The 56,924-nt window shown below is 73.3% G+C and carries 50 protein-coding genes and 1 pseudogene (1 of these 51 running past the window's edge); 21 read left to right on the top strand and 30 right to left on the bottom strand.

The annotated features are described in order from the left end of the window. The 12 genes from ACZ7MY_RS39360 to ACZ7MY_RS39305 all read right to left on the bottom strand — a co-directional run. A protein-coding gene (locus tag ACZ7MY_RS39360) for a DUF3592 domain-containing protein (RefSeq protein WP_499610197.1) crosses the window boundary here: on the bottom strand, positions 1-250 show its beginning. It extends 251 nt beyond the left edge of the window; only the first 250 of its 501 coding nucleotides appear in the window; the start codon lies at positions 248-250; the stop codon falls past the left edge of the window. Positions 251-718: 468 nt separating this feature from the next. Next, complete coding sequence (locus ACZ7MY_RS39355) at positions 719-1,378, bottom strand: OmpA family protein (protein ID WP_499610195.1); 660 nt, start codon at positions 1,376-1,378, stop codon at positions 719-721. A gap of 3 nt (positions 1,379-1,381) precedes the next feature. Further along, positions 1,382-1,957, bottom strand: coding sequence for a hypothetical protein (locus ACZ7MY_RS39350; RefSeq protein WP_499610192.1), 576 nt, complete (start codon positions 1,955-1,957; stop codon positions 1,382-1,384). Between the two features lie 14 nt (positions 1,958-1,971). Continuing rightward, positions 1,972-2,559 carry a pilus assembly protein TadG-related protein gene (locus tag ACZ7MY_RS39345; RefSeq protein WP_499610259.1) on the bottom strand — a complete coding sequence of 196 codons (588 nt, stop codon included), beginning with the start codon at positions 2,557-2,559 and terminating at the stop codon, positions 1,972-1,974. Then, positions 2,556-2,747: a hypothetical protein gene (locus ACZ7MY_RS39340; protein WP_499610256.1), complete on the bottom strand. Its 192-nt coding sequence runs from the start codon at positions 2,745-2,747 to the stop codon at positions 2,556-2,558. Before ACZ7MY_RS39340 ends, ACZ7MY_RS39345 begins: the two co-directional genes overlap by 4 nt. 294 nt (positions 2,748-3,041) lie before the next feature. Next, positions 3,042-3,926 (bottom strand): DUF5936 domain-containing protein, encoded by an 885-nt coding sequence (locus ACZ7MY_RS39335; RefSeq protein ID WP_499610254.1) that lies wholly within the window; start codon positions 3,924-3,926, stop codon positions 3,042-3,044. Positions 3,927-3,944: 18 nt separating this feature from the next. Continuing rightward, positions 3,945-4,883 (bottom strand): type II secretion system F family protein, encoded by a 939-nt coding sequence (locus tag ACZ7MY_RS39330; protein ID WP_499610189.1) that lies wholly within the window; start codon positions 4,881-4,883, stop codon positions 3,945-3,947. After that, the gene (locus ACZ7MY_RS39325) at positions 4,880-6,217 is read right to left on the bottom strand and encodes a TadA family conjugal transfer-associated ATPase (RefSeq protein WP_499610187.1); all 1,338 of its coding nucleotides are present in this window, start codon (positions 6,215-6,217) and stop codon (positions 4,880-4,882) included. The genes ACZ7MY_RS39330 and ACZ7MY_RS39325 overlap by 4 nt, the downstream gene beginning before the upstream one ends. Then, positions 6,214-6,603: a TadE/TadG family type IV pilus assembly protein gene (locus ACZ7MY_RS39320; protein WP_499610186.1), complete on the bottom strand. Its 390-nt coding sequence runs from the start codon at positions 6,601-6,603 to the stop codon at positions 6,214-6,216. Before ACZ7MY_RS39320 ends, ACZ7MY_RS39325 begins: the two co-directional genes overlap by 4 nt. Beyond that, complete coding sequence (locus tag ACZ7MY_RS39315) at positions 6,600-8,165, bottom strand: CpaE/TadZ family protein (protein ID WP_499610183.1); 1,566 nt, start codon at positions 8,163-8,165, stop codon at positions 6,600-6,602. The genes ACZ7MY_RS39320 and ACZ7MY_RS39315 overlap by 4 nt, the downstream gene beginning before the upstream one ends. Further along, positions 8,162-8,875 (bottom strand): Flp pilus assembly protein CpaB, encoded by a 714-nt coding sequence (cpaB, locus tag ACZ7MY_RS39310; protein WP_499610180.1) that lies wholly within the window; start codon positions 8,873-8,875, stop codon positions 8,162-8,164. The genes ACZ7MY_RS39315 and cpaB overlap by 4 nt, the downstream gene beginning before the upstream one ends. Before the next feature lie 12 nt (positions 8,876-8,887). Continuing rightward, complete coding sequence (locus ACZ7MY_RS39305; RefSeq protein WP_499610177.1) at positions 8,888-9,781, bottom strand: hypothetical protein; 894 nt, start codon at positions 9,779-9,781, stop codon at positions 8,888-8,890. A 232-nt stretch (positions 9,782-10,013) separates the two neighbouring features. On the opposite strand from ACZ7MY_RS39305, the gene ACZ7MY_RS39300 reads away from it, so the two are divergent. After that, on the top strand, positions 10,014-11,525 hold the full coding sequence (locus ACZ7MY_RS39300) for a chitinase (RefSeq protein WP_499610175.1): 1,512 nt from the start codon (positions 10,014-10,016) through the stop codon (positions 11,523-11,525). Positions 11,526-11,629: 104 nt separating this feature from the next. Here ACZ7MY_RS39300 and ACZ7MY_RS39295 read toward each other — a convergent pair whose 3' ends face one another. The 4 genes from ACZ7MY_RS39295 to ACZ7MY_RS39280 all read right to left on the bottom strand — a co-directional run bounded on the left by ACZ7MY_RS39295 (position 11,630) and on the right by ACZ7MY_RS39280 (position 15,239). Next, positions 11,630-13,069 (bottom strand): GntP family permease, encoded by a 1,440-nt coding sequence (locus tag ACZ7MY_RS39295; protein WP_499610173.1) that lies wholly within the window; start codon positions 13,067-13,069, stop codon positions 11,630-11,632. Between the two features lie 90 nt (positions 13,070-13,159). After that, entirely contained in the window at positions 13,160-13,564 is a 405-nt protein-coding gene (locus ACZ7MY_RS39290; RefSeq protein ID WP_499610170.1) for a RidA family protein, read from the bottom strand. Beyond that, positions 13,561-14,319, bottom strand: coding sequence for an IclR family transcriptional regulator (locus tag ACZ7MY_RS39285; RefSeq protein WP_499610169.1), 759 nt, complete (start codon positions 14,317-14,319; stop codon positions 13,561-13,563). Before ACZ7MY_RS39285 ends, ACZ7MY_RS39290 begins: the two co-directional genes overlap by 4 nt. Then, on the bottom strand, positions 14,316-15,239 hold the full coding sequence (locus tag ACZ7MY_RS39280; RefSeq protein ID WP_499610167.1) for a sugar kinase: 924 nt from the start codon (positions 15,237-15,239) through the stop codon (positions 14,316-14,318). The genes ACZ7MY_RS39285 and ACZ7MY_RS39280 overlap by 4 nt, the downstream gene beginning before the upstream one ends. Positions 15,240-15,353: 114 nt before the next feature. On the opposite strand from ACZ7MY_RS39280, the gene ACZ7MY_RS39275 reads away from it, so the two are divergent. Together ACZ7MY_RS39275 and ACZ7MY_RS39270 are read left to right on the top strand one after the other, a co-directional pair. Continuing rightward, positions 15,354-16,604 carry an alanine racemase gene (locus ACZ7MY_RS39275; protein WP_499610164.1) on the top strand — a complete coding sequence of 417 codons (1,251 nt, stop codon included), beginning with the start codon at positions 15,354-15,356 and terminating at the stop codon, positions 16,602-16,604. 816 nt (positions 16,605-17,420) lie between these two features. Further along, positions 17,421-18,995, top strand: a complete 1,575-nt coding sequence (locus ACZ7MY_RS39270) for an N-acyl-D-amino-acid deacylase family protein (protein WP_499610162.1) — start codon at positions 17,421-17,423, stop codon at positions 18,993-18,995. Here the strand turns inward: ACZ7MY_RS39270 and ACZ7MY_RS39265 are convergent. Then, positions 18,916-20,718 carry a P-loop NTPase fold protein gene (locus ACZ7MY_RS39265; protein WP_499610161.1) on the bottom strand — a complete coding sequence of 601 codons (1,803 nt, stop codon included), beginning with the start codon at positions 20,716-20,718 and terminating at the stop codon, positions 18,916-18,918. The genes ACZ7MY_RS39270 and ACZ7MY_RS39265 overlap by 80 nt on opposite strands. A gap of 89 nt (positions 20,719-20,807) precedes the next feature. Between ACZ7MY_RS39265 and ACZ7MY_RS39260 the strand changes: the two genes are divergently transcribed. Together ACZ7MY_RS39260 and ACZ7MY_RS39255 are read left to right on the top strand one after the other, a co-directional pair. Further along, a complete protein-coding gene (locus ACZ7MY_RS39260) occupies positions 20,808-22,019 on the top strand; it encodes a pyridoxal phosphate-dependent aminotransferase (RefSeq protein ID WP_499610158.1) in 1,212 nt (403 codons plus the stop codon). A gap of 92 nt (positions 22,020-22,111) precedes the next feature. Further along, positions 22,112-22,513 (top strand): SCO4983 family protein, encoded by a 402-nt coding sequence (locus tag ACZ7MY_RS39255; RefSeq protein ID WP_499610156.1) that lies wholly within the window; start codon positions 22,112-22,114, stop codon positions 22,511-22,513. 193 nt (positions 22,514-22,706) lie between these two features. Here the strand turns inward: ACZ7MY_RS39255 and ACZ7MY_RS39250 are convergent, their stop codons facing one another. Continuing rightward, a complete protein-coding gene (locus tag ACZ7MY_RS39250; protein WP_499610154.1) occupies positions 22,707-24,527 on the bottom strand; it encodes a phosphoenolpyruvate carboxykinase (GTP) in 1,821 nt (606 codons plus the stop codon). Between the two features lie 255 nt (positions 24,528-24,782). On the opposite strand from ACZ7MY_RS39250, the gene trhA reads away from it, so the two are divergent. Continuing rightward, positions 24,783-25,484, top strand: coding sequence for a PAQR family membrane homeostasis protein TrhA (gene trhA / locus ACZ7MY_RS39245; protein WP_499610151.1), 702 nt, complete (start codon positions 24,783-24,785; stop codon positions 25,482-25,484). Between the two features lie 151 nt (positions 25,485-25,635). Next, positions 25,636-26,238: a TetR/AcrR family transcriptional regulator gene (locus tag ACZ7MY_RS39240; protein WP_499610149.1), complete on the top strand. Its 603-nt coding sequence runs from the start codon at positions 25,636-25,638 to the stop codon at positions 26,236-26,238. A gap of 269 nt (positions 26,239-26,507) precedes the next feature. Here ACZ7MY_RS39240 and ACZ7MY_RS39235 read toward each other — a convergent pair whose 3' ends face one another. After that, positions 26,508-28,538: a thioredoxin domain-containing protein gene (locus ACZ7MY_RS39235; RefSeq protein WP_499610146.1), complete on the bottom strand. Its 2,031-nt coding sequence runs from the start codon at positions 28,536-28,538 to the stop codon at positions 26,508-26,510. A 202-nt stretch (positions 28,539-28,740) separates the two neighbouring features. On the opposite strand from ACZ7MY_RS39235, the gene ACZ7MY_RS39230 reads away from it, so the two are divergent. After that, the gene (locus ACZ7MY_RS39230) at positions 28,741-29,739 is read left to right on the top strand and encodes a helix-turn-helix domain-containing protein (protein ID WP_499610144.1); all 999 of its coding nucleotides are present in this window, start codon (positions 28,741-28,743) and stop codon (positions 29,737-29,739) included. A 60-nt stretch (positions 29,740-29,799) separates the two neighbouring features. On the opposite strand, the gene ACZ7MY_RS39225 is transcribed toward ACZ7MY_RS39230, so the two are convergent. Then, positions 29,800-33,174, bottom strand: a complete 3,375-nt coding sequence (locus ACZ7MY_RS39225) for a S8 family serine peptidase (RefSeq protein WP_499610143.1) — start codon at positions 33,172-33,174, stop codon at positions 29,800-29,802. Between the two features lie 248 nt (positions 33,175-33,422). On the opposite strand from ACZ7MY_RS39225, the gene ACZ7MY_RS39220 reads away from it, so the two are divergent. Continuing rightward, positions 33,423-36,581 carry a tetratricopeptide repeat protein gene (locus tag ACZ7MY_RS39220; protein ID WP_499610140.1) on the top strand — a complete coding sequence of 1,053 codons (3,159 nt, stop codon included), beginning with the start codon at positions 33,423-33,425 and terminating at the stop codon, positions 36,579-36,581. A gap of 82 nt (positions 36,582-36,663) precedes the next feature. Then, a complete protein-coding gene (locus ACZ7MY_RS39215; RefSeq protein ID WP_499610138.1) occupies positions 36,664-36,975 on the top strand; it encodes a hypothetical protein in 312 nt (103 codons plus the stop codon). Positions 36,976-37,022: 47 nt separating this feature from the next. On the opposite strand, the gene ACZ7MY_RS39210 is transcribed toward ACZ7MY_RS39215, so the two are convergent. Beyond that, entirely contained in the window at positions 37,023-37,268 is a 246-nt protein-coding gene (locus ACZ7MY_RS39210) for a hypothetical protein (RefSeq protein WP_499610136.1), read from the bottom strand. A gap of 4 nt (positions 37,269-37,272) precedes the next feature. Further along, entirely contained in the window at positions 37,273-38,145 is an 873-nt protein-coding gene (gene mca, locus ACZ7MY_RS39205) for a mycothiol conjugate amidase Mca (RefSeq protein ID WP_499610132.1), read from the bottom strand. Positions 38,146-38,252: 107 nt separating this feature from the next. Here mca and ACZ7MY_RS39200 point away from each other — a divergent pair, with 107 nt between their 5' ends. Further along, entirely contained in the window at positions 38,253-38,663 is a 411-nt protein-coding gene (locus ACZ7MY_RS39200; protein WP_499610251.1) for a DUF4307 domain-containing protein, read from the top strand. A gap of 179 nt (positions 38,664-38,842) precedes the next feature. Next, complete coding sequence (gene greA / locus ACZ7MY_RS39195; RefSeq protein ID WP_499610130.1) at positions 38,843-39,340, top strand: transcription elongation factor GreA; 498 nt, start codon at positions 38,843-38,845, stop codon at positions 39,338-39,340. A gap of 84 nt (positions 39,341-39,424) precedes the next feature. Here greA and ACZ7MY_RS39190 read toward each other — a convergent pair whose 3' ends face one another. The 3 genes from ACZ7MY_RS39190 to ilvA all read right to left on the bottom strand — a co-directional run bounded on the left by ACZ7MY_RS39190 (position 39,425) and on the right by ilvA (position 42,610). Next, a complete protein-coding gene (locus ACZ7MY_RS39190) occupies positions 39,425-40,282 on the bottom strand; it encodes an ABC transporter permease (RefSeq protein WP_499610127.1) in 858 nt (285 codons plus the stop codon). After that, positions 40,279-41,241: an ATP-binding cassette domain-containing protein gene (locus tag ACZ7MY_RS39185; RefSeq protein WP_499610124.1), complete on the bottom strand. Its 963-nt coding sequence runs from the start codon at positions 41,239-41,241 to the stop codon at positions 40,279-40,281. Before ACZ7MY_RS39185 ends, ACZ7MY_RS39190 begins: the two co-directional genes overlap by 4 nt. A 208-nt stretch (positions 41,242-41,449) precedes the next feature. Continuing rightward, entirely contained in the window at positions 41,450-42,610 is a 1,161-nt protein-coding gene (gene ilvA / locus ACZ7MY_RS39180; protein WP_499610249.1) for a threonine ammonia-lyase, read from the bottom strand. Between the two features lie 232 nt (positions 42,611-42,842). On the opposite strand from ilvA, the gene ACZ7MY_RS39175 reads away from it, so the two are divergent. Genes ACZ7MY_RS39175 through ACZ7MY_RS39165 form a run of 3 tightly spaced genes read left to right on the top strand, consistent with a single transcriptional unit; the run spans position 42,843 to position 44,103 of the window. Next, positions 42,843-43,337: a MarR family winged helix-turn-helix transcriptional regulator gene (locus ACZ7MY_RS39175; protein WP_089224297.1), complete on the top strand. Its 495-nt coding sequence runs from the start codon at positions 42,843-42,845 to the stop codon at positions 43,335-43,337. Between the two features lie 32 nt (positions 43,338-43,369). Further along, positions 43,370-43,864 (top strand): sigma factor-like helix-turn-helix DNA-binding protein, encoded by a 495-nt coding sequence (locus ACZ7MY_RS39170; protein WP_499610121.1) that lies wholly within the window; start codon positions 43,370-43,372, stop codon positions 43,862-43,864. Continuing rightward, complete coding sequence (locus tag ACZ7MY_RS39165; protein ID WP_499610118.1) at positions 43,861-44,103, top strand: hypothetical protein; 243 nt, start codon at positions 43,861-43,863, stop codon at positions 44,101-44,103. The genes ACZ7MY_RS39170 and ACZ7MY_RS39165 overlap by 4 nt, the downstream gene beginning before the upstream one ends. A gap of 1,030 nt (positions 44,104-45,133) precedes the next feature. Here the strand turns inward: ACZ7MY_RS39165 and ACZ7MY_RS39160 are convergent. After that, positions 45,134-46,288, bottom strand: coding sequence for a cystathionine gamma-synthase (locus tag ACZ7MY_RS39160; protein ID WP_499610117.1), 1,155 nt, complete (start codon positions 46,286-46,288; stop codon positions 45,134-45,136). Between the two features lie 66 nt (positions 46,289-46,354). On the opposite strand from ACZ7MY_RS39160, the gene ACZ7MY_RS39155 reads away from it, so the two are divergent. The 3 genes from ACZ7MY_RS39155 (at position 46,355) to ACZ7MY_RS39145 (ending at position 49,224) form a co-directional block, all read left to right on the top strand. After that, positions 46,355-47,395, top strand: coding sequence for a hypothetical protein (locus ACZ7MY_RS39155; protein ID WP_499610114.1), 1,041 nt, complete (start codon positions 46,355-46,357; stop codon positions 47,393-47,395). Next, a complete protein-coding gene (msrA, locus tag ACZ7MY_RS39150; protein ID WP_499610112.1) occupies positions 47,392-48,036 on the top strand; it encodes a peptide-methionine (S)-S-oxide reductase MsrA in 645 nt (214 codons plus the stop codon). Before ACZ7MY_RS39155 ends, msrA begins: the two co-directional genes overlap by 4 nt. A gap of 75 nt (positions 48,037-48,111) precedes the next feature. Beyond that, positions 48,112-49,224 (top strand): serine hydrolase domain-containing protein, encoded by a 1,113-nt coding sequence (locus ACZ7MY_RS39145; RefSeq protein WP_499610110.1) that lies wholly within the window; start codon positions 48,112-48,114, stop codon positions 49,222-49,224. A gap of 94 nt (positions 49,225-49,318) precedes the next feature. Here ACZ7MY_RS39145 and ACZ7MY_RS39140 read toward each other — a convergent pair whose 3' ends face one another. Next, positions 49,319-50,329 (bottom strand): LacI family DNA-binding transcriptional regulator, encoded by a 1,011-nt coding sequence (locus ACZ7MY_RS39140; protein ID WP_499610107.1) that lies wholly within the window; start codon positions 50,327-50,329, stop codon positions 49,319-49,321. Positions 50,330-50,663: 334 nt separating this feature from the next. Here ACZ7MY_RS39140 and ACZ7MY_RS39135 point away from each other — a divergent pair, with 334 nt between their 5' ends. Then, on the top strand, positions 50,664-51,176 hold the full coding sequence (locus ACZ7MY_RS39135; protein WP_499610105.1) for a hypothetical protein: 513 nt from the start codon (positions 50,664-50,666) through the stop codon (positions 51,174-51,176). A 62-nt stretch (positions 51,177-51,238) separates the two neighbouring features. Here the strand turns inward: ACZ7MY_RS39135 and ACZ7MY_RS39130 are convergent, their stop codons facing one another. Then, positions 51,239-51,925 carry an ABC transporter ATP-binding protein gene (locus ACZ7MY_RS39130; RefSeq protein WP_499610103.1) on the bottom strand — a complete coding sequence of 229 codons (687 nt, stop codon included), beginning with the start codon at positions 51,923-51,925 and terminating at the stop codon, positions 51,239-51,241. A 99-nt stretch (positions 51,926-52,024) separates the two neighbouring features. After that, entirely contained in the window at positions 52,025-53,467 is a 1,443-nt protein-coding gene (locus tag ACZ7MY_RS39125) for an ABC transporter permease (RefSeq protein ID WP_499610100.1), read from the bottom strand. A gap of 325 nt (positions 53,468-53,792) precedes the next feature. On the opposite strand from ACZ7MY_RS39125, the gene ACZ7MY_RS39120 reads away from it, so the two are divergent. Both ACZ7MY_RS39120 and ACZ7MY_RS39115 read left to right on the top strand, forming a co-directional pair. Then, on the top strand, positions 53,793-55,130 hold the full coding sequence (locus tag ACZ7MY_RS39120) for a hypothetical protein (protein ID WP_499610098.1): 1,338 nt from the start codon (positions 53,793-53,795) through the stop codon (positions 55,128-55,130). Positions 55,131-55,378: 248 nt separating this feature from the next. Beyond that, a pseudogene (locus ACZ7MY_RS39115) lies at positions 55,379-56,388 on the top strand (aldo/keto reductase). A gap of 94 nt (positions 56,389-56,482) precedes the next feature. Here ACZ7MY_RS39115 and ACZ7MY_RS39110 read toward each other — a convergent pair. Then, a partial coding sequence (locus ACZ7MY_RS39110) for a GNAT family N-acetyltransferase (protein ID WP_499610095.1) occupies positions 56,483-56,924 on the bottom strand: 442 nt, incomplete at its 5' end.

The raw sequence follows: 56,924 nt of genomic DNA, 5'->3' as shown, positions 1-56,924 counted from the left end.
CGAAGCGCACGTCGCGGCCGTCGGCGGTGCGGAACTCGAAGACGAAGTGCTGCCGCGAGCGCGTCGGGCCCTCACCGGTCGATCCGACGGTCGTGTACACCCGCACGCAGCGCCCCTCGGCGCGCAGCCCGCCGTGCACGGCCCGCCGTATCCACAGCAGGCGGTGACCGGCGCGCGCCGCGACCGCCAGCGGTACGAGCGTGATCAGCACGGCCACCCCGGTGAAGACCACCGGTATCGCAGCGTCCATCGGCATCCCCCGTCACTGCGAGGGGGCGCACGCCCCCGTCGTCGTCTGGAGACACCCGGCGCGCCCGGGGCGGTTCCCGCCGGGGCGGGTGCCGGAGCCCCGGGGAAACCCGGGGAAAGAAGACGGGCCGGTCCGCAGGGGGGGAGAGCGGACCGGCCCGAGGGGGGGGTTTCCAAGGTACCGCGCCGGAACCGCTCTCCCGGTCCAAGGTCATGAGGGAGATGTGAAGGTTCCCCCGAACAAGTTGCGCGAACGGTGGGCGATTGGACCGAATGGCCCTGGTTCAGGCTGTTTGCCCACCCGCACCACATCCGCGCCGCATACGTTCCGTCACGGAGCGCACCGGAGCCTTGGCGAGGAATTCGGCAGTTCTGTGGCGGCGCCTTACCCGTGTAGGTGACCCGTTCCGTTGACCGGGACCCGGGACGCCGTCGACGCGCCGGAATCCTCCGCTGCCGGCCGGCGGCGCTACGACGGACGGAACGTGATCTCCACGCGGCGGTTCTGCTTGCGGCCCGCCTCGGTGGAGTTGTCGGCGATCGGGTAGTCCTCGCTGTACCCGCGCACCTGGAACGAGTGACCGGAGCTGCCGAGCGAACCGAGCTCCTCGGCGAGGATCTTGTAGACCGCGTCCGCCCGCTTCTTGGACAGCACCTCGCCGTGCTCGTACGAGCCCAGGTCGTCCGTGAAGCCGAAGACGCGGATCGGCTGCGTGACGTTCCTGGCGTCGATGTCGCCCGCGATGGCCTTGATCCGGGCGGTGGCCGCCGCGTTCAGCTTGGCGCTGTCCCGGCCGAACAGGACGTCCGACTGGAGGGCGTAGGTCACGGAGGAGTTCGACTCCTCGTGCCGCTCCTCACCGTCGTCGGCGGAAGCGTTCTCGGAGGACGACGCGTCCGACACGGAGACGATGTCCAGCACCTTGGGCGGCGCCAGGGTCGCCCCCTCGGGCAGCTGCAGGTCGGGGTCGTCCGGGTCCACCTCCACGGGCGCGGACGGGGTCGGCTGCGCCGTCGGGTCGTCGTCCGCCCGCGCGGTCGCGGCGGTGAGCGGCGTGAGCACGAGCGCGAGGCCGAGCACGGCCGCGACACCGGGGCGACCGTGCGGACGGGGTCGGCGACGGGGCACGGCTCACCCCTCCCCGATCGTGATCTTGGCCGGGGGCATCGTCGGCAGCTGGAACTCCACCTCGGTCGTGCCTTCCGGCGGCGCCGGGAACTGCGCGAAGAGGGGCCGGGTCTCGCCCGGCTTGATCAGGGTGAGGCCCGTGGTGCACAGGCACTTGCCCTCGGTGTCCCGGAGCACGTAGTAGCGCTTCTTGCCGACGGAGTCGACCAGGACGGCCCCGGCGACGGAAGGCCCGGAGCGCTGCACCGCCTTTTCCGGTCCCGTCCAGTACGTGGCGCTGAAGGCGGAGTCCCCATTGTTGGTGAGCGAGCCCTTGACAGTGACGAAGCCGCCGGAATCACGCGTCGCTTCGTTGAGGGTGACCGTGACGCCCTCCTCACCCTTCATCTGTGCCAAGACCTCGGTGGGCTCGTCCGAAGGTGTCGCGCTCGACTTGTCCGAACCACTCGACGTGGTCTTCTTCGCGGACGATGTGGGGCTGGCCTTGTCGTCGCCGTCACCGCCGCCGCACCCGGAGAGTGCCGCGGCGAGGACCACGGCGACGACGACTGTGGCCGGGCCTTGCTTCTGAATACGCATCGGTCCCCCGTTCCTCACTCGCTGAGATGGACGGAGTAGAACTCCGCCAGGTTCAGATCGAAATCGTCAGCCGTCGGGTCCACGGTGAGCCGGTCTCCGTCGCAGATGAACGTGACCGTGTCGCCATCCTTGTCATCGACACCGCAGCGGCTCTCGACGATCGCCGTCGCGGTCGCGTTGGCGTGCATCGATTCCGTGCCCGGAACAACGGACTTGCCGACGGTGCCCGAAGTGTGAAGGGCAACCGTGGCACGGTTCGGACCGCCCACGTCGCACTCGTCGACGACTGCCCTGTTCTGCGCCGCGTAGTCCGCGGCCGCGCCACAGGCGCCTTCGGCGGTCATCCCGTTCAGAGCCAGAAGCTCCGCCAGCCGCTCCAGGTCTCCCGCCTCCAGTGCGCCGAGGAATGACTCCCTGACGCTGTCGCGAACCTCCCGCGCGGCCGCGAGGGCCGAGGCATCGGCCGCGGTCTGCGCCGTGTTTCTCACCGACGAAGCCTGCCCGACGGCGAAGAACGCGAACGCCAGGAAGAACAGTGCGGCCACCGCCACGATGTAAAGACCGACGGTCTGCCCCGAGTCGCCGACGGTACGGCCGCTCAGCCTGAGCCGACGATGTCCGCGATCTTGCCCAGAATGCCGGTCAATACAGCCTGGCCGATGCTTGTCGTCCCCGCCAGTACCCCGATGATGACCGCGATCACCACCGCGATGCCCAGGTACTCGAACGACGTCTGTCCCGAGTCGTCGTGGACGCGCATGCGTGTGCGCAGCGCGGTCAGTCGCTTCACAACCCACCTGCTCATCTTCCGTGCCCCAAACCGTAGTCACGAGACGTGCTCCGGCCGCGCCCCTTGCGTCGGCCGGGGTCTGGCTATCGCCGCGGGCGGTCGCGGTGCCGGTGAGGTCCACGGCGCACCGCCTCCCATCGGGTCGACCCGCTGCGATCCGTGCCTGATTGCAGGTGCAAATGTGGTTGCGACTGCAAATGTACAGCGCAACCCCGGACTCCGCACCCAATATGGCGGCCCCGGTCACTACCCACCACCCGCACCGCACATGCGTTCACGGCCCCGTCACCCCCATCACCCCAGCAGCTCGCCGAAGTTGATGCGCGACCCGAGGATCGTGCCCGTCATCAGCAGGATCATCGTCGCGGGGACGAGGAGCGTGGTGACCACGCCGGTCGCGCGGGGCACCGTACGGGCCGCGCGGCGGCGGGCGTTCTGGGCCTCGGTGCGGCGCATGTCCGTGGCGATCTGGAGCAGCGTGCGGGCGATGGGCGCGCCCAGTTCCTCACCCTGCTGCAGGGCCGTGACGAACTGCCCGACCTGCTCGCTGCCGTTGCGCCGGCGCAGCTGGTCGAAGGCGTCACGGCGGCTGACGCCGACGTCCATCTGGCGCAGGGCGATGCGGATCTCGTCGCTCCAGGGGCCCTTGTAGACGGAGGCGACGCGTTCGAGGGCCTGGCGGAAGCCGAGGCCGGCGCTCACCACCACGGCGAGGACGTCGAGGAAGTCCGGGAGCGTGCGCTCGATCTCGTCGCGGCGCCTGCGGACGGCGAGCCAGATGCCGAGGTCCGTCCAGCCGAGGCCGTAGGCGACCATCAGGAGGGCGACGAACCAGTGGCCGGCCTGGAGGAGCACCAGGGCCGCGAGGGCGCCCAGCGCGCCGTAGACGGCCCGGCGGGCGGCGTAGCGGTCGACGGTGAGGCCGTAGGGGTGGCCGGCGTGGTCGATGCGGGTGCGGATCCGGTTGACCCGGGCGGGGCCCATGAGGCGCAGCACCAGGGGCGCCCAGCGCATCCCGAGGCGGTCGACGGCGTTGCCGACCTTGGTGGTGCGGGTCCGGCCGACCTCCAGGGCCAGTTGGAGGTCGCTGGGCAGCTTGACCTCGGAACGGTAGATGCCGATGCCGTAGCAGACGCCCACCACTCCGAGGGCGGCGACGGCGGCCAGCGCGACGGTGATCACAGGTCCCTCACCCCCTCACACGTCGATCCGCGACATGCGGCGGATGAGCGCGAAGCCGACGACGTACAGGCCGAGGGCGACGAGCACGGCGATCCGCCCGGCCCCGGAGCCGGTCATCGCGCCCAGAGAGCCCGGCATGATGCGGTCGAGCAGCAGCAGCGAGCCGATCCCGATCACGGGGACGGCGTACGCGGTGACGGTGACCTGGGACATCTGGGTGCGGATCTCGCGCCGGGTCTCCTTGCGCTCCTCCAGGGTCACCGTGAGGTTTCGCAGCGACTCCACGACCGAGCCGCCGGCCCGGGAGGACAGGACGAGTGTGGTGACCAGCACCACCAGTTCCCGGCTGGGCAGCCGTTCCTGCAGTTCGGCCATGGCGTCCTCGATGGAGTGCCCGAGCGTCATGGCGTCGGCGACCTTGCGCAGCTCCTCGCCGGCCGGGGCCTCCAGTTCCTCCGCCGCCATGCCGACGGCGGTGCGCAGGGCGAGCCCGGCCTGGGTGGCGTTGGCCAGGACGCGGGCGAGTTCGGGCAGCTGGGCGATGAAGCGCTCGGTGCGCACCCGGCGCCGCCAGCCGAGGAAGGAGCTGACCGCCCAGGCCGCCAGGAGCCCGGCGATCGGGCCGAAGAAGGGTGCCAGGACGACGTCGGCGACCAGCCAGGCACCGCCGACGACCCCGAGGGCGGCCGCGGTGAACTGCCCCGGCGTCAGGCTGGTGCCGGTGGCGGCGAGCCGGTTGGCCAGCCGGCCGCCCCAGGCGGTGCGCCGGACCCTGCGGTCCAGGCCGGCGAAGGGCACGGCGTGCCGTTCGGCGGCCGGGACGTCGGCCAGCCGGTCGACGAGCGCGGCGCGGTCGGCGCGGCCGCCGCTCCAGGCGTGCAGGCCCCAGACGGCCAGCACCAGCGCGAGGCCGGTCACGCCGAGCACGGTCAGGGCCATCGTGGGCGTGTTCACTTCGCCTCCCTGCTGGACAGCTCCAGTTCGCTCTCGCCGATGCCGAACGCCGCCGGCACGGACTCGCCCGCGAGGTGGAAGCGTTCGGCCAGTTCCCGCGGTACGGGCTGGTGGTGGAACCAGCCCCGCACGATCCGGTCGGATCCCATCGGCTCGGCGCGGAAGCGGGTCGCGGTGGTCAGCCGGAAGGTGTCGCGGCCGCGTGAGGACAGCACGGCGATCTCGGCGATCCGGCGGGTGCCGTCGACGTCGCGGCGCAACTGGACGATGACGTCGACGGCGCTGTTGATCTGGTCGCGCAGCGCTTCGAAGGGGATCTTCACCTCCGACATCGAGGCCAGGGTCTGCAGTCTGAGCACCGCGTCCTCGGCGGAGTTGGCGTGCACGGTGGCCAGCGAGCCGTCGTGGCCGGTCGACATGGCCTGCAGCATGTCGAGGGTCTCGCCGCCGCGGACCTCACCGACGATGATCCGGTCGGGGCGCATGCGCAGCGAGTTCCGCACGAGGTCGCGGATGGTGATCCGGCCGTGTCCCTCGACGTTGGGCGGCCGGCTCTCCAGGCGTACGACGTGCTCCTGCTGGAGCTGGAGTTCGGCGGCGTCCTCGACGGTGATGATGCGCTCGCCGTCGGGGATGAGCCCGGACAGCGCGTTGAGCAGCGTGGTCTTCCCCGAGCCGGTGCCGCCGCTGACGATGATGTTGAACTTGGCCCGTACGAGCGCGGAGAGCAGCATCAGCATGTGCTCGTCGAGGGTGCCGAGGCCGATCAGTTCGTGCAGGGCGTAGGCGCGGGGGAAGCGGCGGATGGTCAGGACGGGGCCGGTCAGGGACAGCGGCGGGATGATGACGTTGACGCGCTCGCCGGAGGGCAGGCGGGCGTCCACCATCGGATTCGACTCGTCCACCCGGCGGTTGACGGTCGACACGATCCGCTCGATGGTCTGCAGCAGTTGCTCGGGGCTGCTGAACCGGGCGGCGACCGGCTCCACGCGGCCGGCGCGCTCGATGTAGATGCGGTCCGGGCCGTTGACCATGATCTCGGTGATGGAGGCGTCCTCCAGCAGCGGTTCGAGGATGCCCAGGCCCAGGGCCTCGTCCACGACCCGGCGGATGATGCCGGTGCGCTCCTTGGTGGAGAGCACCGGGCCCTCGCGGCTGATGATGTGGCCGAGGACGCGTTCCAGGCGCACCCGGCGCTCGGCGGCGGCGAGGGCGGACATCTCGGCGAGGTCGATCTCCTGGAGGAGCTTGGCCCGGTAGACCGCGACGAGGTGGCCCTCCTGCGTCTGCGGGGCGGCGTCCTCGTTCGCGGCGATGCGGTCGCGCAGGCTCATTCGTCGGCCCCTTCGTCGTCCTCCCTGGGCATCGTGGCGGTCCGGGTGACGGAGCCGGGGCGCAGGCCCGGCAGCACCGACGGGATCTCCACGGTCGCCGTCGCCCGCACCGAGTCGCCGGCGTCGCCGGTGGTGCCGATCCGCGTACCGTCGCGCAGCCAGGAGCTCACCGCCTCCGTGCCCGCGACGGAACCGCTCACCGGGGGGTCGTGCAGCGCCGCCATGCGCGCGGCGGCGCGGGCGGCCGTGCCGGCCTGGGCCGCGGTGTAGGCGGCCAGGCCCAGTTGCACGCCCGCGAGGGCGATCAGCAGCAGGATCGGCAGCATCCCGAGGAACTCCAGGGAGGCGCTGCCGCGGTCGCGGGGGCGGCGGGTCCGGGCCGTCACGGGGTGACCGCCTCTTCGTCGACGGCCGAGGCGTGGCCGTGGACGGTCAGCGGGAAGTCGATCGCGCCGGGGAAGAGGACGGGGACGCGCAGACCCACGGTGACCCCGACCATCCCGTCGGCGTCGTCGGTGCCGAAGTCCTGGATCCGCCAGGCGCCCGGCAGGTCGTCGGCGGCGGCCGCGCGGGCGTCCTCACCGACCGCCGCCGCACGCGCGGCCCGGTCGGCGGCGTGGCCGGCGAGGGTGAAGGTGTACCCGGCGAGCACCGCCTGCCAGACCAGGACGAGCACCAGGAGGATCAGCGGCGTCATGCCGAGGGTCTCCAGGACGACCTGGCCCTGTTCGCCGCGGCCGCGGCGGCCCCGGCGGGGCGTCACGGCGTGCCCGGGGCCCGTCAGGCCGATCTCGGCGGCGAGCGTCCACAGTCCCTGCTTGACGCTGGAGCGGTTGTCGAGGTCCTGGAGCCGTCCGGCGTCCACCACCGCCTGGAGTTCCCGGAAGGCCGCGGGGACGACGGCGCCCGCGATCCGGGTGCCGGTGATGCGGGCGATCAGCGAGGGCTGGATCTCGCTGCCGCGGGTGTGCCGGTTGACGGCGACGAGCACGTCCTGGGGCTTGCGGATCTGCAGCCGGTCCCACATGCGCACCATGCGCTTGGCGGCGCGCACGGCGACCACGTCGGGGGTGGTGACCAGCAGCGCGGTGTCCGCGGTCTCGACGGCGACCGCGTTGGCGGCGGTCATCTGGGTGCCGCAGTCGACGACCACGACCTCGTAGCGCTGCCGCAGGGCGTGCAGCACGTGCCGGGCGGCGCGGTCGGTGACCTCCTCGCCGCGTTCGCCTTCGCCGGGTGCCAGCAGCAGCGCGGGCCCGGACTCGTGGACGTACATGGCGTCCTGCAGCACGCGGGTCGACACGTCCGCGATGTCCGCGAGGTCGGCGACGGAGCGGCGGAACTGGACGTCGAGGTAGGAGGCGACGTCGCCGCCCTGGAGGTCGAGGTCGACCAGGGCGGTGGACTTCCCCGCGGCCTGCGCGGCGAGCGCGAGCTGGACGGCGGCGACGGTGGTGCCGACCCCGCCCTTCGCCCCGGCGACGGCGACCAGCCGGCCCCCGGCCACGGCGGGCAGCGCGGGCTGCTGGGGGCTGAGGTGGCGCCGTACGCCGGCCGCCCAGGCGGCGGCCGCCTCCACGCGCGCGCCGAGTTCGTCGTACGACAGCGGCACCCCGGCGACGCCGCGCGCGCCGGCGTCCATGGCGCCGGACAGGACGGCCGGGCTCGGGTCGGCGGTGAGCAGGATGACGCCGACCGCGGGGAAGCGCAGCGCGATCTCGCGGACGACCTCGAGCGCGGGCACCGGTGTGATGCGGTCGTGGACGACGACGACCTCGGGCAGTTCGTCCACCCCGGTCTCGGCGGCGCGCGCGAGGACGTCGAGCAGGGTGGTGGAGTCGGGGAGCGCGGGCCCGGGTTCGGCGCCCGGCAGCTGGTGGAGGACCCCGGTCAGGGCCCGGGCGGTGTCGGGGTCGGGGGTGCCCGACAGGATGCGTACGCCGGTCACGAGGCGGCTCCGTCGCGGGCGAGGGTGTAGGTGCGGTCCCGTTCGGAGGGGGCGGTCGCGTCGCCCGGGGCGACGAGCGCGAGGCGCACGTGCCGGGCGAAGGACTCGGCGAAGGCGACCCGCTGGGCGTCGGCGGCACCGAGGGCGAAGGTGATGGGGACGCCCTGGCTGCTGACGCGGCGGTTGTCGCTGCCGGTGTCGAAGGCCTTGAGCTCGCCGACGTCGATGACCCGGGCGCCCGCGACGATGATCTTCGAGACCTCGGCGTCGTCGTCCCCGCGGGGCGCGAAGGTGGCGAAGATGTTGACCCGCGCACCCGGGGTGATCTTCCCGGCCACCCCGGTCTCCGCGTCGATCATGATCGCGATCTCCATCTGCCCGGCCTGCAGCGCGGGCCGTTCGGCGACCATGTCCGTCTGCAGCAGGGAGCCGCGGTGCAGCGGGACGGCGGCTATCTTGCCGGCCAGCCGGCCGAGGTCGCGGACGGCGGTGGCGGGCAGCCAGCGCTCGGGTATCCGGACCTCCTGCAACTGGGCGCGGCCGACCGCCTCGTACGCGGGCACGTCCGCGGCCAGCCGGTACGCGGTCACCTTCGGCCCGACCTGGGAGCGGGCGTCCCCGATGACGGTGACGACCCCGGCGAAGGCGGCGAGCGCGCACAGCGCGGAGACCACGAGGAGGACGACGCCGCGACGCTGACGTGAGTTCATAGAGGTGGGGCCCTATCGCTCAAGTGCCGAGTGCTGGTGGGGGGATACCTGCGGGGCGGGGGACGCCCTGGGCGCCAGGGAAGGCGCGCGGGGGCCCGGGTGCACGACCTGGCGCGGCCGCTCGGGGGGACGGACGCGCTGCTGCCCGTCGACCGTGGCCGAGCAGAACAGGCAGCGGTCGCCGATGACGGCCAGGCCGCACCAGCCGCAGGTGTCCCGGCGGACCGAGGTGACCAGTTGGTACAGCACGCCGACGTCGGCGATGTAGGCGGTGAACTCGACGAGCCGGCCGGTGCCCCACCAGCGTGCGGAGTCCGCAGGCAGCGGCACCTCCCGCACGTGCTGGCTCCGCCAGGCGCGGGCCAGCGGCCCGGTGACCCAGCCGGCGTCGAGGCCGTGGCCGTGCGCCACGGCGAGCTGGGTGAGGAAGGCCGGCCCGGGTGGCACGGCGTCGGACCGCGCCTCGGACAGATGCGGTTCGGGGTGCGCGAGGACGGCGAAGTGACGCCCGGGCACGAGGGACTTCAGGTGGGCGCCGACCGGCACGTCCACCCGGTCCAGCCGGGACACCGAGCCGAGCAGGGCGCCGGAGTGGAGGTAGTGCGAGAGCAACCGGGCCGCCCCGGCGAGCACTCCGGGCCCGAGGTCGGTGGCGGCGAGCTGGCGCAGCTGCTCGGCCAGGAGCAGGGCGGCCAGCGGCGGCAGGTCGACCGGGACGATCGCCACCCGGTCCGCCTCCAGGGCCGCGCGCACGGTGTGGACGCGGCGGCGCAGCGGATCGGTGGGCTCCGGCGGGACGAGTACGACCAGGTGGCCGTGGGCCTCCAGGGCGGCGGCGGTGCCCATCACGTGCTGCTCCAGCGGGAGCGCGAGATCGTCCGCCGTGACCGCTATGACGCTCGACACCCGCGACCTCCCGGAACTCCCGCCCAGTCCCATGCCCGGAGAGCTTATCCCTGCGTAGCCGGAGCAGTGCGGAAAGTCGCCGAACAGTTGATGAAGTCGGTGGTACCCGCGAGACGCCGGACTACGCACGCGGGCCGAGGTATTGACCCGAGGATTGGTCTGGACCAAACTGCGTCCACACAAGAGTGGCCACTCGCGTAACCGCCCAACTCCTCGCCCCCAGGAGGCAGTAGTGGAACACGCACGCCCTCGGCGCACCGCCCTCAGAGCCGCGGCGGCCGTCGGCGCCGCCGCCCTCGCGGTGGCGGGACTCGTCGCCACGTCCGGCAGCGCCAGCGCCGCGGACCCCGAACTCGTGACCAACGGCGGCTTCGAGGCCGGCCTGAGCGGCTGGACCTGCACCGCCTCCAGCGGCGCCGCCGTCGGCAGCCCGGTGCACGGCGGCGGCAAGGCCCTGCAGGCCACCCCGTCGTCCTCGGACAACGCCCGCTGCTCGCAGACGATCAGCGTCCGGCCGAACTCCACGTACCGGCTGAGCGCCTTCGTCCAGGGCAGTTACGTCTACCTCGGCGCGACCGGCAGCGGGATGGCCGAGGCCTCCACCTGGACCCCGTCCGCGTCCTCCTACCAGCAGTTGTCCACCGGCTTCACCACCGGCGCGACGACCACCTCGGTGACGGTCTACGTGCACGGCTGGTACGCCCAGCCCGCCTTCCTCGCCGACGACGTGAGCCTGCTGGGCGCGGCCGGCACCGCGACACCCACCCCGACCCCCACGCCGACGGACCCGACCCCGACACCGACCCCGACACCGACCCCCACGCCGACGCCCACCCCGACGCCGACGCCGACCGGTGGCGGCTCGCTGCCCAAGCACGTGCTGACCGGCTACTGGCAGAACTTCAACAACGGGGCGACGGTGCAGACCATCGCGCAGGTCCCGTCGCAGTACGACATCATCGCCGTCAGCTTCGCCGACGCCACGAGCACGCCCGGCGCGGTCTCCTTCACGCTCGACCCGGCGCTCAACTACCCGGTCAACCAGTTCAAGGCCGACATCGCGGCCAAGAAGGCGGCCGGCAAGAAGGTCGTCGTCTCCGTCGGCGGCCAGAACGGCACGATCAGCGTCAGCGACTCCGCCTCGGCGAACAACTTCGCGGGCAGCGTCTTCTCCCTGATGCAGACCTACGGGTTCGACGGTGTCGACATCGACCTGGAGAACGGGATCAACGCGACCTACATGACGCAGGCGCTGCGCTCCCTGTCGGCCAAGGCCGGCTCGGGGCTGGTCATCACCATGGCCCCGCAGACCATCGACATGCAGTCGACGTCCTTCGGCTACTTCAAGACCGCGCTCGACATCAAGGACATCCTGACCGTCGTCAACACCCAGTACTACAACAGCGGCACGATGAACGGCTGCGACGGCAAGGTGTACGCGCAGGGCACGGTCGACTTCATCACCGCGCTGGCCTGCATCCAGCTGCAGAGCGGTCTCGCCCCCTCCCAGGTCGGCCTCGGCCTGCCGGCCTCCACCCGGGCGGCGGGCGGCGGCTACGTGTCGCCGGCCGTCGTCAACAACGCCCTGGACTGCCTCACCAAGGGCACCAACTGCGGCTCCTTCAAGCCCCCGACCACCTGGCCGGGGCTGCGCGGCGCGATGACCTGGTCCACCAACTGGGACGCGACGAACGGCAACGCCTTCTCCGGCACCGTCGGCCCGCACGTGCACGGGCTGCCATAACCGGCGGGACCGTCACCGAACGCACCGCGCCCCCGGGAGAGGTCCCGTCCCCCGGGGGCGCGGTGTCCGCGGCCACACGTCGTGGCGTCCCAGGCCGTATCGTCCTAGACGACCACGCTCAGCGCCCCGGCCACCGCGAAGCCGGCCACCGACAGGACGGACTCCAGCACCGTCCACGTGCGCAGGGTGTCGCGCTCACTGATGCCGAAGTACTTGGCCACCATCCAGAAGCCGCCGTCGTTGACGTGCGAGGCGAAGATCGAACCGGCCGAGATCGCGACGATGACCAGCGCCAGGTGCGCCTGGGACGCGTGGCCGGAGGCCAGTACGGGCTGGACGATGCCCGCGGTGGTGACGATCGCGACCGTCGCCGAGCCCTGCGCCACCCGCAGCGCCACGCTCAGCAGCCAGGCCAGCAGGATCACCGGCAGCCCCGCGTCGCCGAAGGCCCCCGCCAGGGCGTCGGCGATGCCGCTCGCCTTGAGCACCGCGCCGAAGACCCCGCCCGCGCCCACCACCAGCAGGATGTTGCCGATCGGCTTGAGCGAGGCGGTGGAGACCGTCTCCAGGCTCCGCCGGCTCCAGCCGCGCCGGATGCCCAGCAGCCAGTACGCGAGGAACAGGGCGATGGTCAGCGCCACGAAGGGGTGCCCGAAGAAGGCGAGCAGCGAACGGGCCGTGCCCTCCTCCATCGTGACGGAGGAGAAGGTGGCGAGCAGGATCAGCACCAGGGGCGTGCCGATGATCGCCAGCACGATCCGCACCGAAACCGGTTCCTGCGACGGCGCGTCCTCGGCGCGCACCGCCTCGCGGGCCTCCTCCACCGCGTCGGCCATGTCCTGCGGCACGGGGACGAAGATGCGCCGCCCGATCCACGCGGAGTACGCCCACGCCGCCAGCACCGCGGGGACGCCGCAGACCACGCCCATGAGCACGACCCAGCCGAGGTCCACCCCGAACACGGCGGCCGCGGCGACCGGTCCGGGGTGGGGCGGCAGGAAGGCGTGCGTCATGGAGAGCCCGGCCAGCAGCGGCAGGCAGTAGAGCAGGATCGACCGGCCGCCGCGCTTGGCGGCCGCGTAGACCAGCGGCGCCAGCACGAAGATGCCGACGTCGAAGAAGACCGGGATGCCGAAGACCAGACCGGTCAGGCCCATCGCGAGCGGGGCGCGCCGCTCGCCGAAGGCGCCCAGCAGCCGGGCGGCGAGGGCCTCGGCGCCCCCGGAGATCTCCAGGATCGCGCCGAGCATCGTGCCGAGGCCGATGATGATCGCGACATGGCCGAGGATGCCGCCCATGCCGGTCTCGATGAGGCTGGTGGCGGTGGACCTCTGGACGGTGCCGAAGAGTTCGGTGACGCTCAGCCCCGCGGCGAGCGCCACCGCCACGGAGACGGCGAGCAGGGCGACGAACGGCTGCAGCCGCGCCTTGATGATGAGCAGGAGCAGGAGGACGATGCCGAGGACGGCCACGGTCAGCAACCCGGCGGTGCCGGGGATCAGGGCTATGAGGCCGCCGGTGTGGGGGACGGTTTCCGGATTCACTCAGGGCTCCCGGGGGGCTTCGGGCATGGGGGGACCACGGGACGGCGTACGGGTGAGGGTGGGACGGGGGAAGCGGTGGACCGGGTGGGGTCAGTCCAGGACGGCGAGCGCGTCGATCTCGACGAGCAGCCCGGCGGGCAGGCCGACGTAGACCGTCGTACGGGCGGCGGGGGCGCCCGTCAGGCCGGCGAAGAACTCGTCGAAGAGGGTGTTGAACTCGGGGAAGTGGGCGGTGTCGGTGAGGTAGACCCGGATCATGACGACGTCCTCCCAGGAGGAGCCGCCGGCCTCCAGCACCGCCTGCACGTTGGCGAGGGTCTGCAGGGTCTGCTCCCGCAGCCCCGGTCCGACGGGCGCCGGTGCCTGTCCCGGTACGGCGGGGCCGAAGCCGACCTGACCGGCGACCTGCAGGATGCCGCCCTTGCGGACGCCGTGGGAGAACCTGGCGGGCGGGGTGCTGTGGCCGGCCGGGGTGATCGCGGTCTTCTCGCTCATGTGGTTCCTTCGCTCGGTCTTCCGGAGTACTCGCGGCTGATCGCCTCCGCGGTGCGCTGGACCCGTGGACGCAGTCGCAGCAACTCCTCCGCGCTGACGACCACATTGGGGGCGGAGAGGGAACAGGCGGCCGCGACGCGCCCGTCGGCGCCGCGGATCGGCGCGGCGACGCAGTTGATGGACTCCTCGTGGCCGCCGAGGTCGCTCGCCCAGCCCTGCTCGCGGACCCGGGCGAGTTCGGCGAGGTGGGCGGCGGCGTCGGTGGTGGAACGGGCCGTGTAGCGCGGGTACTCCAGGGTCTGCACGACCGCGCGGCGCTCCGCCTCGGGCAGGTCGGCCAGGAGCAGCTTGGCCACGGCGGCCACGGTGATGGCGACGGGCCTGCCGATCCGCGAGTACATGCGCACCGGGTAGCGGCTCTCCACCTTGTCGATGTAGACCACCTCGCCCTCCTCGTACACCGCGAGGTGGACGGTGTGCCCGGTCAGCTCGTTCAGGGCGGCGAGGTGGGGGTGGGCGATGCCGCGGACGTCCAGGTTCTCCATCGCCTCCTGGGCGAGGGCGAACAGCCGGGTGCCGAGGCGGTAGCGCTGGTCGTCCTGGCGGTAGACCATGCCGTGTTCGTGCAGGGTGCGCAGCAGGCGCAGCGCGGTGGACTTGTGCACGTCCAGGCGGGCGGCGACCTGTTCGAGGTTGGCGGGCCCCTCGGCGAGCAGGGGCAGGATGCGCAGCGCGCGGTCCACGGTCTGGCTCATGCGCGCAGTCTCCCCCATGCCTCGTCGCCGAGGGCGGCGAGGGAGTCGCCCCGCACCCCGATCACCGCGGCGGCCAGGGCGTGGCCGCGGGCGAGCCGGTCCCGCAGCGGGAGGGCGCGCAGCGTCGCCGACAGGAAACCGGCGGCGAAGGCGTCACCGGCCCCGACCAGGTCGACCACGGGTGTGTCCGGCGCGGGCACGAACACCCCGTCCGCCGTGCCCTCGTACGCGGTGGCCCCCCGCGCGCCCTGTTTGACGACCAGGACGGCGGGACCCGGCAGGGCCTCACGCACCGCGTCGGCGTCCGGCAGGCCCCACGCGGTCCCCGCCTCGTCCTCGCCGACCAGGACGAGGTCGCAGCGGGCGGCGAGCCCGGCGAGCCGCCGCGGGTCGGCCGAACGCCACAGGGCGGGGCGGTGGTTGACGTCGAAGGAGACCAGCGGGCGGCCCGGGCCCTGCGCGGTGAGCGCGTGGACGAGGTCCGCGCACCCCACGGAGAGGGCGGGCGTGATGCCGGACAGGTGCAGGACCCGGCCGGCCCAGGCGTCGCGGCGGGCGACGTTCCCCGGGCCCATGGCGGTGGCGGCCGACCCGGCCCGGTAGTAGGCGACCTCGCCGTCGCCGGTGCGGAAGTAGACCCCGGTGGGGCGGCCGGGGTCGCGGCGCACCCCCGAGACGTCGACGCCGGCCGCGGCGATCGCCGCCACCAGGTGGTCGCCGAACGGGTCGGCGCCCACCCGGCTGATCCAGCGGACGGCATGTCCCAGCCGGGCCAGCGCGCAGGCCACGTTGGACTCCGCGCCGCCCGCCCCACGGTCGAAGGCGGCCGCGTCGGCGAGGCGCCGCCCCGGGACGGAGGGGACGAAGGCGACCATGGACTCGCCCACGCACACGACGTCCACGGCCACGGTCCCGGTCACGTCCGCTCCTCTCCGCGCACCGTTGACCCGGTGCTGGCCGGGATGTTAGACAGCGGGAAACACAACACGCAACGACCGTTGCACATATTGCAACGGGCCGTGGACGGAGGCGGGATGGACCAGGTCACGGGCATCGACGAGCTGCAACGGGAGCGGGTGGACCACCGCTTCAAGGGGCTCCCGCCGGACGCGGACGGGCTGACCGTCGGCGAACTCGCCGCCCAGCGCCGCACCGTCTTCGACGGCGGATTCACCACCCCGCTGCTCACGCTCTCCGAGTCCGCCCTGGAGCACAACCTCACCCAGCTCGCCGGCTGGGCCGGCCGGCACGGCCTCGCCTTCGCGCCGCACGGCAAGACCTCCATGGCCCCGCAGCTCTTCGCCCGCCAGCTCGAGCACGGCGCGTGGGGCATCACCGCGGCCACCCCGCACCAGGTCCGGGTCTACCGGGCGTTCGGCGTCCGGCGCGTCTTCCTCGCCAACGAACTCGTCGACGCGGCCGCGCTGCGCTGGCTGTCCGCCGAACTCGCGGGCGCCCCGGACTTCCGCTTCGTCTGCTACGTGGACTCCGTGCGCGGGGTGGAGCTGATGGACGCGGCCCTGACGGAGGCCGTGGACGTCGTCGTCGAACTCGGCGCGGAGGGGGGACGCACGGGCGTGCGCGGCACGGCGGAGGCGGCGCGCGTCGCCGACGCGGTCGCCGCGGCCCGCCACCTGCGGCTCGTCGGCGTAGCGGGCTACGAGGCGGCGGCGCCGGACCCGCGCGCGTGGCTCGCCGGACTCGTCGCGCTGGCCCGCACGTTCGACGCGGCCGGGAGGTTCGCCGGGGCCGGGGAGATCGTGGTGAGCGCGGGCGGCAGCGAGTGGTTCGACGCGGTGGCGGACGCGTTCGGGACGCTCGGGGAACTGTCCCTGCCGGTGTTGCGGCTGCTGCGGTCCGGGGCGTACGTCACCCACGACGACGTCCACTACCGGGATCTGACGCCGTTCCGCGAGCGCATCCCCGCGCAGGGGTCGCTCGAACCGGCGTTCCGGTTGTGGACCCAGGTGCTCTCCCGGCCCGAGCCCGGGCTCGCCCTCCTCAACGCGGGCAAGCGCGACGCGCCGTACGACCTCGACCTCCCGGTGCCGCAGGTCGTGCGCCGCGCCGACGGTTCCGCCGTCCCGGCGGCCGGGCTGACGGTCACGAAGCTCGCCGACCAGCACGCGTTCGTGGACGTCGCCCCCGGGGCGCGGGACCTGGCGGTCGGCGACTGGGTGGGGCTGGGGGTGTCGCATCCGTGCACGGCGTTCGACAAGTGGCAGCTGATCCCTGTCGTGGACGCGGGTGGGGTCGTCACGGACTTCGTCCGTACGTTCTTCTGACCCCGGTGGGTTGTTGTGTGCGGCGCCGTTGTGCGGGGTGCCCGGTGGGTTGTTGTGTGCGGCGCCGTCGTGGTTGATGTTGGGTTTCTCCCCCACCCGCCCTCCCGATTGCCCGGCGCGATTGGTGCGGGCCTGCGCACGTTGTGGTGGGGTCGGGGCCGCGCCGGCGCACTCCCCCAGCCTTCGGCCGGGGGGACCCCCAGAACGCTCGCGGTTTACCCCCACATCATTCGGCACCGCGTTCACCGCTCGTCTCCCCCAGCCTTCGGCCGGGGGGACCCCCATGGGCGCACCCCGCCACACCCCCTCCGGCCGGTTTGCGCGCACAACCGCCGGTGGGGGGTCAGATGGGCACGTGCGGCAACCCCGGACCGCCTTCGCACCCCGCACCGGCCGATGGTCGCCGTCGATACGGAGGGGGTGGGGGAGTTGGGGGCACCCCCGGCCGAAGGCTGGGGGAGGGTGGGCGTTCTGGACGCCGACGTGTATGTGATGTGCGGCAGCGACGGCACCGACGAGTGGTGCCCGTCATGCACATAAATATGCGGTACAGAATGCCCACCCCGGAGGCCCCGCCCCCGGCCCACCCAACGCACGCGCGCAAGCCCGCACCAACCATGCCGGATGGGGGTCCCCCCGGCCGAAGGCTGGGGGAGGGCGGGAGGGTGGGAGACAGCCCGCCGCAGGCGCAATGGACCCGCACGCAACAACGGGGCAGCACGGGGCAGCCCGGCGCAGCCGACCGCAGGCGCAAACGACCCGCACACAAGCAACGGGCCGCAACACAAACACAGCCGGCACAAAGGAGACGCCCGCATGGAGTTGGCGATTCGGGGTGCGACCGTCGTGGACGGGACCGGGGGCACCCCGGCGTACCGGGCGGACGTCCGCATCGAGGACGGCCGCATCACGGAGATCGGGACGGTGCGCGACGCACAACGGACGCTCGACGCGCGGGGCCTCGTGCTCGCCCCCGGCTTCATCGACATGCACGCCCACAGCGATCTCGCCCTGCTCACGGACCCCGCGCACGAGGCGAAGACGGCGCAGGGCGTGACCCTGGAGGTGCTGGGCCAGGACGGCCTGTCGTACGCGCCCGTGGACGACCGGACCCTGGCCGGGCTGCGCAGCCAGCTCGCGGGGTGGAACGGCGACCCCGAGGGCCTGGAGTACGACTGGCGCAGCGTCGGCGAGTACCTGGACCGGCTGGACCGGGGCATCGCCGTGAACGCCGCGTACCTGGTCCCGCAGGGCACCGTGCGGATGCTGGCCGTGGGGTGGGAGGACCGCCCGGCGACCCCGGCGGAGCTGGACCGGATGCGGGGGCTGGTCGCCGAGGGCCTGGCGCAGGGCGCCGTGGGGATGTCGTCGGGGCTGACGTACACCCCGGGGATGTACGCCTCGGATGCCGAACTCACCGAGCTGTGCCGGGTCGTGGCGGCCCACGGGGGCTACTACTGCCCGCACCACCGCAGTTACGGCGCGGGCGCGCTGGAGGCGTACGCCGAGATGATCGCGGTGACCCGCGAGGCCGGCTGCGCCCTGCACCTGGCGCACGCGACGATGAACTTCGGGGTGAACGAGGGCCGCGCCCCGGAGCTGCTGGCGCTGCTGGACGAGGCCCTGGCGGCGGGCGCGGACATCACCCTCGACACGTACCCGTATCTGCCGGGCTGCACGACGCTCGCGGCGACCCTGCCGAGCTGGGCGACGGAGGGCGGCCCGGAGGCGACACTCGCCCGGCTCCGGGACGACGTGCAGGCGGAGCGCATCCGGCACGCGATGGAGGTGGAGGGCTCGGACGGCTGCCACGGCGTGCCCGTGGAGTGGCGGACGCTGGAGGTGTCCGGGGTGCGCGAGCCCTCCCTCGCGGGCCATGTGGGCCGCCGCGTCCCGGACTTCGCCACCGCGCGCCGCCTTCTGCTGGAGGACCGCCTGGGCACGACGATCCTGCAGCACGTGGGCCACGAGGAGAACGTCCGGGCGATCATGCGGCACCGGGTGCACACCGGCGGCAGCGACGGCCTGCTGGTGGGCGACAAGCCGCACCCCCGCGCGTACGGCACGTTCCCGCACTACCTGGGCCGCTACGTGCGCGAGCTCGGCGTGCTCGGCCTGGAGGAGTGCGTCGCGCACCTGACCGGACGCCCCGCGGCCCGGCTGGGCCTGTCCGACCGCGGCCTGGTCCGCGAGGGCCACCGCGCCGACCTGGTGCTCTTCGACCCGGGGACGGTGGCCGCGGGCGCGACGTTCGCAGCGCCGCGCAGGCTGCCCACCGGCATCCCGTACGTCCTCGTCGACGGGCGGTTCGTCATCGAGGACGGCCGCCGGACGGACGTCCTGGCGGGACGCTCGGTGCGGAGTCGGGCTGCCGCAGGACGTGGTCGATGAGGTCGCGCAGCGCAGCGGGTTCACAGACGAGGCCGAGGGCGCCGGCCCGGCGCGCGCGCTCCTCGCGCTCCGGGGCGACCCAGCCCGCGTAGAAGAGCGCGGGGCCGGTGTAGCGGCCGGTGCCGCCCAGGTGCTCGAGGTCGGTGAAGCCCGCCTCCGGGTCGCCGTGGCGTTCGATGTCGGAGATCAGCAGGTCCGGGACGGCGAGCCGCAACCGCTCCTCCGCACCGGCACGGTCCTCGACGACCTCGACCTCGGCGCCCTTGTGCCGCAGCGCCCGAACCTCGGTGGCGACGGTCCCGGGGTTGTCGTCGATCCACAGCACGCGCAGCCCGGTGTACGGGCCGTCCTCCGGAGCCCGGGGAGGCTCGGGTGCGGCCTGCGAGACGGCCTGGTCCAGGTCGACCGTCGTGATCACGGTGGCCAGAGGGGAGCGTCGCAGGCGGTGGATCAGGTCGGCGGCCTCGGGCATGCGGACGAGGTCGTCGACGAGGGAGGTGAACGCGCGGTCCACAACCAGCACCGGGAAGGACGGGGGGAGCTGCCGTTCCAGTTCGGCCAGGACCCGGGCGCGCTCCTCCGGTCCGGGGTCGGCGGCGAGCGGCACCTCGTGCTCGGTGAGGAGGCGGCGCACCAGTGCGTCGCCCTGGCCGGTGGGGACCGCGGGCGAGCGCAGCAGACGCCGTACCGCCCGGTAGTCCAGGAACTCCTGGATCGCGTCGTTGCCGCGTCCGCCGACCAGCACGCCGTGGAAGTCGCCGTACAGGTACTGCAGCAGAAGCATGCGGAGCATGACCTCGGGCCCGAAGTCCTGCCAGACGGGGTTGAGTCCGGCCTCCAGGACGAACCCGTTGAGCAGCCTCTTGACGCGGCGTGGATTGCCCCCGGTGCGTTCGGCGAGCAGGTTGACGTGCGTGTCGTCGAGGAGCGCGCCGATGCCGGCCCGTTCGGCGCATCCGCGCACGTATCCCTCGATGTCCTCGGGGGGCGGTACGCGGTAGTTGGTCTGGAAGACCTTCTCCATGAAGGCGGAGCCCGCCGGGGACAGGTCGCCGAGCAGGCCGCCCGGGGACAGCGCGGAGCGGTCGCATCCGATGACGAAGGCCACCCCGGGAACATCGAGGTAGACCTTGACGGCCTCGCAGACGGCGAGCACGGTCTCCTCGGCGCAGCGGTCGAGGTCGTCGATGAAGACGACGAGCAGCCGGCGCGGCGCGTGCTCGCCGGTGTCGGCCCACTGCGTCGCCAGGTCCCGCAGGGCGTCGCGCATCTCGTTGCGGGCCTGCGCGTTGACGGAGAGGCTGCGCCACAGCTCGTCGACCAGGCCCGCCCCACCGAGCGGTCCGGCGAGCAGCGTGGCCGCGGCGCGCAGGGTCCGCAGCAGGGCACGGTGCTCGGTCGCGCGGTGCAGGGCACGACGCAGCAGCCGGCGGTCGAACTGCGTCAGGACGGACTTGATCAGGCCTTCCAGGGCGTCGGCACCGCGAGAGGTCCAGGCGTTGTACCAGACGGTGTGGACGTCGGCGGCGCCCCGGAGCTCGGCGTCGAGCAGGCGCATCAGGCTGCTCTTGCCCGTCCCCCAGCCGGCGTCGACGGCGAGGGTGAACGGGGTGGATCCGCGCGAGTCGAGGAGCAGCCGGGCGAGTTGCCGCGCGGCGCGCCCCGCGCCGAGGAGGTCGTCGTCGGCACTGGCGACGGGTTCGTCGTTGAGTAACGAGAACATGCGGCGAGAGTAGCGGCACGTCACCATTCGGCGCATACGTGGCCAAGAACACGGGGCGGTCCGGGGTACGTGGCCGTAAGCTCACGGGCATGCAGGTGATCCAGTCCACGAAGCTCTCCAACGTCTGCTACGACATCCGCGGCCCCGTGCTGGAGGAGGCCATGCGGCTGGAGGCGGCAGGTCACCGCATCCTGAAGCTGAACACCGGCAATCCCGCCGCCTTCGGCTTCGAGTGCCCCCCGGAGATCCTGGAGGACATGCTGCGCTCCCTCGGCGGCGCGCACGGCTACGGGGACTCCAAGGGCATCCTCCCGGCGCGGCGCGCGGTCATGCAGCACTACCAGACCAAGGGCATCGAGCTGGACGTCGAGGACGTCTACCTCGGCAACGGCGTCTCCGAGCTGATCCAGATGTCGATGCAGGCGCTGCTGGACGACGGCGATGAGGTGCTGATCCCGGCGCCCGACTACCCGCTGTGGACGGCCGCGGTCTCGCTGTCGGGCGGCACCCCGGTCCACTACCGCTGCGACGAGCAGGCGGACTGGTTCCCCGACCTCGCCGACATCGAGCGCAAGATCACCGACCGCACGAAGGCCCTGGTGATCATCAACCCGAACAACCCGACGGGCGCGGTCTACGACGACGAGCTGCTGCGCCAGCTGACCGACATCGCCCGCCGGCACAACCTGATCGTCTGCTCGGACGAGATCTACGACAAGATCCTCTACGACGGCGTGACCCACACCCCGACCGCGGCGATCGCCCCCGACCTGCTGACGCTCACCTTCAACGGGCTGTCGAAGGCGTACCGGGTGGCGGGCTACCGCAGCGGCTGGCTCGCGGTGTGCGGCCCGAAGGAGCACGCGACCAGCTACCTCGAGGGCCTGACCATCCTGGCGAACATGCGCCTGTGCGCCAACGTGCCGGCCCAGCACGCGGTGGCCACGGCACTGGGCGGCCGCCAGTCGATCAAGGACCTGGTGCTGCCGGGCGGCCGGCTGGCCGAGCAGCGGGACGTGGCGTACGGGCTGCTGACGCAGATCCCCGGGGTCACCTGCGTACGGCCGAAGGGCGCGCTGTACGCGTTCCCGCGGCTGGACCCGAAGGTCTACAAGGTCAAGGACGACCAGCAGATGGTGCTGGACCTGCTGCGGGCCGAGCGGATCCTGGTGGTGCAGGGCACCGGTTTCAACTGGCCGGAGCCGGACCACTTCCGCCTGGTCACGCTGCCGGCGAAGGAGGATCTGGCGGACGCGGTGGGCCGGATCGCGCGCTTCCTGGACGGCTACGGGCAGCCGTGACCCGCGGCCGGTGCGGCCGATACGTCGAAACACTCCCTCCTTAGACTGAGTCCAAGGTAGGATGTACTCCTGTTTGCAGGAGGAGTGCATCCATGTACGAACCGATCCGCACCAAATCGGTCCATACGGCGGTGGCGCCCACCCTTCCGCGACGCAGTCGTGACGAGGAGCTGGACCTCCAGCTCGCCGGACACCTCGCCGCCCTGCTGACCGTCACCGACGAGCTGCGGGCGCTGGAGCCCTGTCCCGAGCTCGACCGTGCCGCGGAGCAGCTCGCCGAGGCCGTGGCGGGCCTGCACCACGGGCGTCCCCCGCTGCGGATCTCCCCGGCTGCGGCCGGACAGGGCCACGCGGAGGCGGCCCGCGTGGCGGCCCTGCACCGGAGGGCGCGCGCGCTCGCCGGCCGGGCCCTGGTGGTCGCCGAGTCACGTCAGAACGCGGAGGCCGTGGCGCTCGCCGAGCGCCACATCGCGGTCCACACCGCAGCCGCCTAGCCCGGGGGCCGGGACCGGAGGTCGTGACCTCCGGTCCCGGCCCCCGGTGTGAGGGTCGGCGCGGTCCGCCCGTGGGGTGACGGTCAGGGTCGCGGTTCCCACGACCGGGCCGGGCCTACCGCCGGGCCGCCCGCCCGCGCCGCACGCGCGGGGAGAGCCGGACCGCCCGGATTCCCGGGGGATCCGTGCCGGTCTAGCCGAGGCGCTCGACCAGGGACCGGTACTCGTCCCACAGCTCCTTGGGCGTGTGGTCGCCGAAGGTCTCCAGGTGGGAGGGGATCAGGGAGGCCTCGTGCCGCCAGGTCTCGACGTCGACCGAGAGCAGCAGGTCGAGGTCCTCCTGGGAGATGTCCAGGCCGGCGGTGTCCAGGGAGCCCTCGGCCGGCAGCACGCCGATCGGGGTCCGCACGCCCTCGGCCTGGCCGTTCAGGCGCTCGACGATCCACTTCAGCACCCGGCTGTTCTCGCCGAAGCCCGGCCACACGAACCGGCCGTCCGCGTCCTTGCGGAACCAGTTCACGTAGTAGATCTTCGGCAGCTTGTCGGCGTCGTGCTTCTGGCCGAGCTCGACCCAGTGGCCGAAGTAGTCGCCCATGTTGTAGCCGCAGAAGGGCAGCATCGCGAAGGGGTCGCGGCGCAGCTCGCCGACCTTGCCCTCGGCGGCGGCGGTCTTCTCGGAGGCGACGTTGGCACCGAGGAAGACACCGTGCTGCCAGTCGAAGGACTCGGTCACCAGCGGCACGGCCGAGGCGCGGCGGCCGCCGAACAGGATGGCCGAGATCGGCACGCCCTTGGGGTCCTCCCACTCCGGCGCGATGGTCGGGCACTGCGCGGCGGGGACGGTGAAGCGGGCGTTGGGGTGGGCGGCCGGGGTCCCGGACCCGGGCGTCCAGGAGTTGCCCTTCCAGTCCGTGAGGTGGGCCGGCAGCTCCTCGGTCATGCCCTCCCACCAGACGTCGTTGTCGTCGGTGAGGGCGACGTTGGTGAAGACCGAGTTGCCCCACAGGGTCTTCATGGCGTTGGCGTTGGTGTGCTCGCCGGTGCCCGGCGCGACGCCGAAGAAGCCCGCCTCGGGGTTGATCGCGTACAGGCGGCCGTCCTCGCCGAAGCGCATCCAGGCGATGTCGTCGCCGATGGTCTCCACGGTCCAGCCGGGGATGGTCGGCTCCAGCATGGCGAGGTTGGTCTTGCCGCAGGCGCTCGGGAAGGCGGCGGCCACGTATTTGATGGCCTCGGCCCCACCGCGCGGCGGGGTGAGCTTGAGGACGAGCATGTGCTCGGCCAGCCAGCCCTCGTCGCGGGCCATGACCGAGGCTATGCGCAGCGCGTAGCACTTCTTGCCGAGCAGGGCGTTGCCGCCGTAGCCGGAGCCGTAGGACCAGATCTCACGGCTCTCGGGGAAGTGCGAGATGTACTTGGTGGAGTTGCACGGCCACGGGACGTCCTCCTGGCCGGGCTCCAGCGGGGCGCCGACGGAGTGCACGGCCTTGACGAAGAAGCCGTCCTCGCCGAGCTCGTCGAGCACGTCCTGGCCCATGCGCGTCATGGTCCGCATGGCGGTGGCGACGTACGCGGAGTCGGTGATCTCCACGCCGATCGCGGACAGCTCGGAGCCGAGCGGGCCCATGCAGAACGGGACGACGTACATGGTGCGGCCCCGCATCGCGCCGCGGAACAGCCCCTTCTCACCGCTGAAGATCTCCCGCATCTCGGCGGGGGCCTTCCAGTGGTTGGTGGGGCCGGCGTCCTGCTCCTCCTCGGAGCAGATGAAGGTGCGGTCCTCGACACGAGCGACGTCGGTCGGGTCGGAGGCGGCGTAGTACGAGTTGGGGCGCTTGATCGGGTCGAGCTTCTTGAAGGTGCCCTTCGAGACGAGCCCGTCCGCGAGGCGCTGGTACTCCTCCTCGGAGCCGTCGCACCACACGATCTCGTCCGGCCGGGTCAGCTCGGCGATCTCGCCGACCCATGCGATCAGGTCCTGGTGATTGGTGGGAGCCGCATTGACGCGCGCCACGATCGCTCCGTTCCGCCCGGTGTGCACTCACCTGGCGTCAGATTCCGAGGGTGTTGTTGTCGGCCCCTTGGGGGCTGCGACCCGGACGCTGCTGTCGTGGGATGCTCATCCGGTGCCGTCCGCACTCATATGAGTATCAGGACAGGAAACGCGATCTGTCCAGGGCGCGTGGGGTGAGCATCGCCACTCCCAACGCCCGGCGACACCGCCTACTACGGATCGGTAACCTACGCAACCGTAGGTAGCATTGATTTCATGAGCTCCGTGGACGAGACTCCCGTTGTGCCCGCCGCCCTTGAAGAACTCGCATCCGCCGCCGCCCCCTTGAAGCCCAAGCTGAGGGGGTGGCTCCATGCCGGGATGTTCCCCGCCGTCCTCGTCGCCGGGGTGGTCCTGACCGCCTTCGCCGAGAGCACCCGCGGGCGGATCGCCTGCGCGGTGTTCACCCTCACGGCCTGCGCGCTCTTCGGTGTGAGCGCGCTCTACCACCGCGGCGACTGGGGCCCCCGGGCCTCGGCGGTGCTGCGCCGGCTGGACCACGCGAACATCTTCCTGATCATCGCGGGGACCTACACGCCCTTCACGCTCCTGCTGCTGCCGGACGGCAAGCAGGAGATCCTGCTCTGGCTGGTGTGGGCCGGCGCCCTCGCCGGCATCGCGTTCCGGGTCTTCTGGGTGGGCGCGCCACGCTGGCTCTACACGCCCTGCTACATCGCGCTCGGCTGGGCGGCGGTCTTCTTCCTGCCCGACTTCCTGCAGCACGGCGGCATCGCCGTGCTCGTCCTGATCGTCGTGGGCGGCCTGCTCTACAGCATCGGAGCCGTCGTCTACGGCACCAAGCGGCCCAACCCCTCGCCGCGCTTCTTCGGCTTCCACGAGGTCTTCCACTCGTTCACGCTGGCCGCGTTCATCGTCCACTACGTCGGGATCTCGCTGGTGGCCTACAACCACGCGTAGCCCGTCCGCGGGGCCCGCGCGCGGACCCGGGGTGACAGCCGGTCCCCGTTGACAGCCGCTGTCATCCGACAGCGGCTACCGGACCGCCTCCGTGCGGCCGCCCCGGGTTCCGCGGGGGCCCCGCCCGCCGTCGGTGCACGACAATGACGGCGTGACCGTACCGACCGCACCGGGCCTGCGCGAGCGCAAGAAGATCCGGACCCGGCGCTCCATCCGCCGCGCCGCCTACCGGCTCTTCGAGGCGCAGGGGTACGACGGCACCACCGTCGAGCAGATCGCGGACGCGGCCGAGGTGTCGGCCAGCACGGTCTTCCGGTACTTCCCCACCAAGGAGGACATCGTCCTCTGCGACGCGTACGGCCCCGTCACGGTGGCCGAACTGCGTGCCCGCCCGCCCGGGGAACCCCTCGTCACGTCGCTGCGGCACGCGCTGCCGGGGCCACTGCGCGGCAGGCCCGCCGACGAGGGCGCGTACGAGGAGACGCGGCAAAGGCTGCGCCTGGTGTGCTCGGTGCCCGCCGTCCGCGCCCGCGTGGGCGAGAACATCCAGGAGTCGGGCCGGCTGCTGGCCGCCGTCACCGCCGAGCGCCTCGGGCGCCCCGAGGACGACTTCGAGATCCGGGTCGTCGTCGGGGCGCTGGTCGGGGCCTGGTCAGAGGCCGTCCTCCACTGGCTCGACTCGGACGGCGCTGCCGACCTCGACGCCGTCCTGGACCGCGCGCTGGCACTGCTCGCGGCCCACCTCGGCCGCTAGGGCGGGCGCCGCCGGAAGCGGAACGTGCGGCGGGCCCCGTCCCCGCCGCGCCCAGGTGGACCCAGCGCCCGGTTGGCGTGCGGCGCCCTCCGGCCCGCGCGAGCCCGCCGGGCGCCGCGCATGCACCGTCACCGCCCCGGACCGGGCCCGCGGTCCCGGCGCCGGCGCCGGACGGGCGCCGCGCCAGCGGCCTTCCCCGGGTCCGGGTAGACCACCCCGCACGACCGGGTGCGGCCGTCCGCGTCGGCGCGGACGGGCCGGAACGGCCCTCAGTGGCCGCCCAGCTGCTCCGCGAGGGCCTGCGGGTCCGCGGTCGGGGCCGCGCAGACGAAGTGGCGGCAGACGTAGGCCGCGGGGCGGCCGTCGAGCAGCGGGCGGCCGTCGAGGAGGGCGTACTCGGCGGATCCGGGCTCCCCCACGGCGACCACCGCGCCGGGGGCGGTGCCCAGCAGCGCGGTGCGGTGCAGTGCGGCCGTGCCGGGGTCGCCCGCCGGGCCGACCACGGCGACCTCGCGCGGGCCGTCGAGCGCCGCCTCGGCGACCGCCAGCCCCCAGCCGATGAACCGCGGCACCCGGCCGCCGAGGGCGCCCACGACGCCCAACGCCCGCTCGGCGGCCTCGCGGTGGCGCGACGAACCGGTGTACGCGGCGTACGACAGCAGCGCGCCGGCCGTGGCCGTCCAGCCCGAGGGGGCGGCGTTGTCCGTGGGGTCCTGCGGGCGGCGGATCAGCGTCTCGGCGTCGTCGGCGGTGTCGAAGAGCGTGCCGTCCTCACCGGTGAAGTGCCGCAGCACGGAGTCCAGCAGGAGCCCCGCGAGGTCCAGCCACACGCCCTCGCCGGTCACCCCGCCGAGCGTGAGGAAGCCCTCCGCGACGTCGGCGTAGTCCTCCAGCACACCGGCGTTGGCGCCCACCGTGCCGGCCCGCGAGGTGCGGGCGAGCCGGCCGTGCTCGTCCATGTGGACCCGCACCAGCAGGTCCGCGGCCTCGACGGCGGCCGCGACGAGGTCCGGCCGTTCGAAGTACGCCCCGGTCTCGGCCAGCGCGGCGATCGCCAGCCCGTTCCAGGCGGCGACGACCTTGTCGTCGCGGCCGGGGCGGGGCCGCCCCTCGCGGGCGGTGAACAGCCGCCCGCGCACCGAGGCGATCCGTTCGGCGTCCGCGAAGCCCCTGTCGGCCGGGAGCTGCAGCACCGACGCGCCCTCCTCGAAGGTGCCGTCCCCGGTCACCCCGAAGTACTCGGCGGCGAGCGCGGCGTCCTCCTCGCCGAGGACCTCCGCCAGCTCCGCGGGCGTCCAGACGTAGAACGCGCCCTCGCCGTGGCCGCCGTCCGGCTTGTCGCTGTCGGCGTCGAGCGCGGAGGCGAAACCGCCCTCGGGGGTGCGCAGTTCGCGGACGAGGAAGTCGGCGGTCTCCAGGGCGACCCGGCGCGCCAGGCCGGAGCCGGTGGCCCGCCACAGGTGGGCGTAGACCCGGCAGAGCAGCGCGTTGTCGTAGAGCATCTTCTCGAAGTGCGGCACGACCCACTCGCGGTCCACGGAGTAGCGCGCGAAGCCGCCGCCGAGCTGGTCGTAGATGCCGCCGCGGGCCATCGCCTCGCAGGTGTCCCGCACCATCTGGAGCGCGCCCTCGGAGCCGGTGCGGGCGTGGTGCCGCAGCAGGAACTCCAGGGCCATCGACGACGGGAACTTCGGCGCCCCGCCGAACCCCCCGTGCCTGGCGTCGTATTCCCGGGTCAGCCCCAGCAGCGCCGCCGCGAGCTGCTCCTCTCCCGGGGCGGCCGTCCCGCCGAGGGCGAGCGAGCGTCCGCCCAGGTCCTTGACGATGCTCGCCGCGACCGACCCGACCTCGTCGCGCCGCTCGCGCCACGCCGCCTCGACGCCCTCCAGCACCTGCCGGAAGGAGGGCATGCCGTGCCGGGGGTCGGGCGGGAAGTAGGTGCCGAAGTAGAACGGCTCGCCCCGCGGCGTGAGGAAGACCGTCATCGGCCAGCCGCCGTGGCCGGTCGCGGCCTGCACGGCCTCCATGTAGACCGCGTCGACGTCGGGGCGTTCCTCGCGGTCGACCTTCACCGACACGAAGTGCTCGTTGAGGTACGCGGCGGTCGCCTCGTCCTCGAAGGACTCGTGGGCCATGACGTGGCACCAGTGGCACGACGAGTAGCCGACCGACAGCAGGACGGGTACGTTCCGCCGTTTCGCCTCCTCGAACGATTCAGGACCCCACGGCCACCAGTCCACCGGGTTGTCGGCGTGCTGGAGGAGGTACGGCGACGTCGCGTCGGCGAGGCGGTTCGGCATGACCCCATCCTTGCCCATCCCGGCGTCGCTGACCCACCGCACCCTCGCCGCGCCCCGCTCTTTCCGTGCAGCCGGGCGATCGGGACGGCCGCGCACCGCCCGCCACCTGCCACGGGGCCCGGTTGCCCGCGGCAACGGACGTTGTCCACGACCGTTCGTGCTGATGGAATCGAGCGCCGGACGGTGAGGGGAGAGGGACGACATGCTGGAGACGGTGGGTCTCACGGGCGCCGAGGCCGAGGTGTACCGGTTGCTGCTCGTCGCCGAGTCGGCGTCCGCCGAGGAGATCTCGGGACGCACCGACCTCGGCCCCCCGGCGGTCGGGCGACTGCTGCTCTCGCTGGAGGCCAAGGGACTGGCGTACGCGGTGGAGGAGAGCCCCGGCGCGTTCGCGGTGATCCCGCCGCAGGTCGCCCTCGTACCGCGGCTGCAGCGCCACGCGGAGGCCCTGGAGCAGGACCGGGCGGTCGTGCTCGGGCTGGTGGAGACCTACCGCCGCAGCGCGCGTTCCTGGGGGGCGGGGGAGGCGATCGAGGTGATCAGCGGCGCGGCCGCGCTGCGGCAGCGTCTGCGGCAGCTCCAGGACGGCGTCCGCCACGAGATGCTGTGGTTCTGCAAGGCCCACCACGTGGCCATGCCCGCGGGGAGCAACCGCGAGGAGTACGAGGCTCTGGGCCGCGGGGTGCTCTACCGGGTCCTGTACGAGCAGGCCTACTTCGACGACCCCGGCGCGGTGGACAACGTGGTCAGGGGGGTGCGCGCCGGCGAGGTCGCCCGGGCGGTGCCGCGGCTGCCCCTGCGGATGGCGGTGGCCGACCGGTCGCTGGCCGTCCTGCCGTTGTCCTCCACCGGCACGCCGGCCGGTCCCCGGGAGCTCAGGACGGCGCTGGTTCGGGAGAGCAGCCTGCTGGAGGCGCTCATCGACCTGTTCCAGCACTACTGGGAGGTCGGCGCGCCGCTGCGGGTGACCGAGGAGGGGCAGATCGGCGGCGCCGGCCCCGAGGATCCCGCGATGCCGGTCGCGGACGACCGGCACCTGCTCTCCCTGATGGTCGCCGGCATGACCGACGAGGCGATCGCCGGGCAGCTGCGCGTGAGCAAGCGCACCGTCCAGCGGCGCGTCCAGGGGCTGATGAACCTCGCGGGCGTCGCCACCCGCATGCAGCTCGGGTGGCACGCCGCCCGCCGCAACTGGCTCTGAGCGGACGGCCGTACGGGGCCCGCCGGACGGATCCGGCGGGCCCCTCGGCACAGGCTCCGGCTACTTGAGCAGGTAGGCCTTGATCACGGTCTGCCGGAAGGAGTTGCCTGCCGCGTCCTTGACGTAGGTGCGGAAGCTGACCGATCCGGCCGCGGAGCGGCGCGGGTGCTCCACGGTCACGGTGCGCTCCGTCCCGGAGCCCTTGACCTTCGCCGCGTGCCAGGTCCTGCCCTCGTCGTAGGAGACGTCGACGGTGAAGGTGCGGACCGGGGACTCGGGCGCGCCGACGGGACGCTGGACCAGGGCCGGAATGTCGAAGCGGCGTCCGGCCCGGGCCCGGTTCCACTCGTCCAGTTCGGGCGACATGCGCACGGCCATCAACGGCAGCGCCTGGCGGGTCGCCGCGGTCTGCGACCGGAACCGCCACTCGGACTTCAGGCGCGTGGAGACGGTGCTGGGGACGAGGTCGCGCTCCTGCTCGAACGTGGCGACGTAGTCGGCGGGGGTGACGTCGGCCGGCACCGTGGCGTAGCCCCGGGTCGTCGAGACGACCTCGCCGTTGCGTCGCAGCTCCCACCGGGGCCGGCTGCTGGACGTCGTTCCTGCCACCACGTCGAGGTTCCCGTTGGCGGCGTCCTGGATCGCGAAGGTCATGGCGTCGCCCTCGCGGGAGGTGATCATCACCTCGGGCGTGAAGCCCGTGGCCTGGACGCCCTGGTTCCAGCGCTCCTCGACGGTTCCGGCCCGGTAGCCGTGCAGACGGCTGAGGTAGCTCTGCCCGTGGGCGTCCGGGTCGGTGAAGAAGTTCTGCTCGAAGACGCTCTGCCAGCGCAGGTCCGGGGAGGGCGAGAAGTAGTCGACGCGCCGGGCCGGGAGCGGGAGCCCGTTCATCCCGTGGACCCAGCGGAGGCTGTCGAAGGCCATCCACACGCTGCGGTACGCGGTGGTGTCCGGCGCGGTGGCGGCGAGGGTGCTCTTCACCGTGGCCAGCTCCGACGTGCGGGGACGGTAGCCGGGATCGGCCGGGATCTCCCCGCGCACCGGCCGGGTGAGGTAGTAGACCGAGGAGGGGTTCCCGTCGGCGCCCGCGGGATCGACCCAGACGGTGTTGACCAGGTAGGTGAACTTCGCGCCCTTGGACGGCGCCGTCGCGGTGGCGTACACGTTCCGGATGCGGTCGCCGCCGATCGCGTCGTTCACCGAGATCGAGAACAGGTGACCGTCCGCGCCCACGGTGCCGATCTCGGCCGTCTTGATGCGGGCCGAACGGCTCGGGGCCGACACCGTGACGGGCTTCGCCTTCCGGGCGTCGATGGCGACGTCCCGGTCGGCGCCCATGACGACCTTCGGCGCGCCCACCACGGTGGCCTCGGTGTACTCCGCGTCGAAGAGGAAGCCCTGCACGGAGTAGGTCCTGCCGTCGCGCGGCACCCTCAGCTCGGTGCCGGTCCTGCCGTGCAGTTCCACCTCGCGGACCTCGCCGTCGACGGCGGTGACCAGCAGGTAGGCGTGGGCGGGGGCCTTGCCGAAGCGGTCCTTCACGGTGAGGCGGAGGCTGTCCGAGGGCTGCTCGACGTCCATGCCGACCGGCACGCGCACCGAGACGGCCCGGTCGGCGGTGGCCGCGACGACCACGCCGCTGTAGGCCGCGTAGGTCGTGGCGGCCTCCGGGGCCGCCGTGACGGTGACGTCAGCGGTGCCGTGGGCGGGCACGGTGACCTGGTCGGCGCCGAGCCGGAACAGGCCCTGCGGTGCGGGCTCGCCCGCGCCGCGGGAGACGTGGAGGGCCAGGCCGAGGGTGACCGGCGCGTCTCCCGGGTTGCGGTAGGTGATCGTCTTCTCCACCGGCGGCCGCGGGCCGTCGGACCAGCGGATCTGCCCGAAGTCCACTCCGGTGGTCCCGGCGGTGACCTGCTGGCCGACCGCGCGGGCGACGTCGACCCGGCCCGCGCCCTGGAAGTAGGCGCCGCGCTCCTTTCCGGCCGCCGTCGACTGCATCAGCTGCCGCTTGACCTGGTCGGGCGTCCAGTCGGGGTGCTGCTGGAAGAGGATGGCCGCGGCGCCGGCGACGTGCGGCGTCGCCATCGAGGTGCCGTCCAACGCGGTGTAGCCGTCCTCGGCGGTCGTACCGCCCGCCCGTGCGGCGACGACGCCCACACCGGGGGCGACGAGGTCGGGCTTGAGGCCGTGGTCGCCCACCCGCGGGCCGACCGAACTGAAGTGGGCGAGTCCGTCGTCGAGGTCGGTGGCGCCGACGGCCAGCGCGCGGTCGGCGGAGGCGGGCGAACCGACCTTGCCGGGCCCGCTGTTGCCGGCCGCCGCCACGACCAGGACGCCGTGGTCGCGGGTGACGCTCTCGACCATGGCCTCCAGGGCGTCGGTCTCCGGGGTGTCGGTGTCGCCCAGGCTGAGGCTGATCACCTTGGCGCCGCGCTCGGCGGCCCAGGCCATGCCCTCGATGACGTCGGAGTCGTCGCACTGGCCGCCCGCGTCGCAGACCTTGCCCGACAGGATCCGCGCACCGGGCGCGACCCCCTTGAAGCTGCCCCCGGAGGCCGCGCCGGAACCGGCGACGGTCGAGGTGACGTGGGTGCCGTGGCCGTTCAGGTCGTCGGTGTCCGCCTCGGCGGTGAAGTTCGCGGACTCCTCGACGACGCCCTTGAGGTCCGGGTGGTGCGGGTCGTAGCCGGTGTCGAGCACCGCCACCTTGACCCCGTCGCCCCGGTAACCCTTCGCCCAGGCCTGCGGCGCGCCGATGTGCGGCACCGTCCGGTCGAGCCGGACCTCGGAGCGGCCGTCGAGCCAGACCCGGCGGATGCCCGCGCCGAAGGACGAGACGCCCGCTTCGGCGGGGGCGATGCCCTTCCAGAATTCCGCGGCGTCCTCGCCGTCCTGACGAAGGGTCGCGAAGGAGGTCCCGGCGATGGTGCGGACCCCGTCGGCGCCGGCCGCGGAGAGCCGGCGCCCGGCGGTGCCGGCGTCGCCCGCGTACTCGACGACGAGCGGCAGTCCGGGCTGCTCGGCGTACTTCCCCCTGGCCAGGGCCGAGACGTCGAACAGCGCCTCGTCGAGACGTCCCGCCGTGAGCAGGGGCAGCGCGTCGACGGGTACGACCGACCAGTCGTCGCCGTTCTGGCGCTTGACGAAGGTGATGTGCTCACGGCCCGGGGCCGGTTGGACGGAGACGCTCTGCCCGCCCGACGGGGCCGTCTCCAGCGTGACGCGGTCGCCGGTGATCAAAGTGACGTGGTGCCGGGTCGTCGCGCTGGACGCCGCCGCCTCGCCCCGCACGGCGGAGCCGGACCGCTCGGCGCCCTGGGCGGCACCCGGTGCGGCGGTCAGTCCCGCCAGCACGGCCGCCAGGGCGGCCGCCGCCGCATATCGCGTCCGAGGGCTTCCGGCCCCCGGCCGTCGTCCGTAGTTCATCTGTGTCATGACGCGACAGCGTGGCCCCGCCACCGGCGGCGGTCAGCACTTCCACCTGTCGGCCAGAGGACAAGTCACCTTTGCGCCAGGGGACATGAGCCGCAAAGAGCCCGAACCACGACCGGGGAGGAGGCCCCGTGCCGGGCATGTCCCGGGCACGTCCCCGGCACGGACGGGCGCTCCCGCCCGCGTACGCGGTGTCGCGATGTGGCGCGTTCGGCAGGACACTTGGGGGCGGGCGGCTACCGAGGGGGCCAGTGGTGACGAAGCAGACGCCGCGACGGGGCACGCAACTGAGCACGTCCGACCGGGCCGAGGTGGTACGGCTGCTGGAACAGGCCGTCGCCGGGCGCGGGCGGGACCGCTCCGGCGAGGATGCGGAGGCGCTGCGGCAGGCACGGGCCGCGGTCGACGAGATCGCGGCCGAGGCGTCCGCCGAGTACGCCGCGTACACCGCCGCGCTGGCCGCGGAACGCGCCGGACGCCGGTCCTCGCTGGTCACCCCGGCGCTGGTGACCGCGGTCGCCGCCGTCGCGGCGTGCGTGGCGGACCTCGGCTGGGGCACGCCGACGTCCACCGCGCTGGGCGTGGGCGGCGTGGTGGCCCTCGCCGGGGCGGCGGTGACGGCCGCGCTGACGACCGGTGGCGGCGGCACCCGGCCGCAGGACCTGCGCCGGGCCTGGCTGGAGGCCGTGGAGCAGCGCGGTGTACGGCCGTTCCTGGAACGCCGGCGCGCGGCGACGTCCCCCGCCAAGGTGCCGGCGCAGCGCCGCACCGACCGCAGCGCCGCGGCGCGCGGCCGCAGCGTCCTGGAGCAGTCCTTCGCCCAGCTGCCGGCCACCGACGGGCCGTTCGCGGGGCGCCGGGACCCGCTGCGGCAGATCGCCCAGTGGGTGCACCAGGCGCGGGTCTCCCCCGCCTCGGAGCCCGTCGTGGTCGTCCTGCACGGGCAGGCGGGTTCGGGCCGCACCACGCTCGCGGTGCGCGCCGCGCAGCAGCTCAAGGACCAGTTCCGCGGCGCCTGCGTCGTCGACCTGCGCGGCGCCGCGCCCGGGGAGCGCCCGCTGCCCGTACGGGACGCGCTGCTGCACCTGCTCAACCGGCTCGGCGCGTCCCGCGAACAGCTGCTGTTCCGCGAGCGCACCTCGCAGGAGCAGCATCTGCGGCGCCTGGCCGACCAGTACCAGAAGCACCTCACCGACGTGCCCGTCGTCATCGTCCTGGACGACGCCGCCGGGCCCGAACAGGTCCGCGCCCTGGTCCCGGAGCGCTCCGACAGCCTCGTACTGGTGACCTCGGCGGAACCGTTCGCCCTCGACGTGCCGGCGGCCCGGGTGTACGAGCTGCCGGTCGACCCGCTCGGGGCGGAGGCGTCGCGGGAGCTGCTGGCCGGGCTCGCGCCCACGGCCCGCACGGCGGCGGACGGCGCCGCCGCCGACGCCGTACGGCGGCTGTGCGGCGGGCTGCCGCTCGCGCTGCGCATCGCGGGCAGTTCGCTGCCGGACCGGGGCGCGGAGCGGCTGGCGGCCGATCTGGCGGCGTACGGGCCGGTGGGCCCCGTCGACCGGGCGCTGGCACTGCGCTACCACGACCAGCCGGAACCGGCCCGCCGGCTGCTGCGCCGGCTGGCGCTCGCCGGGCGGACCAGCCTCGGCGCGGCGGCCGCCGCGGCCCTGCTGGGTGCGGAGGAGCAGGAGGCCGCCCGGCGGCTGGGCGAGCTGGCCTCGGCCGGGCTCATCGAGCACGTGCGCGGCAGCCGCTACCGGCTGCACGACCTCGTACGGCGCTTCGCGCACGCCCGCCTGCTGGACGAGGAGGACCCGGCCGAGCGGACGGCCGCCCAGGAGCGGCTGATCCGCAGCTACGCCGAACTGGCGGACGCGGTCATCCGGCTCGTCGACGGCCGGACCTCGACCCGCGCCGACCGCTTCGGGCCGCAGGGCTTCCCCTCGCTGGACCAGGCGCTGCGCTGGCTGGACGAGGAGTCGAGCTTCATCACCGCGGCGCTGCGGCACTCCGAGGGCGTCGACCAGCGGGTCGTGCAGCACCTGCTCGGCGCGCTGTGCGACTACTGCCTGCTCCGCGGTGACCTGTACCGGCTGGGCGAGATCAGCGAGCTGGCCCAGGCGCACCAGCGGGAGGCCGACCAGTCGGTGCTGGTCCGCTCGGTGCAGTGGCGCACCGGCATCGCCGCACGGCAGCTGGGCGAGCTGGACAAGGCCCGCTCGACGCTGTCCTCGGTGGTCGACCTGTACTTCGAGGCGCAGCACCCGGCGGGCGCCGCCCGGGCCCTGTGCAGCCTCGGCATCACGCTGCACCAGCAGGGCGGCCTGCGGGAGGCGGAGGCCAAGCTGCGGGAGGCCCTGGAGCTGCAGTCCGGCGACGAGCTGCGGGCCGACCGGGCCTGGACGCAGCACGCGCTGGCCGCGGTGCTGCGCGACGCCGGCCGGCTGGCGGAGGCGCACGGGCTGCTGACCGAGTCGCTGACCCTGCACCGGGAGAGCGAGAGCGTGCACGGCGAGGCCTGGGCGCACCTGCAGCTGGGCCAGCTGCTGCTGCGGCTCGGCGACGCCGAGCGCGGCGAGACGGAGCTGCGTACCGCGGGCGAGTGCTACACGGCGACCCGCGACCCCCGCGGCGAGGCCTGGACCGCCACCCAGCTCGGCCGGGCCCGGCTGCTGCGCGGGGACGCCGGCGCCGCCCAGCACCTGCTGCGCGACGCCCTGACCCGCCACCGCGCCAACGAGGACGCCCGGGGCGAGGCCTGGTCGCTGTACTACCTCGGCCAGGCGCTGGAGGAGGGCGGCGAGCTGGACGCGGCCCTGCGGGCCCTGGAGCGCTCCCGCACCATGTTCAGCCGGATGCGCGACGTCTACGGACTGGCCTGCGCCCGCCACCACTCGGCCCGGGTCACCCGCGACCAGCGGGCGGCGCTCACCGGCAACCTGCGCAACAGCGGCTTCGCCCGCCAGCTCCTGCAGGACGCCCGCGCCGACTTCCACCGCGTCGGGGTGCCGCACGGCGAGGGCTGGTCCTGTGTGGAGCTCGCCGTCATCGACGCCGGCAACGGCCGGGTCCCGGCGGCGCTGGAACTGGTGCGGGAGGCGGAGCGGCTCTTCGCCGGCATGGACGACCGGCGCGGCCTGGCGTGGGCGCGCTTCCTGCAGTGCACGCTGCTGCCGCTGCTCTCCCGCGAGGGCGCCGCCGAGGCCCGTGAACGGCTCGCCCGGCTGGGCGACGACACGTACGAGGGCCGCGACCTGGATCTGCAGGAGTACGCGGAGGCCTACGCCCTGCTGCTGGAGCGCGGAGTGGAGCCGGGCACACCGTGGGAGGCGTGGCGGCTGGGCATGGTGCCCTCGCGGGGTGCCCGCATGGTGATGGCCGTGCCGGTGGACCGGGCGGTGGAGGGCTGAGGCCCCGGCCCAGCGTGTCACCCGCGCCACGGCGTCCCGCGGGCGACAATCGCGACGGGGACCGACCGCGAGAGGACGAACCATGGACCGGCTGCCCGCTGCGCTCCAGCCCATCCGCGACCGGGAGCAGGCGCTGCCGCGCGAGGCCAGCATCTACCACGAGAGCCCGGTACGGCACACGATCACCTTCGCGTGGGAGGCGCCGGCCCGCGTCGACGACGCCCTCGCCGTGATCGTCTCCAGCGGCGCGCTCCCCGTCCCGGCCGTCGGCGGGCACGTCGCCGTGCACGACCACGACGTGCGGGTGGTCGCGGTGCGGACCTCGTACACGCGCTCCGACGACGAGGGTGTCCCGCTGCTCTTCACGCGGGTCACGGTCGCCGCGCCGCAGTGAGCACGGCCGCGGTCCCCCCTCCCGCGCGGGAGGGGGTCCGGCGTGCCTCAGTCCGTGCGGCCGGGTCCCTCGGGGCCGGCGACGGAGGCGGACTTGGCCGGCTCCGTCGGCTGCTCCTCGAAGTCGATCTTCTTGAACTGCTTGTTCATGTTCTTCATCAGCCACCACAGGGACAGGCCGATGAGGGCGAAGATGACGAAGCCGAGCAGGCCCGGCGTCACCTTGTTCTGGTCCAGGTCCTTGACGGCGAGGGGGACGAGCTGGGCTGCGGCCGTGCCGAGAGTCGCGTTCACGCGCTCAATTCTCCCGGATGCCCGCGAAGAGGTCGTCCTCGGGGAGGGAGGTGTCCACCCGGGACTGCGCGAGCTCGTAGTCCTCGGTGGGCCAGACCTCCTTCTGGAGCTCCATCGGGACGTGGAACCAGGCGCCGTCGGGGTCGATCTGGGTGGCGTGCGCGAGCAGCGCCTTGTCCCGGATCTCGAAGAAGTCCGCGCACGGCACGTTCGTGGTGATGTTGCGCTCCGGCCGGTCGGCGGTCTGCCAGCGCTCCAGCCACTCGCCGTACGGGGACTCCAGCCCGCGGGCGAGCAGCGCCTCGTGCAGGGCGACCGTGCGCTGCCGGTTGAAGCCCTGGTTGTAGTAGAGCTTCAGCGGCGTCCAGGGCTCGCCGGCCTCGGGGTAGCGCTCCGGGTCGCCGGCGGCGTCGAAGGCGACCATCGAGATCTTGTGGGTCATGATGTGGTCGGGGTGCGGGTAGCCGCCGTTCTCGTCGTACGTGGTGATCACGTGCGGACGGAACTCGCGGATGAGCTTCACCAGGGTGCCCGCGGCCTCGTCGACGTCCTGGAGGGCGAAGCAGCCCTGGGGCAGCGGGGGCAGCGGGTCGCCCTCGGGAAGTCCGGAGTCGACGTAGCCGAGCCAGGACTGCCGGACGCCGAGGATCTCGCGCGCCTCGTCCATCTCCTTGGCGCGGACCTCGTGGATGTGCTCCTCGATGTAGGTGTCGCCCTGCAGTTTGGGGTTGAGCACGGAACCGCGCTCGCCACCGGTGCAGGTGGCGACCAGGACGTCGACGCCCTCGGAGACGTACCGGGCCATGGTGGCCGCGCCCTTGCTGGACTCGTCGTCGGGGTGTGCGTGCACGGCCATCAGTCGCAGCTGCTCGGTCAAGGTCGGATCCTCAGTCATGGGTCGTAAGTAGCGGCTTCTATAGTGACCGAAGCGAGGGGCTGTTTGATTCCACGGCGGGATTCCCCGGGCCCCGGGAGGACTGGATGATGAGCGCGGAGCGCGACGGGCTGCCCGAGGGACGGTACGGGCGGGGTGCCGGCGCCGACGCGCGCGCGGACCGCAGGCTGCGGCTGGTCGGCTCGGTGCTCGGCGTCGTCCTGCTGCTGTTCGTCGGCTGGATCGGCTGGGACAAGCTCACCGGCACCGAGGTCAGCGCCGAGGTGATCAAGTTCCAGGTCGTCTCCGACCAGGCGGTCCAGGTCCACATCGAGGTGCGCAAGGACACCGGCGTCACGGCGGTGTGCACCCTGCGCTCGCTCGCCGAGGACCACGGCGAGGTGGGCCGCAAGGACGTTCGCCTCAATCAGCACACCAGTCGCATCGACACCGTCGTCACCATTCGCACCACGAGTCGCGGGACTTCCGCGGAACTGGTCGGCTGCCAAGGCGCCGCCTGATCCGACCTGCCCGGCCATTCGCCCCGTGAGCTGGGCCGATGGCTTCTTGATGGCATTCCTCTCGCCGATTGTCGGGGGGAATTGTTACGCTCGTGGTTTCGCCCTCCCGCGAAGACGCATCTTTTTGGGTAGGGCGTTCATTTGTAAGCAAGCGAGTTCGAGTACGACGAGGAGCACCTGTGACCCAGACCAGCGAGAACGTCACCTGGCTGACCCAGGAGGCGTACGACCAGCTCAAGGCCGAGCTGGAGCACCTGTCGGGTCCCGCACGCGCCGAGATCGTCGCCAAGATCGAGGAAGCCCGCCAGGAGGGCGATCTCAAGGAGAACGCCGGCTACCACGCGGCACGCGAGGACCAGGGCAAGCTGGAGCTCCGGATCCGCCAGCTGACGCAGCTCCTGCAGCACGCCAAGGTGGGCGAGGCCCCGGCGGACAACGGCGTGGTCGCGCCCGGCATGGTCGTCACGATCGCCTTCGACGGCGACCCGGACGACACCCTGACGTTCCTGCTCGGCTCGCGTGAGTACGTCTCCTCCGAGCTGGAGACCTACTCGCCGCAGTCGCCCCTGGGCTCGGGCGTGAACGGCAAGAAGGTCGGCGAGGACGCGACGTACGAGCTCCCGAACGGCAAGAAGGCCTCGGTGAAGATCCTCGACGCCAAGCCGCACAGCGGCTGAGGCCGCACCGGAACGCGGACGAGCCCCCGGCCGGGAAGGCCGGGGGCTCGTCGCGTGCCGCGGGCGTGCGCCCGCGGGCCGGGCTCAGGCGGTCGCCGAACGGTACTTGCGCACCGCGAGGGTGCGGAAGACCAGGATGATGACGATCGACCACAGCACCGAGGCCAGCGCCGGGTGCTGCATCGGCCAGACGTCCGGCGTCTGGTAGCCGGGCGGGAGGTTGCCGAACAGCTCCCGGCAGGCCAGCACGGTGGAGCTGAACGGGTTCCACTCGGCGATGTGCCGCAGCCAGGGGGTCATCTGGTTGGAGTCCACGAAGGCGTTCGAGATGAACGTCAGCGGGAACAGCCAGATCAGGCCGCCGGAGGTGGCCGCCTCCGGGGTACGGACGGACAGGCCGATCAGGGCGCCGATCCAGGAGAACGCGTAGCCCAGCAGGAGCAGCAGGCCGAACGCGGCCAGCGCCTTGGGCAGGCCCTCGTGGACGCGCCAGCCGACGAGCACGGCGACGATCGCGAGGACCACGACGGTGAGGGCCGTCTGCACCAGGTCCGCCAGGGTGCGGCCGGTGAGCACCGCGCCGCGGGCCATGGGCAGCGAGCGGAAGCGGTCGATGAGGCCCTTGTGCATGTCGTCCGCGATGCCCGCGCCGGCGCCGGCGGTGGCGAAGGTCACGGTCTGGGCGAAGATGCCCGCCATCAGGAACTCGCGGTAGAGCGCGGGGCTGGTGGAGCCGCCGACGTTCATGGAGCCGCCGAAGACGTAGCTGAACAGCACCACGAACATGATCGGCTGCACGAGGCCGAAGATCACGACCTCGGGGATGCGCAGCATGCGGATCAGGTTCCGCCGGGCGACGACCAGCGAGTCGCGGACGGACTGCACGATCGGGTTGGAGGTGCGCGGCGCGCTGGTGGGGACCGCGTCGGTCACCGTGGTCACTGGGACTCCTCTTCCTTCTCCTCGGCGGCGTGGCCGGTGAGGGACATGAACACGTCGTCGAGCGTGGGCCGGCGCAGACCGATGTCGTCGATCTCGATGCCACGGGTGTCGAGCTCGCGGATGACCTCGGCGAGCAGCTTGGCGCCGCCCGAGACCGGGACGGTGATCCGCCGGGTGTGGCCGTCCACCGTCGTCTCGCCCTTGCCGAAGCCGTTCAGCAGCTCGGTGGCGGTCGCCAGGTGCTCACGGTCGTGGACGACGACCTCGACGCGCTCGCCGCCCGTCCGGGCCTTGAGCTCGTCGGAGGTGCCACGGGCGATGACCTTGCCGTGGTCGATCACGCAGATGTCGTGGGCGAGGTGGTCGGCCTCCTCCAGGTACTGCGTGGTGAGCAGCAGCGTGGTGCCGCCGGCGACCAGGTCCTGGATGACCTCCCACAGCGCGAGGCGGTTGCGGGGGTCGAGGCCGGTGGTCGGCTCGTCCATGAACATCACCGGCGGCCTGACGACCAGCGCGGCCGCCAGGTCCAGCCGGCGCCGCATGCCGCCGGAGTAGGTCTTGGCCGTGCGGTCGGCTGCCTCGGCGAGGTTGAAGCGCTCGAGCAGCTCCGTCGCGCGGGCCTTCGCGTCCCGGGCGCTCATCTGGTACAGCTGGCCGACCATCTGCAGGTTCTCGCGGCCGGTGAGGTACTCGTCGACCGCGGCGAACTGGCCGGACAGACCGATCTGCCGGCGCACCTCGTTGGGGTGCTTCAGCACGTCTATGCCGGCCACGACCGCCTTGCCGCTGTCCGGCTGCAGCAGGGTGGTCAGGACGCGCACGGCGGTCGTCTTCCCGGCCCCATTGGGGCCGAGGAGGCCCAGGACGGTCCCCTCAGGGACGTCGAGGTCCACTCCGTCCAGTGCCCGTACGTCACCGAAGGTCTTCACCAGACCTTCGGCATGGATGGCGCCTGGCATGCGATGTCTCCGATTCGGGGCTGGGGTGCATGGGGACTGTTGTGGGCGCGCGGCCGTGCGGCAGCGCACCACGATGTGTCGCGAGCATCCCAGACGCGATATATCGCGTCAAGCGGATTACTCTCGCTCCGCCCGCACACGCCGTCCCGCGTCCACGACACCCGACTCCACCATGCCGCACGCCACTGACAATCCGGACCGAACGGCCTCAGAGCAGCACGTACCCCGCCGTCCGCAGCGCCTCCGCCACGGCGGCCCGGTGCTCAGGGCCACGGGTCTCCAGGTGCAGCTCGACCTCGGCCTCGCTCAGCCCCAACCGAGGATCCGTGCGGACGTGCGCGATGTCCAGCACGTTTGCGTCACTCCCGGAAAGGATCTCCAGCAGCGCCGCCAGCGCCCCCGGCCGGTCCGTCAGCCGCAGCCGGAAGGACATGTAGCGCCCGGCGGCCGCCATGCCGTGCCGCAGGGTGCGCTCCATCAGGAGCGGGTCGACGTTGCCGCCGGACAGCACCGCGACCACCGGCCCGTCGAAGGAGTCCGGCCGCGACAGCAGAGCCGCCACCGGGCTCGCCCCGGCCGGCTCCACCACCAGCTTCGCCCGCTCCAGGCACAGCAGCAGCGCGCTGGACAGCTCGTCCTCGGTGACCGTGCGCACCTCGTCCACCAGGTCGCGGACGATGGCGAACGGCACCTCCCCCGGGCAGCCCACCTTGATCCCGTCGGCCATGGTGGCCACCGAGTCCAGCGCCACCGGCCGCCCCGCCGCCAGCGACGGCGGGTACGCGGCCGCGCCCGCCGCCTGCACCCCGACGATCCGCACCTCCGGACGCATCGACTTCACCGCCACCGCGACGCCGGCCGCGAGCCCGCCCCCGCCCATCCCCACGACGATCGTGCGCACCTCCGGGCACTGGTCCAGGATCTCCAGCCCCACCGAGCCCTGCCCCGCCACGATGTCCGGGTGGTCGAAGGGGTGGATGAAGACCGCGCCCGTCGCCTCCGCGTGCTCCTGGGCGGCGCGCAGCGTCTCGTCGAAGACCTGCCCGTGCAACCGCACCTCCGCCCCGTACTCACGGGTCGCCGCGACCTTCGGCAGCGGGGCGCCGGACGGCATGAAGACGGTGGAGCGCACCCCGAGCAGCGACGCGGCCAGCGCCACGCCCTGCGCGTGGTTGCCGGCGCTCGCCGCCACCACGCCCGCCGCGCGCTCCTCCTGCCGCAGCCCCGCGATCCGCACATAGGCGCCGCGCACCTTGAACGAGCCCGTGCGCTGCAGGTTCTCGCACTTCAGGTGCACCGGGGCGGCCACCAGACGCGACAGGTGACGGCTTCCTTCCATCGGTGTCACGCGGGCCACACCGGACAGCATCTTGTGCGCGCCGCGCACATCGTCGATGGTGACCGGACACGGCCGCGCGGCCACCGTCGCGCGGATCGTACGACGGGCCTGACGTGCGGGGCTTTCCATGGTCCCCAGTCTTGCAGCAGGGGCGGCCGCCCGGACGGACCGAGCAGTTTTCCGCGGCGGGGTCCCGGGGTGACGCTCTCCGCGTACTCTTCTCCCAACCTTCGCAGGACCGACAGAACGCGAGCTTCCGGCCATGCCCATTCCCCCCTCGGAGATCACGACCGACCTCCTGGAGCGCCTGCAGCACGAGGTGGCGCTCTTCGCCCGCCGCGCGGAACAGACGCGCCTCGGTGGCGTCGGCAAGGCCCGCAACTCCATGGACCGGGCCGCGTACCTGCTGCTCCACCGCCTGGACAACGAGGGCCCGATGGGCGTCAAGGCGCTCGCGGAGGGCATGGGCATCGACTCCTCCACCGTCACGCGGCAGGTCGCCCCGCTCGTCGACAGCGGACTGGTCAAGCGCACCTCCCACCCGGAGGACGGGCGGGCGGTCGTGCTCGCGCTCTCCCCGCGCGGGCGTTCACGCCTGGAGGAGGTCCGCAGCTCGCGGCAGCGGCTCATGGAGGTCGTGACCGAGGACTGGACGCCCGAGGAGCGCGAGTCCTTCACCGACCTCCTGGGCCGGTTCAACTCCGCGCTGGCGCAGTACCACTCGTCCGTCACACAGGGAGACGAGCAGAACTCTTGACCTGAGGTCGCCGTCTGCCGTCCCATGTCGCTGTGGGAGAGCGCCGGGAGGCAGCGGAGCGCCTGCGCGAGGCCGAGTTCGAGGCCTTCGCGGCGGGCGCGGCAGGGCGGCTGCTGCACGTCGCCGTCCTGCTCACGGGGGACCGGGCGGAGGGGACCGAGCTGCTGTGCGCCGCCCTGTCGCGCACCTACGCGGACTGGTTCCGGATGCGGGGGGAGGACCCGTACGCCTTCACCCGCGCCGAACTCGTCCGCCGCTTCGCCCACCGGCCCCGCTGGCGGCGCCCCCGGGGCGGTGTACTCGGCACGCTCGGCGTGCGGGAACGACTGGTGATCGTGCTGCGGCTGTACGAGGGCATCGCCGAGGAACAGGCGGCCGCGCAGCTCGGCATGCCCTCGGAACGGGTACGGGCGGTCACCCTGCGCGCCACGGCGGCGCTGCGCAGCCGGCCCGTGGGGGGCGGCAGGGGCCGCCGGGAGCAGGCGCAGGCGGGAGCGCAGGCGGGGGCCAGGGGGGCCGCGTCGTGAGCCCGTACGACCGCAAGGAGGACGAGGTCCGCCGGCTGCTCGACGGGCCGCACCCCGCGGTCCCCCTGGACCTCGCCCCGCGCGCCGCCGAACGCGGCCGCCGCGTCCTGGCCCGGCGCCGCGTGGTGCACGCCGTGTTGTGGACGCTGCTCGTCGTGGGGGTCGTCGTCGCGGTCGTCCTCGCGGTGTTGTGGTGGCCGGCGGGGGATCCGCTGGAGACGACGCCGGGCCAGTGGTGACGGCTGCGCCGGGCCACCTGGTTGTTTGCGGTGCCCCTCGCGGCCCGTTGCTTTGTGCGGGTTGTTTGCGCCTGCGGCGGGCGTCCGCCCGCCCTCCCTCCCTCCCTCCCCCAGCCTTCGGCCGGGGGTGCCCCCATCCGGCGCGATTGGTGCGGGCCTGCGCACTGTGCATGGGTGGACCGGGGGCGGGGCCTCCGGGGTGGGCATCCTGTACCGCATATTCATGTGCATGACGGGCAGCACTCGTCGGTGCCGTCGCTGCCGCACATCACATACACGTCGGCGTCCAGAACGCCCACCCTCCCCCAGCCTTCGGCCGGGGGTGCCCCCAACTCCCCGACCCCCTCCGAATCGACAGCGACCAACGGCCGGTGGGTGGCCAGAGGGAGTCGGGGGCACCGCACCCGTCCGACGCACCCCTCACCGACCGTCATGCGCCCACACGAGGAGGGTGCCGCCCAGGGGCGGGACAGGGCTCGGTAGCAGACACGGGCAGTGCCCCAGACCGCCTCCACTGCCCCCCACCGGCCGTTCTGCGCCCACACGGCAAGAGGGCGTGTAGCGGGGTGCTCACCCAGTCGAAGGCGGGGGGAGACGGGCGGCGGACCCGGTGCCGAATGATGCGGGCTGAACCCGTGGGGCCGTGGGGCAAGCGATCGGTTCGGGGCGCTCCGAACTGCCTCTATACCCCCCACCGGCCGTTGTGCACCCATACGGCGGGAGGGGGTGTGTCGGGGTGCGCCCTGGGGGTCCCTCCGGCCGAAGGCTGGGGGAGACGAGCGGCGGACCCGGTGCCGAATGATGTGGGGGTAAACCGCGAGCGTTCTGGGGGTCCCCCCGGCCGAAGGTTGGGGGAGTGCGCCGGCGCGGCGCCGACCCCCGACGAACTTGCGCAGGCCCGCACCAATCGCGCCGGGCAATCGGGAGGGCGGGCGGGGAAAAAGCCTCAACCCCAGCCACAAACAACCCGCGCACAACAACGGGGCCGCGGGGGGCACCCCCCGCGACACCGGTGCGGCACAGCGCAGCGCTACGCGCTGAGGGCCTGCCGAAGGTCCTCGAGGAGGTCGTCGACGGACTCGATGCCCACGGACAGCCGCACCAGATCCGCCGGCACCTCCAGTGCGGACCCCACGACGGAGGCGTGCGTCATGCGGCCCGGGTGCTCGATGAGGGACTCGACGCCGCCGAGGGACTCACCCAGCGTGAACAGCCGCGCCCGGTTGCAGACCTCGACCGCCGCCTCCTCGCCGCCCGCGACGCGGAAGGAGACCATGCCGCCGAACCGCTTCATCTGCTTGGCCGCGACGTCGTGCCCGGCGTGCTCGGGCAGCCCCGGGTAGTAGACCTGGGTCACCTTGGGGTGCAGCGAGAGCAACTCCGCGACGCGGGCGGCGTTCTCGCTGTGCCGGTCCATGCGGACCGCGAGCGTCTTGATGCCGCGCATCACCAGCCACGCGTCGAAGGGCCCGGCGACCGCGCCCATCGCGTTCTGGTGGTAGGCCAGTTCCTCGCCGAGTCCCGCGTCGGCCGCGACCAGTGCGCCGCCGACCACGTCGGAGTGGCCGCCCATGTACTTGGTGGTGGAGTGCACCACGACGTCGGCGCCGAGCGCCAGCGGCTGCTGCAGGTAGGGGCTGGCGAAGGTGTTGTCGACGACGAGCCGGGCGTCCGCGCCGCGCGCGACGTCCGCGAGGGCGGCGATGTCGGTGATCCCGAGCAGGGGGTTGCTGGGGGTCTCGACCCAGATCAGCTTCGTCTCGGGCCGCAGTGCGGCACGGACCGCCGACGGGTCGGAGGTGTCGGCGACCGACCACTGCACGCCCCACCGCTCGACGACCTTCGCGAAGAGCCGGAAGGTGCCGCCGTACGCGTCGTTGGGGATGACGACGTGGTCGCCGGGCTTGAGGACCGTGCGCAGCAGGCAGTCCTCGGCGGCCAGGCCGGACGCGAACGCCAGGCCGCGGCGGCCGCCCTCGAGCGCCGCGAGGTTCTCCTCCAGCGCGGTGCGGGTGGGGTTGGCGGAGCGGCTGTACTCGTAGCCGCCGCGCAGGCCGCCCACCCCGTCCTGCTTGTACGTGGAGACCTGGTAGATCGGCGTGACCACGGCCCCGGTCGCGGCGTCGGCCGGCTGACCCGCGTGGATCGCGAGGGTCTCGAAGTTCTGGTGCTGCTGCTCGCTCATACCGCCGAGCGTAGTGCGAGCCGCGGCCCGGGACGTGCCGCCCGGGCCCGCGTAGGCTTGGTCATCATGGAATTCCTGTGGGTGCTGTACGGCGTACTGCTGATCTCCGCGATCGTGCTGGTGCCCCGCATGCTGCGCAACCGCGGTGTGCGGGCGGTCGCCGCGGTCGATCCCGTCCGGTACGGCTTCGTGCCCCGGGAGGACATCGACATCCGGCTGCCTGGTCCGGACGACGAGCTGACGCAGGCGCTGACCGTGACCCAGCGCACCCAGGACTGGCGCGCGGTCGCCGCGCTCCTCAAGGGCACCCCGGCCGAGGGGGAGCTGCGCTGGCAGCGGGTGCAGACGCTGGCGGGGGCCGCGGCGGTCGAGCTGGCGCAGTCCCCCGGCACGGGCGCGGCATGGCTGCGCACCTGGCGGGTCGAGGACGCCAAGGACGCGGGCGGTGCGGCCGTCCACGCGGCGTTCCTGGTGCAGCGGGCCCGGCGGGAGCCGGCCGGCTCCCCGGACGTGCCGATGATCCTGGAGGAGGCCCGTACGGTCGCCGACGAGGCCGCGCTGCTCGCGCCGGGCGACCCCGTGCCGTACGTCGTGGCGCTCGCCGCCGACGCGGACTTCGCCGCCGCCTGGGAGAAGGTCGTCTCCCGCGCCCCGCACCACATGGGCGCCCACCTGGCCGCCCTCGCCCGCCTCCCGGAGGACGCCGCGCGCGACTTCGCCGAGCGGGCCGCCTCCTCCGCGCCCGAGGGCAGCCTGCTGCCGGCGCTGCCGCTCTTCGAGGTCTTCGCGCACCTGCCGGAGGTCATCCTCGTGCGCGGCTTCTACGAGAGCGAGGTCGTCTCGCGGGCCATCGGCGGCGCCCTCTACGCCACCGAGCACGCCTCACCCTCCGACCCGGTGCTGCCCGTGGTGCGGCACCTGCTGGCGGCCTTCCTGCTGCGCGCGGAGCGCTTCCCGGAGGCGGTCGAGCAGTTCCGCGCCGTGGACGGCTACGCGGGCGCGGTCCCCTGGGCCTACGACGCCGACCCGGCCGCGTCGTACGCCGCCCACCGGGCGCAGGCGCTCGCGGGGCTGGAGTGGAACTCCGTGCGCGGGCGCGCCCGTTGACGCCGCGCCTGCCCACCCCGGAGGAGGCGATACCGGGCCGGCCCGCGCCCCTGTACACGGTGCCCGTCGGGCACACCGTGCTCGGCCGTCCCCTCACCGGCCCCTACCCCGCCGACCTGGAGGTCGCCGACTTCGCGCTGGGCTGCTTCTGGGGCGCCGAGCGCGTCTTCTGGCGGACGCCCGGTGTGTGGACGACGCTCGTCGGCTACGCGGGCGGGTACACGGAGAACCCGACGTACGAGGAGGTCTGCAGCGGCCTCACCGGCCACGCCGAGGTGGTGCGCGTCGTCTTCGACCCGGCGCTGATCACGTACGCGGAACTGCTGAAGGTGTTCTGGGAGGCCCACGACCCCACCCAGGGCCACCGCCAGGGCAACGACGTCGGCACCCAGTACCGCTCCGCGGTGTACACCCACTCCCCGGGGCAGCTCGCCACCGCCCTCGCCTCCCGCGACGCCTACCAGGCCGCCCTGCGCGCCAGGGGGCACGGCACCATCACCACGGCGGTCGTCCCCGCGGGCCCCTTCCACCCGGCCGAGGCCTACCACCAGCAGTACCTGGACAAGAACCCCGGCGGCTACTGCGGCATCGAGGGCACGGGCGTGGCCTGCCCGGTCGGCATCGCACCGGCCGGCGGCTGAGCCCTCCGGGCGGGTCCCGGCCCGGAGCGGGAAATTCGATTGCCCCCGGCCGGCGGATACGCGCTAATACGGCGCATGGCCGATATCCAGGGCACGTACGACGACCTGTTCACCGCGGTGCCGAGCGCGCTGGCCGGACTGCTGGACGAGGGGGACACGGGGGGCTCGGTCGCGGTCTTCGTGGACGGCGAGCCCGTGGTGGACGTGTGGGGCGGGTTCGCCGACGCGGCCCGGACGGTCCCGTGGCAGCGGGACACGGTCACCGGCGTCTGGTCCGTCACCAAGACGATGACCGCGCTGTGCGCCCTGGTCCTGGCGGACCGCGGCGACCTCGACCCGGACGCGCCGGTCGCCCGCTACTGGCCGGAGTTCGCCGCGGCGGGCAAGGAGAAGGTGCTGGTGCGGCACGTGCTCGCGCACACCGCGGGACTGCCCGACTGGGACGGGCCGGTCGAGGAGCTCTACGACTGGCCGGCCGCCACCGCGCGGCTGGCCGCGCTGGCCCCGCAGTGGGAGCCCGGGACCGCGGCCGGGTACCACTCGCTCACCCAGGGCCATCTCGTGGGCGAGGTCGTACGGCGCGTCACCGGCCTCAGCGTGGGCGAGTTCTTCGCGCGGGAGGTGGCCGGGCCGCTGGGCGCCGACTTCCACATCGGGCTGCCCGCCGAACACGACCACCGGGTGGCGCTCGCCGTGCCGCCGCCCTCCCGCGACGAGGACTACACGGCGAGCGCGCGCGACGCCGCATCCCCCGCCTCCGGCACCGCCATTCGGCTCCGCGACGGCAACAGCGTGGCCTGGCGCCGCGCGCAGATCCCCGCGGCGAGCGGTTTCGGCAACGCCCGCTCGGTGGCCCTCGTGCAGTCCGTGCCGGCCTGCGGCGGTGCGGTGCGCGGGGTGCGGCTGCTGTCACGGGCGGGCTGCGACCGCGCGCGGGAGGAGCAGTTCAGCGGTGACGACCGCGTCCTGGGCATGCCGGTGCGCTGGGGTCTGGGCTACGGGTTGTTCGGCGACTCCTTCGGCTGGGGCGGCTGGGGCGGCTCGATCGTCATGGTCGACCCCGGTGCCCGCATGACGGTGGCGTACGTGACCAACCAGATGCGCGAGCCCGCGCAGGACAACCGGGGCCTGGAACTCGTGATGGCCGCCTACGACGGCCTCACGGGCCTGCGGGCGGGCAAGGGCTGACGCTTCGGAAGGTACGCGAGGCGCATGGCACGGCGGCCGTCCGCCGGGGGACGAAGTCCCATGTCCGGAGCGCCGCTTGGGCGGCCCGCCGCCGTCAGGCGGTCGGCGCCGGGCCGCTGCTCGCGCGGACGGTGAGTTCGGGGCCGAGGAGGCGGACCTCCTCCGTGGGGCTGCCGCCCAGCTTGGCGATGACGAGTTCGACGGCGTGCCGGCCCATCTGCTGCGCGGGTATGGCCACCGAGGTGAGCTGGGGGGCGGCGTCGGTGGCCACCCGCTCGGGGCAGACGGCGACGACGGAGACGTCCTCGGGCACGGCGCGGCCCTGCTGCCGCAGGAGCCCGAGGAGGGGGCCGATGGCGGACTCGTTCTGGACGACGAGCGCGGTGGTGTCGGGCCGTTCCTCGAAGATGCGGGATAGGGTCCCGGCGGTGGACTCGTAACTGCCCTCGCAGGGGCGGTGGATGACCCTCAGTCCGCGAGCGGCGGCGCGGGAGCGCAGGCCCTGGAGGGTGCGCTCGGCGAAGCCGGTGTGGCGCCGGTAGACCGCCGCGGCCTCGCCGACGACGGCGACGGAGCGGTGGCCGAGGTCGGCGAGGTGGTCCGCGCAGAGGGCGCCGGTGGCGGCGAAGTCGAGGTCGACGCAGGTGAGTCCGGCGGTGTCGGCGGGCAGTCCGACGAGCACGGCGGGCCGGTCGCCGGCGCGCAGCAGCGGGATGCGCTCGTCCTCCAGCTCGACGTCCATGAGGATCATCGCGTCGGCGAGTCCGCTGGCCGCGACCCGGCGGACCGCGGTGGGGCCCTCCTCGCCGGTGAGCAGGAGGACGTCGTGGCCGTGCCGTCGGGCCGTCGTGGCGACCGCCATCGCGATCTCCATCATGACGGGGACGTACATGTCTGTACGGAGCGGCACCATGAGGGCGATGATGTTGGAGCGGCTGCTGGCCAACGCCCGCGCACCGGCGTGCGGGTGGTAGCCGAGTTCCTGGATGCTCCGTTCGACCCGCCGGCGCGTGCTCTCGGAGATCGACCGCTTGCCGCTGAGGACGTACGAGACGGTGCTGGCGGAGACCCCGGCATGGCGGGCTACCTCGGCGAGTGTGACCATCCGGATCCCCGTCCCCCCACGACTGTCGAAGCGCTTCGACAATGAGGCTACCGGTGACCCGATATCCCTGTCCAGACAAGTGTCGAAGCGCTTCGACAACCTCGCGCCGACCAGGAACCCTGCGCACGGAGTGACGCTTGAGCCGCCCGCGGCGGGCGGTCCATACTGCGCCTGCGAGGCGGGGGCCGTGCGACGCGTGTACGCGCACGGGGACCGGCGCTCCCGCGCGGCCGGACCGGACACAGGGGGACACGTTGCACCGACGTCGGAAGAACACGCGCGCGGCGGCACCGACCGCCGGCGCCGTCCCGCCGGGCGGGACGGGAGGCGCACCGTGAACGCCACGCTCGGCGCGATGGTCACCGGGGTCGTCGGGGTGCTGGGCACCCTGTTCGCGCCCGTGCTCGCCCAGCGCGCCGACGACCGGCGGCGCCGGGCGGAGGCCGCCGAGACGGAGCGCCTGCGCCGCTTCGAGGAGCGTCGGGCGGCGTACACGGCGATGAACCGGGCCTCACGGCAGTTCCACACGCTGCTCAAGGACGCCCTGCACCGGATCAGGGACGGGGTCTACTCCGCCGAGGAGCGGGACGCGGTCGAGGAGTCCCGCCGCGACCACCGGGACCGGTACGCCGAGGCGCAGATGATCGTCCCGGAACGCGTCCTGGCGGCCTCACGGGAGGTCAACCGCGTCCTGGCGGCGGCGGACGCCGCGGCCAAGCGCCTCGACCGGGGCCTCGGTGCGGACGGCGAGAGCGCGCGGACCGCGCTGGAGGCCCTGAAGGACGCCGAACCCCTGCTGCGGACGATGCAGCGCCTGATGCGCGAGGACCTGGGCGTCACGGACTGAACGCCGCACGGCCCCCGGCGACGCGCGCCGGGGGCCGTGAGCCGGGGACGGGGTAGGGCGGTTCAGGCCGCGGGGGTCCGCTCGGTGACGGTGATCCGGCCCTTCTTGATGGTGGCGACCCTCGTGGCGCGCCGGGCGATGGCGGAGTCGTGGGTGACCATGACGAAGGTCAGTCCGTACTCCTTCCACAGCCCCTCCAGCAGCGCGAGGATCTCGTCGCGGGTGCCCTCGTCGAGGGCACCGGTGGGCTCGTCCGCGAGCAGCACCTTGGGGCGCTTCACCAGCGCCCGGGCGATCGCCACGCGCTGCTGCTGACCGCCCGACAGTTCCCCGGGCAGGTGGTGCAGCCGGTCGCCGAGGCCGACGGAGGCAAGGGCCTCGGCGGCACGGGCACGGCGTTCGGCGGCCTTGACGCCCAGCGGGACGAGGGCGGTCTCGACGTTCTCCTGCGCGGTCAGGGTGGGGATCAGGTTGAAGCTCTGGAAGATGATGCCGATGCTCTGCGACCTGACCTTGGTCAGCCGGGACTCGCCCAGCCGGGCCAGGTCGACGCCGTCCAGTTCCACCGAGCCCTCGCTCGGGCGGTCGAGGCCCCCGAGCATCTGCAGCAGCGTCGACTTGCCGCCGCCGGTGGGGCCCTGGACGACGAGCTGGTCGCCGTCCTCGATCACGAGGTCGACGCCGCGCAGCGCGTCCACGACGTCCTTGCCGCGCGAGTAGAGCTTGGTCACGCCGCTCAGCTTGTACATGAGGTGACTCCTGAGGTCCTGAAGGGGAAGGGCGGGGGCCGCGCGGCGCCGGGGGGAGGGGTGCGGAACGCGGCCCCCGGTCTCGGGGACGGGCGCGGGCTACTCGACGCGGCGCAGGGCGTCCGCCGGGCGCAGCCGCGAGGCCCGCCAGCCGCCGAAGGTCCCGGCGACCAGACCGCCGGCGACCGCCAGGACCACAGCGAGCACGATGGTGTCGACCTCCACCGGCGCCTGGAGGGAGATGTGCAGGGCGTCGGCCGCGGCGCGCCGGGCCGGGCCGCCCGGTCCGAAGCCGCCGCCCCCGCCACCGCCGCCGCTCCCGCCCACGGTGGCCTCCAGGGTGGGGCTGATCGCGGTGATGAGGTAGGCGCAGCCGAGGCCCAGGGCGATGCCGAGGGCGCCGCCGATGAGGCCGTTGACGATCGCCTCGCCCATGACCTGCCGGGTCACCCGGCCGCTCTTCCAGCCCAGCGCCTTGAGGGTGCCGAACTCGCGCACCCGGCGGCTGACCGCGGAGGAGGTCAGCAGTCCGGCGACGAGGAAGGCGGCGACGAGCACCGCGATCGACAGCCACTTGCCCACGTTGGTCGCCAGGTCCGAGGCGGTGGACAGCGAACCGGAGACCGTGGAGGCCAGGTCGGAGGAGGTGGTCACCGTCGTGCCGGAGACGTTCTTCTGGATCGCGGACTTGACGGAGTCGATCTTCTTGGAGTCACTGGCCTGGACGTAGACCGTGGTGACCTTGTCCTTGGCGTCCGCGAGCGTCTGCGCCTGCTCCAGCGGGATGTAGACGTTGGCGGAGGAGGAGCCGCTGTCGGCGGTCGCGATGCCGATGACCTCGAACGCGGTGCCGGAGATGGTGAGCGTCTTGCCCACCGTCAGCTTCTTCTGCTTCGCGTAGGCACTGTCGAGCACGGCCACCTTGGCGTCGGCCTGCGCGGCGGTGAAGGTCTTCCCAGAGGTGATCTTCGACGAGGTCAGCGGGCCGAGGCCGAGGTGGGCGACGTCCGTGCCGTAGACGGTGAAGTTGTTGATGGCGAAGTCGGCGCCGCCGCCGCGCACCTCGCCCTGCGGCTGCCCGTCGCCACCCTGGCCCCGCTGCCGGTTGCCGCCGCCCGGCGCCTGCTGGAACTCGCCGCGCTGGAACTGGCCGTCGACCTTGATGACGACCAGGCTCAGCCCGCCGACCGCCTGCTCGACCCCGCTCTGCCCGGCGACCTGGTCGACGACCGAGGACTTCAGCGACTGGAAGCCCTGGACCATGACGCGGTCGCTGCTCTGCTCCTTGTCGTCGCCGCGCGCGTCGAACCGGAAGCGCGGGCGTTCCGAGGAGGAGGAGTCGGGGTCGGCGGCCTTGGTGACGGTCATGTCGGTGCCCAGGCCGTACAGCGACTCCAGCACCTTGCCCTGGGCCTGCTGCATGCCGGCCGACACCGAGTTGACGGTGATCACCAGGGCGATGCCCAGTGCGAGGCCCATCGCGATGACGAGCGCCGCCTTTCTGCGGCGTCGGAGTTCGCGCCGGAGGTACGTGAAGAACATGCGATTCCTCGCCGGGTCGGGAGAACGGGAAGCGGGGGGAGGGCAGTGCCTCACGCTCCGCTGCCGCGACCGTAGGAACCAGCCGTGATGAGAGCCTGAGCGGCCGATGAGAGCGGCATGAGAAACCCCTCCGCCGGGGCCGCGCGGCCGCTGCAGTACCTTGCCCTGGACCCGCCGTGCACCCGCGGGGGCCCGGCCCGCGGCGGATTCGCGGAAGGACGGGGCGGGGACGCGGGCCGGATGAGAGGGTCGGCGCCCGGCGGGACGTCCTGACGGGGACGTCGGTGGGGGCATGAGTGGCCGCACGAAGTGGGGAGAAGCGGATATGACGGACGGAACACCGTGGGGCGGCGGCGGCTGGGGTCCCGCCCACGGAACCGGGGGCGGCACGGGAGGCGGCGGCTTCGGACCGCCGCCCCCGCCGGCGCCGCCGTACCCGCCGCAGCCGCAGGCCCATCAGCAGGCGCCCTGGTACCCACCGCACCCCGGCTACCCGCCGCCGCCCCGCCGGCGCGGCCCGCTGCTGGCCGTGGCCGGGCTCGCCACCGCGGCCCTGGTGGCCGGCCTCCTCATCTGGGCGCCCTGGAGCGGTGACGGCTCCGGCGACGGGAGGTCCCCCTCGGCGACCGCGCCCAGGGATCCGGCCGCGGAGGCCGGGCGCATGCTGCGCGAGGCCGCGGACACCATCGGGGAGGCCCAAGTCGTCTCCTACCGGGGCGACTTCGCCCTCGACAGCGGGGCGAGCACCCCGTTCGACCTGCAGACCACCCCGGGCGGCTGGGGCCGCGGCTCGCTGCAGGACCAGGGCTCGACCGTGCGGTTGCTCACCACCGACGACCACCGCCTGACCAAGGCCGGCAAGGCCTACTGGAAGGACCGCGGCTACGCGGGCGACCTCCTCGACCGGATCGACGGCCGCTGGATGGACTCCTCCGCCGACCTGCCCGAGATAGACGACCTGACGACCCCTCTGGACCCCTCCAACGTCGCCGCCCTGCTCCGTGACGCCGCCGACCGCGGGCGCCCCGACGCCATCTCCTCCTCCACGGTCGCCGGACGGCCCGTCAAGGTGCTGACCACGACCGGCGGCCGCTTCTGGATCAGCGAATCCGTCCCCCGCACCCTGCTGCGGCTGGCCGCCGGCGACTCCCCCGCCGCCTCGGGACCGCTGCCCCTGCCCGACGGGCTGGACACCACGGTGAGCGCGCTCGGCGGCGCCGACCGCCAGACCTTCACGACCGCCTACGACCGCGACCTCGCCGCCCTGAAGTCCGCCGTCGACCCCGCGGTCAGCTTCAGCACCACGGGGAAGGCCCGTTTCACCCCCTGCGGCAACAGCAGTTGCACGGCCCGCTTCACCCTGCAGAACTCCGTGTACGACGACCTGGGCGCCGAGGAGGCCTCCGACGACCCCGTCTACGCGGAGATCAGCATCGACATCACCCTCGACGGCCGCAAGGTAAAGACCTGCACCTTCCAGAAGAAGATGCAGCCCTCCGGCACCGTGTCGCTCACCTGCACGGCCACCTACAGCGCCGCGACCACCAAGGACCACACCGTGCGGGGGCTCCCCGACGCCTGGGCGCGGGCGGTGCCGGACGGCGAACTCGCGCGCCTGCGCGCGGACTTCGCCAAGGGCGTCGTGGACGGTCAGGCGGCCTGAGCCACCCGGCGGCTTTGTGTGCCCGGGTCCGTGGTTGTGGCCGGTCGTCGTGTGCGGGTTGTTTGCGCCTGCGGCGGGCTGTCTCCCGCCGTCCCGCCCTCCCCCAGCCTCCGGCCGGGGGAGGGCGGGTGGGGGAGAAACCCAACAGCAACCACAACGGCGCCGCACCCAACAACCGGCCGCAACCACAACCCCCGGCCACAAACCCCCTTGCCGGGAGTTCACTCGAACGCGTTCGCTGGTACCCCATGAGGTACACACAACTCGGCCGCACCGGCCTCAAGGTCAGCCGCATCGTGCTGGGCACCATGAACTTCGGCGGTCAGACGGACGAGCCCACCAGCCACACGATCATGGACGCCGCGTCGACGCGGGCGTCAACTTCTTCGACACCGCGGACATCTACGGCGTCGCCGAGGAGAAGGGCCTGACGGAGAAGGTCCTCGGGCGGTGGTTCGCGCGGGGCGGGGGCCGCCGCGACAAGGTGGTCCTGGCCACGAAGGTGTACGGGAACATGTCGGCCGACGGGAAGGCCTGGAACGAGGAGGCGTGGCCGAACCACGACCGCCTCAGCGCGGTCAACATCCGCAGGGCGGTCGAGGCCAGCCTGCGCCGGCTCGGCACGGACCACATCGACGTCTACCAGTTCCACCACGTGGACCGGCGCACCCCGTTCGAGGAGATCTGGCAGGCGGTCGACGTGCTGGTGCGCCAGGGCAAGATCCTGCACGCGGCGTCGTCGAACTTCCCCGGGTACAAGATCGCGCAGGCCAACGAGGCGGCAGCGAACCGCGGTTCGATGGGCCTGGTCAGCGAGCAGTGCCTGTACAACCTGGCGGAGCGCCGCGCCGAGATGGACGTCGTCCCGGCGGCGCGCGAGTACGGGCTCGGTGTCATCCCGTGGTCGCCGCTGCACCAGGGCCTGCTGGGCGGCGCGCTGCGCAAGGAGCGGGAGGCCACTGGGGCCCGCACCAAGGTGGGGCGGTCGGCGGCCGGGTTGGCCGACCCGGTCGTCCGGGCGCGCGTGCAGGCGTACGAGGACCTGCTCGGCAAGCACGGCCTGGAGCCCGGCGAGGTGGCGCTGGCCTGGCTGCTGACCCGGCCCGGGGTCACCGGGCCGATCGTGGGGCCGCGCACGGCGGAGCAGTTCGCCTCGGCGCTGCGCGCGGTGGAACTGGAGCTGGACGAGGAGCTGCTGGCGGGCCTCGACGAGATCTTCCCGGGACCGGGTCCGGCCCCGGAGGCCTTCGCCTGGTGATCCGCGAGGACACCGGCCCGGGGTGGAACGCCGGACCGGACCAGCCCGGACCGGACCAGCCCGGCCCCACCCGGCCCGACCCGGGCCGGTTCCCTCAGGCCGGCGTCCCCGCGAGCCGCTTCGTCAGCACACGCTCGGCCCGCCCGTCCGGCATGACCCCGGCGGGCCCCCCGTCGTCCGTGAAGCCGTTGCGCACGTAGAGCGCCGTCGCCACAGCGTTGCCCTCGGCGACGGCGAGGTGGAGCAGGGAGGCGCCCGCCGTGCCCGCGGCCCACTCCTCGACGGCCCGGATGAGCCGGTCGGCGACGCCGCGGCCGCGGGCCTCGCCGGCAACCCACATCGAGATCAGCTCGGCGCTGTCGGGGAGTTCGCCGGGGACGCCGCCGGCCATGCCGCGGGGTTCGCCGTCGACGAGGGCGACCAGGTGGTACGAGCCGGGCAGGGCGAGCCGGGCGCGCCAGCGTTCCTCGCGGTCGCCGTCGCCCTGCCAGTCGGCGAGGCGGGCGCCGAAGGCCTGCGGCGCGTCGGCGAGCGCG

The organism is Streptomyces sp. NPDC111520 (assembly GCF_055635295.1).
This window is presented reverse-complemented; position numbering and strand designations above follow the sequence as displayed.

Excerpts from the sequence above, each read along its gene's own strand:
- ACZ7MY_RS39160 (WP_499610117.1), bottom strand. The coding sequence starts at position 46,288 with ATGAGCGAGCAGCAGCACCAGAACTTCGAGACCCTCGCGATCCACGCG.
- ACZ7MY_RS39260 (WP_499610158.1), top strand. The coding sequence starts at position 20,808 with ATGCAGGTGATCCAGTCCACGAAGCTCTCCAACGTCTGCTACGACATC.
- ACZ7MY_RS39325 (WP_499610187.1), bottom strand. The coding sequence starts at position 6,217 with ATGAGCCTGCGCGACCGCATCGCCGCGAACGAGGACGCCGCCCCGCAG.
- ACZ7MY_RS39350 (WP_499610192.1), bottom strand. The coding sequence starts at position 1,957 with ATGCGTATTCAGAAGCAAGGCCCGGCCACAGTCGTCGTCGCCGTGGTC.
- ACZ7MY_RS39175 (WP_089224297.1), top strand. The coding sequence starts at position 42,843 with ATGCCCATTCCCCCCTCGGAGATCACGACCGACCTCCTGGAGCGCCTG.
- ACZ7MY_RS39145 (WP_499610110.1), top strand. The coding sequence starts at position 48,112 with ATGGCCGATATCCAGGGCACGTACGACGACCTGTTCACCGCGGTGCCG.
- ACZ7MY_RS39200 (WP_499610251.1), top strand. The coding sequence starts at position 38,253 with ATGAGCGCGGAGCGCGACGGGCTGCCCGAGGGACGGTACGGGCGGGGT.
- ilvA (WP_499610249.1), bottom strand. The coding sequence starts at position 42,610 with ATGCTGTCCGGTGTGGCCCGCGTGACACCGATGGAAGGAAGCCGTCAC.
- ACZ7MY_RS39140 (WP_499610107.1), bottom strand. The coding sequence starts at position 50,329 with ATGGTCACACTCGCCGAGGTAGCCCGCCATGCCGGGGTCTCCGCCAGC.
- ACZ7MY_RS39215 (WP_499610138.1), top strand. The coding sequence starts at position 36,664 with ATGGACCGGCTGCCCGCTGCGCTCCAGCCCATCCGCGACCGGGAGCAG.
- ACZ7MY_RS39225 (WP_499610143.1), bottom strand. The coding sequence starts at position 33,174 with ATGACACAGATGAACTACGGACGACGGCCGGGGGCCGGAAGCCCTCGG.
- ACZ7MY_RS39290 (WP_499610170.1), bottom strand. The coding sequence starts at position 13,564 with ATGAGCGAGAAGACCGCGATCACCCCGGCCGGCCACAGCACCCCGCCC.
- ACZ7MY_RS39255 (WP_499610156.1), top strand. The coding sequence starts at position 22,112 with ATGTACGAACCGATCCGCACCAAATCGGTCCATACGGCGGTGGCGCCC.
- ACZ7MY_RS39270 (WP_499610162.1), top strand. The coding sequence starts at position 17,421 with ATGGAGTTGGCGATTCGGGGTGCGACCGTCGTGGACGGGACCGGGGGC.
- trhA (WP_499610151.1), top strand. The coding sequence starts at position 24,783 with ATGAGCTCCGTGGACGAGACTCCCGTTGTGCCCGCCGCCCTTGAAGAA.
- ACZ7MY_RS39285 (WP_499610169.1), bottom strand. The coding sequence starts at position 14,319 with ATGAGCCAGACCGTGGACCGCGCGCTGCGCATCCTGCCCCTGCTCGCC.
- ACZ7MY_RS39230 (WP_499610144.1), top strand. The coding sequence starts at position 28,741 with ATGCTGGAGACGGTGGGTCTCACGGGCGCCGAGGCCGAGGTGTACCGG.
- ACZ7MY_RS39155 (WP_499610114.1), top strand. The coding sequence starts at position 46,355 with ATGGAATTCCTGTGGGTGCTGTACGGCGTACTGCTGATCTCCGCGATC.
- ACZ7MY_RS39120 (WP_499610098.1), top strand. The coding sequence starts at position 53,793 with ATGACGGACGGAACACCGTGGGGCGGCGGCGGCTGGGGTCCCGCCCAC.
- cpaB (WP_499610180.1), bottom strand. The coding sequence starts at position 8,875 with ATGAACTCACGTCAGCGTCGCGGCGTCGTCCTCCTCGTGGTCTCCGCG.
- ACZ7MY_RS39235 (WP_499610146.1), bottom strand. The coding sequence starts at position 28,538 with ATGCCGAACCGCCTCGCCGACGCGACGTCGCCGTACCTCCTCCAGCAC.
- ACZ7MY_RS39125 (WP_499610100.1), bottom strand. The coding sequence starts at position 53,467 with ATGTTCTTCACGTACCTCCGGCGCGAACTCCGACGCCGCAGAAAGGCG.
- ACZ7MY_RS39275 (WP_499610164.1), top strand. The coding sequence starts at position 15,354 with ATGGACCAGGTCACGGGCATCGACGAGCTGCAACGGGAGCGGGTGGAC.
- ACZ7MY_RS39185 (WP_499610124.1), bottom strand. The coding sequence starts at position 41,241 with ATGCCAGGCGCCATCCATGCCGAAGGTCTGGTGAAGACCTTCGGTGAC.
- ACZ7MY_RS39265 (WP_499610161.1), bottom strand. The coding sequence starts at position 20,718 with ATGTTCTCGTTACTCAACGACGAACCCGTCGCCAGTGCCGACGACGAC.
- ACZ7MY_RS39130 (WP_499610103.1), bottom strand. The coding sequence starts at position 51,925 with ATGTACAAGCTGAGCGGCGTGACCAAGCTCTACTCGCGCGGCAAGGAC.